The following is a 56977-nucleotide window of genomic DNA, read 5'->3' as shown; positions in this document are numbered from 1 at the left end:
TGCGCTATCGCGAGCGGCTGTTCTACAAGCACAATTCCAATGTGACGCTGATGCGCACGACCGCGAATGAATGCCGCCAGATCGGCCAATGGATCGGCCAAAAGCTCAGCGCCTGCGAGGGGCCGGTGCATTTTCTGATCCCCGAAAAAGGTGTTTCCGCGCTCGATGTCGAGGGCGGTGCCTTCTTCGATCCCGAAGCTGACGAAGCACTCTTCGACGCCATAGAGACGAGCCTGAAGCCGGCGCCGAACCGGCGCATCGAGCGCCTGCCGCTGCATATCAACGATCCCGAATTCGCGCAGGCGGCCACGGCTGCCTTCCTCGCCATCGCAAAATAGTGAGACCCCAATGCCGGCAATCCCCCGCAAGAAAATCCTCGAAAAATTCCGCGACATGATCGAGCGCGGCGTGCCGATCGTCGGCGGCGGGGCGGGCACCGGCCTGTCGGCCAAGGCCGAGGAAGCGGGCGGCATCGACCTGATCATCATCTACAATTCCGGTCGCTACCGTATGGCCGGGCGTGGCTCGGCGGCAGGGCTGCTCGCCTATGGCAACGCCAACGAGATCGTCAAGGAGATGGCCGTGGAGGTGCTGCCGGTGGTCCGGCACACTCCGGTGCTGGCCGGCGTCAACGGCACCGACCCGTTCATCCTGATGCCGCGCTTCCTCGCCGAGCTCAGGGATATGGGATTCTCGGGCGTGCAGAATTTTCCGACCATCGGGCTGTTCGACGGCAATATGCGGCAGAGCTTCGAGGAAACCGGCATGGGCTACGGCCTCGAGGTCGACATGATCGCTGAGGCGCATGGGCTCGATCTCCTGACCACGCCCTATGTGTTCAATCCCGACGAGGCGCGCGCCATGACCAAGGCCGGCGCCGACATCGTCGTTGCCCATATGGGCGTGACGACCGGCGGCTCGATCGGCGCGACTTCGGCCAAGACGCTGGACGACTGCGTCAAGGAAATCGACGCGATCGCCGAGGCGGCACGCTCGACGCGCAAGGACGTCATCGTGCTTTGCCATGGCGGGCCGATCTCCATGCCGGAGGACGCACGCCACATCCTGGAAAACGCCAGCGGCTGTCATGGATTCTATGGCGCCAGTTCGATGGAGCGGCTGCCGGCGGAAGCCGCGATCCGCGACCAGACGGCGAGCTTCAAGGGCCTGACCCTGATGCCGGCCGCGAACCAGAACTGAGGAGGAGTTTTGTCTATGAGCAAGGAACGCAATTTCGTCTATCCGAAGGACGTGAACACCTTCGCCTTCGACTGGGGCCGGCTGGCGCTGACCGTGGCTCCGGAGGTGAATGGCGCTGCGCGCTTTTCCGGCGGCGTCGTCGATCTTCAGAAGGGCCAGGGCCATTCGCGCCACAACCATCCTGGCGCGGAGGAGATCATCTTCGTCATTTCCGGCAGCGGCGAGCAGATGGTCGAAGACGAGGCCGGCAACCCGGTCGTGCAGAAGGTGGGGCCGGGCTGCACCGTCTATGTGCCGGAAAGCCGGTTCCATTCCACCACCAACACCGGCGACGGGCCGATGCAGCTTTTCGTTGTCTATTCGCCCGCCGGGCCGGAACTGGCGCTGCGCGAGCTTCCCGATTTCAGACTGGTTCCACCGGTCGGCGCATGAAGCCTTTAACCCGTTTTCCTGGCGATTTCATCGATTGAAAACGGGTAAAAACTGCCGCCACGGCTGTGGAGCGTAACAAAACTGACATCGAACTGACACGGCGCTTTCATGTTGGTCCGGTAGCCAATTCTTCCCATGAGGCTGAAACAGCCGAACGGGAAAGTCGCCATGCTCGAAATCCGAAACGTCTCGCGCCGATTTGGCAAGAAGACCGCCGTCGACAGCGTCGCGCTGGAAATCCAGCAGGGCCAGATGGTCGGCATCATCGGCCGTTCCGGCGCCGGCAAATCGACCCTTCTGCGCATGATCAACCGTCTCATCGATCCCACCCAGGGGTCGATTTTTTTTGAGGGCGAGGAAGTGTCGGCCCATCGCGGCGCGACATTGCGGCGATGGCAGCGCGACTGCGCCATGATCTTCCAGCAATTCAATCTCGTGCCGCGCCTCGATGTGCTGACCAACGTCCTGCTCGGCCGGCTCAACCACCGTTCCACCGCACTGAACCTGCTCGGCGTCTTCTCGAACGAGGAACGCGCCCAGGCAATCGCAGCGCTGGAGCGCCTCGATATCGCGCCGACCGCGCTTCAGCGCGCCGGCACGCTTTCGGGTGGCCAGCAGCAGCGCGTGGCGATCGCGCGCGCCTTGATGCAGCAGCCGAAATTGATCCTCGCCGACGAGCCGATCGCCTCGCTCGATCCGATGAATGCCAAGGTGGTGATGGATTCGCTGCGCGACATCAACCTAAGGGAAGGCATCACCGTCATCACCAACCTGCACACGCTGGACACGGCGCGCAGCTATTGCAACCGCATCATCGGCATGGCGGGCGGCAAGGTGGTGTTCGACGGCGCGCCTGAAAGCCTCACCCGCGAGGCCGTGCGCCTCGTCTACGGCGCCGATGCCAACGGCGAAGAAATCTCCGAGGCCATCACCTCGACCAGCATCCGCCCCGAGCGGCTGCGCAAACTCGAATCCGCCGGAACGCTCGAGCCCGCCTACGCCGGCCACTGAGCGTCCGTGATCGTTTCGCCCGCGTGAAGGGCCGATTCTGCACAAGACACATCGATATCAATCGGAATTAACAGGAGACACGTCCATGTTCCCAAGGAAAGCCCTTATGGGCGCGGTTGCGCTCGCCACTCTGGCCGGCGCCACAGTCGCTCATGCCGACAGCCCGGAAGTGTTCCGCGTCGGCATTCTCGGCGGCGAAAACGAAGCCGACAGCCTGCGCAACTACCAGTGCCTCGCCGACACGCTTCCGGCCGCCATCGGCGTCAAGGAAGTCAAGCTGTTCCCGGCGACCGATTATGACGGCGTCATCCAGGGCTTGCTCGGCGGCACGCTCGACTACGCCGAGCTCGGCGCTTCCGGCTATGCCAAGATCTATCTCGCCAAGGCAGACGCGGTCGAGCCGATCCTGACCACCGTCCAGACCGACGGCGCAACCGGCTACTATTCGATCATGGTTGCCCGCAAGGATTCCGGCATCAAGACGCTGGCCGACATGAAGGGCAAGAAGCTCGGCTTCGCCGACCCGGATTCGACCTCGGGCTACCTGATCCCCGTCACCTCGCTGCCCAAGGATATCGGCAACGTCGCGGTCAAGGATTATTTCGGCGAGACCGGCTTCGGCGGCGGCCATGAAAACCTCGTTCTCGCCGTCAAGGACGGCAAGTTCGACGCCGGCACCACCTTCGGCTCGGGCGTAGGCTCGTTCGATGAGGGCTACACCTCGGGCAACCTGCACAAGATGGTTTCCAAGGGCATGATCGACATGAAGGACTTCAATGAAGTCTGGCGCTCGCCGCTGATCCCGAACGGCCCGATCGTCGTTCGCACCGCGCTCGACGCCGACATGAAGGCCAAGTTCAAGCAGTTCATGGTCGACCTGCCGAAGTCCGACCCGGCCTGCTTCTCTGCCATCCAGGGCGGCGACTTCACCAGCTACACCGACGTGACGCCGGCCTTCTACCAGCCGATCATCGACGCCCGCAAGGCGCAGATCGGCGGCTAAGAACCCTTCCTATAAGGCGGCCGGGCAATAAAAAATGCCCGGCCGTTTTTGCAATCTGACGTGAGTGGGAAGCGGCATGAGCCAGACTGTCCATACTGGCCTTTCCAGTGAGGGATTAGCCATCGAGCGGCATTGGCGCGAGCTGGCCTCGCGACGGCGTCTCTATTCGATCCTGATCGTCGGCGCTCTTGCCATCGCACTCGGCAGTTCGCTGTGGTTCGCCAATGAATCCAATGCCGGAAAATTCTTCGACCGCCTGCCGCATTTCTTCGATTTCGCCGGCGACATGCTGCCCCGTGACGGCTGGGAAGTGTGGCGCGCGCTGTTTGACCTGCCCTCGCCTTATTTCGACGGCAGCCTGAAATACGATTATCCCGAAGGCCGCGTCTATCTGTTCGGCTCCGGTTTCTACGTGCCCGAATATTTCTACAAGATGCTGGAAACGCTGAACATTGCGGCACTCTCCACGCTGATCGGCTTCATCTTCGGCTTCATGCTCTGCTTCCTCGCGGCCAAGAACCTCGTTGCCAGCCGGCTGCTGCGTTTCGTCGTGCGGCGCTATATGGAAGTGCTGCGCGCCTTCCCTGAGATCGTCATCGCCGGCTTCTTCGCAGCCGTGCTGTCGCTGGGCGCGATTCCGGCGATCTTCGCCGTCGGCATCCACACCATCGGCGCGCTCGGCAAACTGTTCTACGAGGTGGTCGAGAATGCCGACATGAAGGCCGAGGAAGGCCTGCGCGCCGTCGGCGCCAACTGGTTCGAGCGCGTCGGCTTTGCCATCGTGCCGCAGGTGATGCCGAACTTCATGTCCTATGCGCTGCTGCGCCTCGAGATCAATGTGCGCGCCTCGACCATCATCGGCGCGGTCGGCGGCGGCGGCATCGGCGAGGAACTGCGGCTTTCGATCGGCCGTGGCCATGAGGCCAAGACGCTGGCGATCATCCTCCTGCTGTTCACCACCGTCGTCACCGTAGACCAGTTCTCGGCATGGCTGCGCCGCAAGCTGGTCGGTGCGCAATCCTTCGATTTCGGACGCTGACCATGGCAACCATGACCGCCGTACAACTTGCCGAGATCGAAACCCGTCACCCGGACGTGTTCCATCGCTCCCTCATGAAGCGCTACACGCCGCTATTCGTGGCGCTTGGGTGCCTGCTCTATGTCGTTTATTGCTGGTGGTTCTTCTCCATCGGCACGGTGATTGCCGGCGGCCAATGGGAGCGCGCCAACCTCTATGCGCGGCAGTGGTATTCCTACGATCTGCGGCCAACGATCCGATTCACCGGCACCGAGGCCAGGATCACCTATCCGCGCTATTCGCCGCTGGGCAACAATCCGAACCCGGACTGGGTGACCCAGGCCGGCGACAGGGTGACCGTGGATTTCGGCTCCAGCGGCAGCGTCAGCGCGGACAGCAAGCTGGTTACCGTCGACCATCGCGGCGAGACGCTGACCATGATTCTGGAGCCCGACGGCGCCAAGCCGCAAGGCGCGCTGCCCGGCTGGGCGACGTTGCGCGAGGATGAGGTGAAGGTCGATTTCGGCTTTGCCGGCGAGGCGCGCATTTCACCGGAGCGCGTGTCGATCAGCCGCCGGTTCTTAGGCTGGCCGAACTTCGTGTTCGACCCGAACTCGCCCTTCTGGGGCAAATCGTTCTCCGAGGTGGCGGGGCTCATCACCTCGGGCGAGCGGATCAAGCCGGAAATGTCGAATGCGGCGCTTGCCTTCGACAACATCTGGAACAATTCGCAATGGCAGCATGGCGATGTCTGGACGAAGCTGTTGCAGACCATCGTCATGGCCTTTGTCGGCACGCTGTTCGCCTCCCTTATCGCCTTCCCGCTGGCTTTCATCGCGGCGCGCAACATCACGCCCAATTTCTTCGCCAACCAGCTGACCAAGCGCTTCTTCGACTTCCTGCGCTCGGTCGACATGCTGATCTGGGCGCTGTTTTTCACCCGCGCCTTCGGGCCGGGGCCGCTCGCCGGCATTTCGGCGATCTTCTTCACCGACACGGGCACGCTCGGGAAGGTCTATTCGGAAACGCTGGAAAATGTCGACGACAAGCAGCGCGAGGGCGTGCGCTCGGTGGGCGCTTCGCCGGTCGTCGTGCAGCGCTTCGGCGTGGTGCCACAGGTGCTGCCGGTGTTCCTCAGCCAGGCGCTGTATTTCTGGGAATCCAACACCCGCTCGGCCACCATCATCGGCGCCGTCGGCGCCGGCGGCATCGGGTTGAAGCTATGGGAAGCGATGCGCACCAATTCGAACTGGGCAAATGTCGCCTACATGGTGCTCTTGATCCTGATCGTGGTGTTCATCTTCGACAACATTTCCAATGCGCTGCGAAGAAGGCTGATGGACGGCGGGAATGCGGGGCATTGAGCGGCATTTCGATGGTTCGCAAGTCTACGCTGCCCCTCATCCGCCTGCCGGCACCGACCGGGGCGAGCCACGGGTCTCGCCCGTCCTTCGGACCCCCGTATAGTGACGGGGAGAAGGTGGAAGCTCCAACGCTGACGCCTCCCTCTCCCCCGTCCTTACGGGGAGAGGGTAAGGGTGAGGGGCGGCGCTACGCGGGAGATTGCGATGCGACTAGCCAGTCACCCCAGCTGATAAACCCGCCGCGCCGTATCGCGCAGCACCGCCTTCTGCACCGTCTCCGGGAAGGACGACAGCGCCGTGCGATAGGCCGCGACGAGATCGGCGTAGCTCGTCCATAATTTCTCGATCGGGAAATTGGAGCCGAACAGGCAGCGTTCAGGCCCGAACCGGGCAATGGTCTCGGTCGCCACATCGCGGATATGCTCGGCGTCGTTGCGGTGGATGAAGGTGCCGAGGCCGGAAAGCTTGCTGACCACGTTTTCCTGATCGGCCAGCCGCTTCATGCCCTCGCGCCATGACTTTCGCCCAGCGGGCGACAGGTTTTCGAGCATGCCGGCATGTTGCAGCACGAAGGTGATATCGGGATTGTCCTTGGCGAGTTTCGCCGCGCCCTTCATCTGGGACGCAAAGACCTGGAGGTCGAAGGACCAGCCATGCTCGGCCAGCAGCCGGATGTTCTTGCGAAGCCGAGCATCGCTCGCGAGATCAGGATCGGCGGCGAAGCGGTACATTTCGTTTTTGTGCCAGTGCAGTTGCATGCGGATGCCGCGCATCAGCGGGAATTTCGCCTGGTGCTTCAGGGTCTCGCCGGCATTGTCGTCGAGCAGGTCGGCATAGCCGACGATGCCATGCGGCCAGCCATGCGCGTCGGCCACGCTCTGCACCCAGGCGACCTCGTCGACCGCGCCGGTCTTGGCCCAGTTGGTCTGGATGTAGACGGATTTCTCGACGTTCGAGCTTTTGATGTCGGCCAGGAATTCTTCGATCGGATAGTCGCGGCGAATGGATTCGTAGGGTCCGAAAATGCGCGGCACCATCGGCCCCTGCAGCCACGGCAGATCGGCCTGCCGCCAGATGTGGTGATGACCATCGATGATCTTGATCATGAAAGAACCTCTGTAGAAAAGCGTCTTGCCGCCTGCCGGCGCGGTCGCCGTTCCAACGCTGCGAGATCGCCGACCAGCCTTTCCAGCGCGACAAGGCTGCCGCCATCGGCGACGAGATCGAGGCTGGGCAGGATGCCGGCCATGGCGCGCGTGACGGGGCGATAGCGTGGATCGGCGGCCAGAGGCGTGACCCAGACGAGCCGGTGGCCGAGGCGGGACAGGCGCTCGACGGCATGGACCATCGCGCTAGGGTCGCCGCGCTCCAGCCCGTCGGAAAAGACGATGACGACCGCGCCACGCACCAGCGCAGTGTGGCGCGAGACGGAGAGAAAATCCTCCAGCGAGCGGCCGATCAAGGTGCCGCCGTCGAAGTCGAAGACGATGTCGGCGAGGCCGGCCAGCGCCTGCTCCTCGTTGCGGTGCTTCAGCACCTTTGTCACCCGCGACAGCCGCGTGCCGAAGCAGAAGGTCTCGACCTTGGGCCGCTGCCGCGTCAGGAGATGGGCGAAGCGCAGATAGGGTTCCGACTGCGCCTTCATCGAGCCGGAAACATCGATGAGGAGCAGCAGCCGGCGTGGGCGTTCGGGGCGGGCCTGCCGCAGGATGCGCAGCGTCTCGCCGAAGGTTTTTCGCGCCGCGCGAATGGTGCCCGCAAGGTCGATGCGATGACCTGCGAGGGCCGGCCGCCAGCTTCGGCTGCGCGTTGCCGGCAGGCGGTCGAGGCGGCGCCGCATGCGGGCGAGTGTATCGCGGTCATCCTCACCAGCGCGGGCGAAGTTCTTGCGGTTGCGCACATGATCGTCGGCAGCCGCTTGCCCTGCGGCATCGCCATCGAGCAGATCGAGAAGCTGGTCGCTGCCCTGCGGACGGTCGCTGCGCGGGCTTTCCTGCTCGTCCGGCGATTTGACCATTCCGGCAATGGGCGCAGCACCGAACCACGCCTCGAAGACGGAATCGTAGAGCGGGAATTCTTCCGGCGAGGCGGTGAGGGTGACGCGGCCGGCGCGCGCCAGATCGCCGATGCCGGAAAGCCGCGACACGCGTACGGCGTGAAGAAAGTTCATCGCCCGGCCGGGATCGATCGGCAGGCCGGCCTCACGCAGTGCGGCGGGAAAGCCGGCGAGCAGGTCGGCGCCGAGCGCTGCCGGAAGGCTTTGTGCGGTCGCGCTCATATCACGCCCGCACGCTCGATGACGCCAAAGTCTTCCTGGTCCTTGACCAGCAGGCCGAGCGACCGCTTCAGCGCGTCGGGCCATGGCGTGCCGTCGCGGTGCAGCACTTGCGCCGCGCGCGCCCAATCTATGCTTTCGGCAATGCCGGGCCGCTTGATCAGCGGCAGGCAGCGGATGGCGGCGACGGCCTCGACCAGCCGCTCGGCCGCTTCCGACGCAATGCCGGGCGCATGGCGCTCGATGATGGCACGCTCGCGGGCACGGTCGGGATAGTCGATCCAGTGATAGAGGCAGCGACGGCGCAGCGCGTCGTGCAATTCGCGGGTGCGGTTGGAGGTCAGGATGGTGACGACGGGCTGCTCGGCCTTGACCGTGCCGATCTCGGGAATGGAAATCTGGAAGTCGGACAGGAATTCGAGCAGGAATGCCTCAAAGGCATCGTCGGCGCGGTCGATCTCGTCTATCAGGAGCACCGTCGTGCCGGCGTTGCGCAGTGCTTTCAGCAGCGGCATTTCGATGAGGAATTCCGGGGCGTAGAGGTCGGCGGTCTCGACCTTGCCGCCGCGCTCGGCCACCCGCACCGCCAGTAGCTGGCGGGCGTGGTCCCAGTCGTAGAGCGCCCGCGAGGCATCGATGCCTTCATAGCATTGCAGGCGCACGCATTGCCGATCGAGGATTTTCGCCAGCGTGTTGGCGACCTCGGTCTTGCCGACGCCCGGCACGCCTTCCAGCAGCAGCGGCTTGCCGAGTTCAAGGGCAAGGTAGAGCGCGGTGACCAGTGTCTCGTCGGCAAGATAGCCGGCGGCGGCGAGGGAGGCGTCGAGTTGATCCTGGGTTAGTGGTGAGGGCATGGAAATGCACCCGATCTTACGCCCGAAACCACCTTGTAATAGATCAGGTAAGTTGGAGGTACAGGCCGGAGTCGAACCGGCTCATGGCGGTTTTGCAGACCGCAGCGTTCCCATCTCGCCCCTGCACCATGCCTTGGCTTTAGCAAGAAATCATCAGAGAAGCTACGGTCCATAGAAACGATCTCGCACTGATGCTCTGCGCCAGCTTTTCGCCTCAAAACTGCAATTTCTCGTCACACACCATCCGAAACCGGTTGGAGCAATGCGCGGCAGCATCGCCACCCGCAGCCTTGCCGGCATCAGTGGCGAAGGCGTCGGCCATGGCCTGCTCGCTGTCGAAATACATCTCCGACACGCCGTCGAAAGGCGCTTCGGCATTCTCGGCGCGCAGCACATTGGAGGTGTATTTGCGCATGCCCGGCAGGTTGCGGGCGAAGGCTACATGGTCTTCCAGAATCCATTTGCGGAAGTCGTCGAAGCTCATGCCGTCCTTGCGCTTCATCAGGGCCATGACTTTGATCATTCCATCGTCCTTTCGATTTCAGCTCGGGTTGCCGCGCAGCGCATCAAGGCCGCGCAGGATTTTTTCGGGCGTGATCGGCATGGAGGTGACGCGCACGCCACAGGCGTCGAAAATGGCGTTGGCGATGGCCGGGATCGGCGAATTGGCCGTCATCTCGCCGATGCCCTTGGCGCCGTAAGGACCGTTGGAGGACGGCCGCTCGATGATGACGGAATCCATCTCGGCAATGTCGCCCGGCCCCGGCATCAGATATTCGGAGAAATCGAGCGGGCCGTGCGCGCGGCTGGGATAATAGGGCTCCGTCGTCTCATAGAGCGCATGGCTGATGGCCATCCAGGCGCCGCCGACGATCTGCTGGTGGGCGAGCGCCGGGTTCATGGCGCGGCCGATTTCATAGGCGTTGGTCATCTTGAGAACGGTGACGTCGCCGGTCTCGTCATCGACCTCGACCTCGGCGATGGTGCAGGCGTGGGCCTGGCAGGAATCCGGGTCCATCTCACCGGTTTCGGGCACGACCTCGCTTTTCGGCTTGAGATACATGCCGCGTCCCGAGATTGTCCTGCCATGCTTGAAATGGGCGGCGAGCGCGACATCGAGCACGGCGATGCCCTTGTCTGGCGCGCCGTTGACATGGATGCGGCCCTTGCCGTCGGTGACAAGATCGCCGGCATCGACCTCCAGTTCGGTCGCCGCCACGCTCATCATCACTTCGCGCGCTTCCTTGGCCGCCATCATGATGGCGTTGCCGATGCGGTGCGTGCCGCGCGAGGCAAACGTGCCCATGCAGTGCGGGCCGGTGTCGGTGTCGGCGGTGTCGATCATGACGCTTTCATAGGGCACACCCAGCGTTTCGGCGGCGATCTGCGCGCCGACGGTCTTGATGCCCTGCCCGAGATCGACCGAGGACAGCGTGATGACGAAGCTGCCGGTGGTCGTCGCATGGATCAGCGCCTGAGACGGGTCGCCGCCAAGGTTCATGCCGGTGGGATAGTTCACTGCCGCAACGCCGCGGCCCTTCAGCCTCGCCATGTCAGCCCTCCCTCGTCATCGACGACATTTTGGCAAAGCGCGGCGCAAGCTGCTTGCCGGTCTGGCGGGCGGCGGCCTGGATGACCTCGACCAATGCAGCGCCATCGACCTTCTTGCGATGGGCCTTCATATCGCCGTCGCGATAGGCGTTCAGCAGCCGCAGTTCCATCGGGTCCATGTCGAGAAACCGCGCGATCTGGTCCATCTGCGATTCCAGCGCGAAATCGCCGATGGTCACGCCAAAGCCGCGCATGGCCGAGGACGGCGTGCGGTTGGTGTAGACGCAGTAAGCGTCGACATGGACGTTGAGGATCGTATAGGGCCCCGGCATGTGGGCGGCGGCCTTGGTGGTGCCATAGGTGGAATGGCGGCAATAAGCGCCGGCATCGACATAGAGCGTGATTTTCCGGGCGACGATGCGCCCGTCCTTCATGACGCCGTCCTTGATGTAGATGCGCTCGGCGGCGCGCGGCGACGACACCTGCATCTCCTCGGCGCGGCTATAGGCATATTTCACCGGCCGGTTGGTGAGCATGGCGCCCAGGGCGGCGATCGGCTCGACGATGACGTCGACCTTGCCGCCGAAGCCGCCGCCCACCGTGCCACCGACGAGACGGAGCTTATTGAACGGCACACCGAGGATGAGCGCCATATTGTCGAGGGTAAAATAGAGCGCCTGCGTGTTGGAATAGATGGTGATGCGTCCATTGCCCTCGGGCTTTGCCGTACAGCCGGTGGTTTCGGTCGGCGCGTGTTCGATGGGCGAGGAGTCGTAGCGATGCTCGATGATGTGGTCGGCCTCGGCAAAGCCCTTGTCGACATCGCCGAAGCGGATGCGCCGGCAATTGTGGCCCTCATAGACGAAGTGGTTGGTGCCGTCCTTCTTGAAGGGCGTGGAGGTCATGGCGTCCTCGACATCGAAGACGGGTGGCAGGTCCTCATAGTCGACCACCACGCGGCGCGCGGCCTCGAGGGCTGCCTGCGGCGTCTCGGCCAGCACGGCGCAGATCTGCTCGCCCATGAACAGCACCCGGTCTTCCGGCAGCACCGGTTCGTCATCGGGGCCGACACCGATGAGCTTGAGGATCGTGTACCAGTTGTTGGGCACGTCCTTGTGGGTGAGGATGCGCACGACGCCCGGCACCTTCATGGCGGCCTCGGTGTCGATGCCCTTGATCAGCGCATGATGGCGGTTGGAGCGCACCATTTTCAGGTGCAGCGTGTTGGGGAAGCTCACATCCTCGTAGAACTGCGTGCGCCCGGTGACATGGCCGCGCGCATCGGCACGCTGGACGCTTTCGCCGACGACCGAAAGCTCGGCCTCGCGTTCCTTGGCAAAGAAGCTGGTGTCGATCTTTTCCATGATCCGTCCCCTCACGCCGCTTCGGCGCGGCTGGCCGACTTGACCCTGACGGCGGCATCGAGAATGGCGTCGATGATTGCCTCGTAGCCGGTGCAGCGGCAGATGTTGCCGGAGATTGCGCGCACGACATCCTCGCGCGCCGGGTTAGGGTTCTTCGCCAGCAAGGCAGCCGCGACCATGATCATGCCGGAGGTGCAGAAGCCGCATTGGGTGGCGAAACCTTCGAGGAATGCCTCCTGGATCGGATGCAGCCCTTGCGGCGGGGTCAGGCCTTCGATGGTTTCGACATGCGCGCCTTCGATCGTCTCGACCGGCAGCATGCAGGACATCGCCGTCTTGCCGTCGACAAGCACGGTGCAGGTGCCGCAGGCGCCCTGCTCGCAGCCGCGCCGCGTGCCGGTCAGCCCCTGGCTTTCCCGCAGCACGTCGAGCAGCGTCGTGCCGGGTGCCGCGAGCATCTGACGCTCGGCGCCGTTGATGGTGAGCGATACGACGGAATGCTTCATGGCTACCCTCCCGGTGGCTTATCTTTCGCTGACCATGATCTTGTCCAAAAGCCGGCCTCCACTTTTTGGGATCATGGTTTTCGCTGGTACCGATTATTCGCCGAGCAATGCCCGCCTGATATGCACCGGCGTTACCCGCGCCCGGTACCAGGCGCTGGCATAGGCATCGTCGGCCGGATCGATGTCGTTCAAGGCTTCCCGGGCGGCCGCTTCGACATGCGCGCGGTCAAAGGGTTTTCCCGTCAGAGCCTTCTCGACGGACGTTGCGCGTACCGGCGTCTTCGCCACGCCGCCGAGCGCGATGCGGGCTGAAGAGACGACACCGCCTTCCAGCACTATGACCGCAGCGACGGTAACGATTGCGGCGGAGTTGAACGCCTTGCGCGTCGCCTTGGTGAATTTGAACGCGTCTTTCGCCGGCAGCGCAAAGCTGACCTGCGTGACGATTTCGCCGGCCTTTACGCCGCTTAAAACGGTCTGCTCGACCGGCTCGATGCGCTCGCCCCCCGCACCCGCAATGGCGGCTGTCGCACCCAGCGCGATCAGGCACACAGTGAGGTCGCCATAGGGTTGCTTGACGAAAAGATTGCCGCCGACGGTCGCCATGTTGCGGATGGTGGGCGAGGCGATGGTGTCCAAAGCGGGGTACAGGAAAGCCAGAGCCTTTTCGTCTTCCAGCTCGGCAAGGGTGGTCGCCGCACCTATGGTGGTCTTGCCAGTTTCGATGCTGATGCCCGATAGCCCAGCCTTGCGCAGGCTGACGAGGCTGGTGAAAGCATCCGTGCCGTAGTTCAGCACCGGCATGACCACCGTACCGCCAGCGAGGATGATCGCGCCTTCTAAACTCGACAGGAATCGCTGTGCTTCGGGCACGGAGCCCGGCATTGCCACGGTTTGAAGCATGGTCTCCTCCCAGAGATCAGGCGATCTGTTTGCGCCGGTTCTTGCGCTGGCCGTCTTCGGCCTTGATTATCTATTATCGATAAATCAAAATCGCTTTGTCAACTCTGGTCCGACCAAATAAGATGCTGCAACGCAGTGACAGATGGATTCGGCAGGACATTCGATGAGCGAAATGCGCAAGGTGAAGGCGGGGGAGTTGCCGGATACGGGCTTCGTCAACACGCCGCTGAGGCAACGGCTGAAGGAGGTGCTGCTGCGGCGCATCCTCGGCGGGCACTACGACCCCGGCGAGCGGCTGATCGAATTGCGCATCGCCGAGGAATTCGGCACCAGCCAGGGCCCGGTGCGCGAGGCGCTGCGCGAACTGGAAGCGACCGGCCTCGTCACCAATTTGCCGCGGCGGGGCACCTATGTCTCGGAAGTGATGGGCGACGGCCTGCGCGAAATCTACACCGTGCGCGGCGCGCTGGAAGAACAGGCGACGCGCATCGCCACCACACAGCGCGCCTGCGACCTCGACTACCTGCAGCGCGAGGTCGACCTGATGCGCGACGCGGCGATTGCCGGCGACACGCATGGCGTGGTCGAGCATTCGGTGAAATTCCACCGCTCGATCATGGAGGCGGCGAAGAACCGACTGCTGCTCAACATCTGGCAGTCGCTGCAGATCGAGACGCGCACGACCATCACCATGCTGACGGAGGGGCTCGATCTGGTTGAGATCGCCTACAGCCACCAGCCGATCATCGATGCCATCGCCAGCGGCAATGCCGAGGAAGCGGCGCGGGTGGCGCGCGAGCATCAGGATTATTTCGAGCGCCTGCCGGTGCCGACACGGGCTTGAGCCCTAGAATCAGGAATTAGCCGAAAGGCCGGCGGCAGAGCGGTCTGCGGCGGAGGAATTCAGGGAGGAATGTCATGAATATTGCGACGCTTGCTGCTCAACAGAGCACGGTTCCGTTCGACCAGGCAAAACTCGACCGGCTGATGGACGAGGCCGGCATCGACGTGCTGGTCGCGACCTCGAAGCACAATGTCCAGTATCTGCTGGGCGGCTACAGATTCATCTTCTTTTCGGCCATGGAGGCGATCGGCCACAGCCGCTACCTGCCGGTGCTGATCTATGAGAAGGGCAAGCCCGATCACGCCTCCTATATCGGCAACCGCATGGAGGGCGGCGAGCACCAGAACAACCCGTTCTGGACGCCCACGGTGCAGACCGCGACATGGGGCTCGGCCGATGCGGCAAAGCTTGCGGCCGAGCATTTGAAGACGATCGGCAAGGACAAGGCGCGCATCGGCATCGAGCCGCCGTTCCTGCCGTCTGACGCGCATGGCGTGCTGCAAAGTGCCCTGCCCGGCGCGACACTTATCGATGCGACCTCGACCATGGAGCGCCTGCGCGCGATCAAGACGCTTCAGGAACTGGAAAAGCTGCGTCAAGCCTCCGAGCTGATCACCGATTCGATGACCGCGGTCTTCACGGGCCAGCGCGCCGGTGCGAGCAAGCGGGAGATCGTCGATGCGCTGCGCCGCGAGGAGACCAATCGCGGCCTGCAGTTCGAATATTGCCTGCTGACCCTCGGCGCCAGCCACAACCGCGCCGTCTCGCCCCAGACATGGAGCAAAGGCGAGGTGCTGTCGCTGGATTCGGGCGGCAATTTTCACGGCTATATCGGCGACCTCTGCCGCATGGGCGTGATGGGCGAGCCGGACCAGGAGTTGAAGGACCTGCTGGCCGAGATCGAGGCGGTGCAGCAGGCGGCATTCTCGCTGTGCCGCGCCGGCACGCTGGGCGGCGACATGATCGACCATGCCGAGAAGGCGCTGAAGGCGTCACCAAGTGCAGCCTTCACCGATTTCTTCGCCCATGGCATGGGGCTGATCAGCCATGAAGCGCCTTTCCTGATGACCAACCACCCCGTCGCCTATGAGGGCGTCGACGCCGGCAAGCCGCTGGAAGCCGGCATGGTGCTGTCGGTGGAGACGACCATGCTGCATCCAACGCGCGGCTTCATCAAGCTGGAGGATACGGTTGCGATCAAGGATGGTGGGTATGACATGTTCGGCGAGCGCGGGCGGGGGTGGAATGTGAGTGGGGGTTGAGGGTGATTGCCTGAGGCATTTGCTGGCATCGGCTCGCAGCAATTGCATTGGCGCCGCAAGACCCCTCTCCGTCTCGGCTTCGCCGAGCCACCTCTCCCCATTTCATGGGGCGAGGAACCCAAGTTCTGCGATGCCTTGACCTCTGAGTTGCCGCAACGTTGGCGAGTGCCGGTTCCTCGCCCCCGCAAAGCGGGGGAGAGGTGGCGCGCGAAGCGCGACGGAGAGGGGGAGCGGCTTAGCTCCAGATGCCAAGACCCTACCCGCCATGCTTCTCAAGAAACGCTTCCGCATCCAGCGCCCGAAAATCATCAAGCGCCGTGCGCAACCGCGCGTGGTCCCAATCCCACCAGGCGAGCGCCTGGTAGCGTTCGGCGGTCTTGCGGTCGAAGCGCTCGCGGATCGGTTTGGCCGGCACGCCGCCGACGATGGTGTAGGGCGCGACATCCTTCGACACGACCGCCCCTGCCCCGACCGCCGCACCGTCGCCGACAGTGACGCCGGGGAGGATGGTCGAGCCGTGGCCGAGCCAAGTGTCGTGGCCGATTGTGACCGCGTTGGAGCGGCGCCAGTCGAAGAACTCTTCCTCATGGGTGGCGTCGTCCCAATAGTCGGAGGCGCGGTAGGTGAAGTGATGCAGCGTTGGCCGCCATGTCGGGTGGTTGGTGGCGTTGATGCGCACGGCGGCGGCAATGTTGGCGAACTTGCCGATGGTCGCGCACCAGACGCCGCAATCCTGCATGACGTAGGAGTAATCGCCGAGCGTCGTTTCGTGAACGCGCGAGCGGTCGGCGATCTCGGTGTAGCGGCCGAGCGTCGAGTTGCTGACCTCCGCAGTCGGGTGGACGCGCGGCTCTTCCGAAAGCTTGCCGCTCATGCTGCGATCTTTCCGGCGGCGAATTCGGTGACATCGATGATGCGGTCGGCGACCGCCTCGCGCACGTCCTGATCGTGGAAGATGCCTAGCAGGGCGACGCCTGCAGCTTTCTTCTGCGCGATGAGATCGACCACCACCTGCCGGTTGACGGCATCTAGAGAGGCTGTCGGTTCGTCGAGCAGCAGCACCGGATGCGCGGTGATGAAGCCGCGCGCGATGTTGACGCGCTGCTGCTCGCCGCCCGAGAAGGTGGCGGGCGGAAGCAGCCACAGCTTTTCCGGCAGGTTGAGGCGGGCAAGCAGTTCGCGCGCCTTGTCGCGGGCGCCATCCCTGTCCTCGCCGAGCATCACCAAGGGCTCGGCGACGACATCGAGTGCGGAGACGCGCGGCACGGTGCGCAGGAACTGGCTGACATAGCCGATCGTGTCGCGGCGGATCCGCAGCATCGTGCGCGGGCTGGCGGTGGCGAGATCGACGAGTTCGCCGCCATGGCTGACGATGATCTGGCCTTCATCGACGGCATAGTTGCCGTAGAGCATTTTCAGGATCGAGCTTTTGCCGGCACCCGACGGCCCGCCGAGCACGGCACATTCGCCGGATTTCAGCGAGAAGGAGACATTGGCTACGACCGGCAGCTTTATGCCGTCGCGCAGATGCATGGTGAAGCTCTTGGCGACTTCGGAAACGACGACGGGCGTGGGCATGTTAGTCTCTTTCGTATTTACGCGTGATCTTGTCCGAAAACCGGGTTCCACTTTTCGGGATCACGCGCCTAGACCTGCAGGATCGATGAAACGAGAAGCTGCGTGTAGGGGGCGCGGGGATCATCGAGAACGCGGTCGGTGAGACCGGTTTCGACGACGCGGCCGTCCTTCATCACCATCATGCGCTGCGACAGAAGCCGCGCCACGGCAAGGTCGTGGGTGACGACGATGGCCGCCAGTCCCAGATCGGTGACGAGGCCGCGCAGGAGATCGAGCAGGCGCGCCTGAACGGACACATCAAGGCCGCCGGTCGGCTCGTCCATGAAGACGAGGCGCGGGCCGGTGACGAGGTTGCGCGCGATCTGGAGGCGCTGGCGCATGCCGCCCGAGAAGGCGCGCGGCTGGTCGTCGATGCGGTCCTCGCCGATTTCGACGCGGCCGAGCCAGTCGATGGCGGTCGAACGGATGTTGCCGTAGTGGCGGTCGCCCACCGCCATCAGGCGCTCGCCGACATTGGCGCCGGCCGAAACCGTCATGCGCAGGCCGTCGGCCGGGTTCTGGTGGACGAAACCCCAGTCGGTGCGCATGAGAAAGCGGCGCTCCGCCTCGCTCATGCGATAGAGGTCGCGCCAGGTGCCGTCGCGCATGCGGTACGCGGCGGTGCCCGAAGTCGGCATCAGCCGGGTCGACATGCAATTGAGCAGCGTCGTCTTGCCCGAGCCGGATTCGCCGACCACGGCCAGAACCTCGCCCGGCCAGAGATCGAAGGTGATGTCCTCGCAGCCGACGCGCGAGCCGTAATATTTTGAGAGAGAGGTGACGCGGAAAAGCGGTTCGTCGGTCATTATTCTGCCTCTCGGCTTTTTTCGAACGTTTGGCGCTGCCCCTCACCCTTACCCTCTCCCCGTAAAGGACGGGGAGAGGGGGGCGTCAGCGTTGGGGCTTCCTCCTTCTCCCCGTCCTTACGGGGAGAAGGTCCGGCAGGGGATGAGGGGCTGGCGCGGCTTTCATCTTCCGGCGCCAAATGTCCCCGATGCCCATCTTCCCGCCGCGTCTCGCAATGGTCGGTGTCCGAGCAGACGAACATGTGCCCACCGTGATCGTCGAGGATGACCTCGTCGAGATAGACCTGTTCGGCACCGCAGAGCGCGCAGGGCTGGTCGAAGGTCTGGACCTCGAAGGGGTGATCCTCGAAGTCGAGGCTGACCACTTTCGTGAAGGGCGGAATGGCGTAGATGCGCTTTTCGCGGCCCGCGCCAAACAGCTGCAAGGCCGGCGACATGTGCATTTTCGGGTTGTCGAATTTCGGCGTCGGCGACGGGTCCATGACATAGCGCCCCTCGACTTTCACCGGATAGGCATAGGTCGTCGCGATGTGGCCGTGGCGGGCAATGTCCTCGTAGAGCTTCACATGCATCAGCCCGTATTCCTCCAGCGCGTGCATCTTGCGCGTTTCGGTTTCGCGCGGCTCGAGGAAACGCAGCGGCTCGGGGATCGGCACCTGATAGACCATGATCTGCCCGGCATGCAGCGGCGCTTCGGGAATGCGGTGACGGGTCTGGATGATGGTCGCCTTTCCCGTCTCCGTGGTGACGGCGACGTCGGCGACCTTTTTGAAGAAGGCGCGGATGGAGACGGCATTGGTGGTGTCGTCTGCGCCCTGGTCGATGACCTTCAGGATATCGTCCGGGCCGATGATCGAGGCCGTGACCTGCACGCCGCCGGTGCCCCAGCCATAGGGCATCGGCATTTCGCGGCTGGCGAAAGGCACCTGATAGCCGGGAATGGCGATGCCCTTCAGGATCGCCCGGCGGATCATGCGCTTGGTCTGCTCGTCGAGATAGGCGAAGTTATAGGTGGCGATATCCGTTGCCTGGATGTTCATTCCGCGGCCTCCCGGGTTTCCTGATCGTCGCCGCGTTTGCGGGCTTCATGCTCGGCGCGCATGCCGCGCACGAGGCCGAGTTCGGCCTGGAAATCGACATAGTGCGGCAGTTTCAGATGCTCGACGAAGCCGGTGGCCTGGACATTGTCGGAGTGCGAGATGACGAATTCCTCGTCCTGCGCGGGGGCAACGACATCCTCGCCGAACTCGCGGGCACGCAGCGCGCGGTCGCACAGCGACATGGACATCGCTTTTCGCTCGGACTGGCCGAACACCAGCCCATAGCCGCGCGTGAACTGCGGCGGCACCTTGGCCGAACCCTTGAACTGGTTGACCATCTGGCATTCGGTGACGCGGATGCGGCCGAGCGGCACGGCGAAGGGCAGCTCCGGCACATCGATTTCGACCTCGACCTCGCCGATGCGGACCTCTCCCACGAAGGGATGGCTGCGGCCATAGCCGCGCTGGGTGGAATAGGCGAGCGCCAGCAAAAAGCCCTCGTCGCCGCGCGACAGTGCCTGAAGGCGCAGGTCGCGCTCCAGTGGAAACTCGACCGGCTCGCGGGTGAGATCGCCGGTGACGTGGTCTTCCGGCAATTCGCCGTCGCTTTCGATCAACCCTTCATGGGCCAGGATTTCCGAGACGCGCGGCATCCGTCCGGCTTCCGCCTCACGCTGTTCGGGCTCCGCCACCGGCGCACCGGCGGCGATTTCGGGATCGAGCAGGCGGTGCGTGTAATCGAAGGTGGGGCCGAGAAGCTGGCCGCCGGGCAGATCCTTGTAGGTGGCGGAAACACGGCGCTCGACCTGCATGGCGGCGGTGTCGATCGGCAGCGTGTAGCCGAAGCGCGGCAGCGTGGTGCGGTAAGCGCGGACGAGGAAGATCGCCTCGATCATGTCGCCGCGCGCCTGGGCGATGGCGAGTGCTGCCAGTTCGCTATCGTAGAGCGAGCCCTCGGCCATGACGCGATCAACGCCGAGCGCCAACTGCTCGACGATCTGGTCGAGGCGTATGGCGGGCACGGAGCGGTCGCCGCGCCGACGGTCGGCGAGAAGCTGGTGTGCGTTGGAAATGGCGGCATCGCCGCCCTTTACGGCCACATACATGGGTCAGGCCTCCATGGTCTTGATGCGCGTGGTGCGCGGCAGGCAGGCGATGCCTTCGGGCGCCGCCAGGATGACATCGACGCCGCGCGGGAAACGGGCGCGGTTCTGCTTCCACTGCTCGACGAAATGACGCGGCAGCGGGGTTGGCGCGAGCATTGCCGCCTTCTCGATGCCGGGGCCTTCGAGCAGCAGGTTTTCGCCGGAAGACAGGCTGGTCACCTGCAGGATCAGCGTGGTCGAGCGATCCGGATACTCTTGCGTGCCTTGCGCGAAATTTTCGAGCGCGATCAGCTCGGCCGGGCTGGAGACGAGCGCGAAATGCGCGTCCGCCGGTGTGTGGGCAAGCGGCGCGCCGCTGTGAAAGCCGAGCCAATGCTTTGCGGCGGCTGAGGCCTGCAGGGCGGGATCGAGCCAGAGCGGCGTGTCGTTGTCGCAGAAGGTCAACGCCACGGCACCGGCGACCAGCGACAACGGTGCCGGCGGCACGGTCAGGCCGCCGCAAGGCTGGATGGTGCCCGGACGGGCCATCGCATCCATGACGGCGCGAAACACCGCCTGCGCATCGAATACGGGATTGGCGAAGCCGCCGTCGATTGCCTGCGTTTCCATCAATCCTCTCCGCGTACCATGGTGAAGAAATCGACCTTCGTCGCCGCCGTCTCGGCACGGCGCGTTTCGTCGGCAGCAAGCTGCTCCGCGCGCAGCGGCTCGATGATGCTGGCTTCGATCTCGGCGCGGCGCGTAGCGTCCTGCCAGAGCGCATCGGCGATGGCCGACAGCAGCGCCTTTTCCTTGTCGCGGCCGAGCGCATAGGCGTGGCCGACAGCACCGCCCTCGACCCGCACCGTGGCACGGGTGACGGTCGCCTCGCCGAAATTGAACGGCGCGCCGCCGCCGCCGATGCGTCCGCGCACGGTGACGAGCCCGGTTTCCGGTCCGCGCAGCTTTTGCGCCTCGCGCGGCAGGCAGGCCTCAGCCCACAATGCCTTGAGCCTGTCGCCCGGAGCAAGGGAGAGCGCCGCCATCGCCGCCTTGCGGCCCGCCGCCTCTTCCCGTTCCTGCCGTCTGTCTGTTTTCATCGTCCGGTCCGCCGTTGCAAAATTTGTCTATTGCTCTATACAACCATACAAATTATACTCCCTTTCTAACGCCTGTCCATGACGGTGCGATGACGGGGTGAAAAAATGGGCTCGGAAGACAGTCAACTCGGGATGGAGCGGCGCAGCGGGGTCGCGCTGTGGCGGCAGGTCGCCGACCGCATCAGACACGGCATCGGCGGCGGCACGCTTGGCGACGGGCACAAGCTGCCGCCGGAAATCTGGCTGTCCGAGCATTTCGGCGTGAACCGTCACACCGTGCGCGCGGCAATCGCAGCGCTGGTGCAGGAAGGCGTGCTGCGGGCAGAACAGGGCCGCGGCACCTTCATCGAAAGCCGCAAGCGCCTCGCCTACCCGATCTCGGCGCGTACGCGCTTTTCAACAGGCATGCAGCATCAGACGCGCGACCGGCGCGGCATACTCCTGGGGCATCAACAGGAGGAAGCCAGTGCGCGCGTGGCGGAAGCGCTGGCGCTTGAACCGGGCGCGCCGGTGCTGCGGCTGGAAACGGTGAGCGAAGCGGACGGACGGCGCGTGGGGCGCGCGACGGGCTGGTTCGATGCCGTACGCTTTCCGGGTTTTGAAAAAGCCTATGCCGAGACGGGTTCCATCACCTCATCCTTCGCCCGTTATGGCGTGAACGACTATCTGCGCCGCTCGACACTGGTCTCGGCGCGCCATGCCGATGCCGATGATCTGGAGAATTTGAGGCTCTCGCCCGGTGCAATCGTGCTGGTGGCGATTGCGATCAATGACGATCTCGAAGGGCGGCCGATCCAGTTTGCTGAGACGCGTTTTGCCGCGGATCTGGTGGAGCTGACGGTGGAGACTTGAGGGATAGGGCGCACGCTTTCGAAGCTGGCGCTGCCCCTCACCCTTACCCTCTCCCCGTAAGAACGGGGAGAGGGGGTCGTGGACGTTGCGGCTAACCTCTTTCCTTCCCGTCGTTACAGGGAAAGGATGAGGCTCCCACGTTGAAGTCTCCCTCTCCCCGTTCTTACGGGGAGAGGGTAAGGGTGAGGGGCAGCTCTGCCTTATCGCCCGAGTTGATCTACCCTCTACCGCTCCATCACAATCAGCGTCGACGTGGCACTTGCATAAAGTTTGCCGTCGCGGTCCATCAGCTTCGCCTCGGAAAACCCGGCGCGGCGGCCGAAGGAAAGCACGCGACCTTCGGCGCGCAGCAGTCCGGTGTCCTTGGTGATCGCCTTGTGATAGGCGACCTTCAGTTCCAGCGTCGAATAGGCCTGGGTGGCGCTGAGCTTCGAGTGGACGGCGCAACCGCAGGCCGAATCGAGCAGCGTGGCGGCGTAGCCGCCATGGACCATGCCGATGGGGTTGTAGACCGACAGGCTGGGCGTGCCTTCGAAGACGGCAAAGCCGTCGTCGACCTGGACCAGCCGGAAATCCAGCGTTTCGGCTATGGGCGGACGCCCGCCCGAAGCGATCAGCGCCCGAAGCTGTTCGAGCCCGGTCAGGCCGGGGCCCATTTCGGCGGCAAGGTTCATGGTGGATGGCTCCAATGGAAACTGTCACTAGGTTTGTCGAGATTCAGGTCAGGACGCGCCGAAAATGATGGTCTTCGAGAACCGGAGCGGAGCGTACGTTTTGTACGTGAGCACCGGAAGCGCAGAAGACCATCATTTGCAGGCCGTCATCACCTGAATACGACAAACCGAGCGGTCAGTAATCCTTTTCGTAGAAGACGCCAAGGCTGGAATCGCCGCCGGTGCCGACCGCGCCGCGCGCCTTGAGGTCCTTGGTGATGTCGAGGTTGATCGTGCCCTTGGTTGAGCCTTCGGCACCGGCCTCGACGCCGAGATAGATGTTGTCCTGGATGTAGCGGCCGGCGCGCACGGCGGCATTGCCTTCGCTGTCTGTGACGACATCGAGATCGTCGAGGCCGGTCGCGCCGCGCAGGCTGCCGATCAGCGAATTGTTCGAGCCGCCGGCGAGTTCGGCAGCGGCAGCGGCAAGCTGAGCGATCTGGAAGGCCGACAATTCGCTGATGCCGCGATTGAAGATCAGGCGCGCCAGCACCTCGTCCTGCGGCAGCTCCGGCTGCGAGGAGAATTTGACATTGATGTCGGAGGCGCGGCCGCTGACAGTGATGAAGACCGTGATGTCGGAGCCTTGCGAACGGGCGACGAAATTCAGGAACGGGTCGAGGTCGCCGACAAGCGTCACCGAACCTTCGTCGAAGGTGATGCGCTGGCCGAGGATGCCGAGGCGCCCACGGATGAGATCGAAGCCGCCGACCGGCTGGATGTTGGAGACGGGACCGGTGAGGCGCAGCGATCCGCCAAGCTCGGCATCCAGTCCGCGGCCGCGCACGAAGATGCGATTGGGCGCGTTCACGCTGATGTCCAGCCGCACGACGCTCGGCCGGCCGGTCGGTGTCGGCGTGCCGTCATTGGCGCGGGCGCGCTTCAGCGTTTCCACGACGCCCTTCGACGGATGGATGTGCTTGACGTCAAGCGCCGCCGCGCCGCCGGCAAAGCTTTCCGGCACGGTGATTTCGGCGCGCTCGACATTGATCGTGCCGGACAGAAGCGGATCGCGCGTCAGCGGGCCGGTGAAGGCCAGCGCGCCGCTGACGGTGGCGACGACGAGATTGCCGTCGGCATAGCGGGCCTGGTTGAGCGTGACGCGGATATCGGCCGGGAAGTTTGCTGCCGCATTGAGCGAGACCGTACCTGTAGCCCCGATGGCGCCGCCGGCGGCGAGGTTGGCCGAGACGTTGCGCAGCGTGACGCGGTCGCCGTCGATCGTGCCCATGACGGCGATGGAGCGCAGGCGCGTGTTGCTTTCGGGATCGACGAACTCCGCGCCCTGCGTCGAGAACATGCCGCGTATCGCCGGCTGCTTGAGGTTGCCGGAAACGGTGGCGTTGACCTGCAGCGTACCGCCCGCCTGCGCGCCGCGATCGGCAAGGAAGCGGTTGGCGAGCGCGAGCGGCGCCTCGCCCCGGACGGAAAGATCAAGGCCGTTGCCGGAAACGGGCAAGCGCCCGCTGGCTGATACCGTCAGTCCCTGCGGGCCGTTGACGGTGGCGGAGGAAAGCGTGAGGACCTTGTTGCCAAAGCTGCCGGATGCGTTGATTTCCAGCGGCGTGGCACCTGCGGAATCGAGCGCTGCGGCGCGGACACCAGCACCGCGCAGGTTGAAGGAGGCTGCCGGATTGGCAAGCTGGCCGGTGACCTTGGCTGTGCCGGAAATATTGCCGCCGAGATTTTGGCCGGAAGCTGCAGCGTTCAGCACCGCCAGCGGGAAGGACTCCAGCCCGATATCGAGCGCCATCGCGCCCTTGTCGAGCGGCACCGCGCCGCTGGCCGTGGCGCGCAGGCCCTCCGGGCTGGTGACCGCGGCCTTCAGGTTCAGGCGGTTGGCGCTCGACGTGCCGTCGGCATCGAGATTGATCGAGTTGAGGCCAGCCTGTCGGAGTGCCGCGGCAGCGATGGAGCGGCCCTGGATGTTGAACTTCACGTCCGGGCTGGCGCGCGTGCCGCCAATATTGGCCGTGCCGTTGACCGTGCCTGCCAGCGCCAGATCGGGCTTGATGGCATTGGCGATCGCCAGCGGCAGATTGGCGATGTTGACCGCCAGATCGAGCTTGTCGGCGATCTCGCCTCGCGCGGTGACGCGGCCGCCGCCGACATCGAGCGCGACGTTGTCGATGGTGATGGTCTGGCCGCGCATCTGGATCGCCGCCGGTTGAGTCAGGCGGGCAGCGAGACTGCCCTGCGTCACGTCAGCATTCTGGAGCGCCAGGCGGTAGCCGCCCTCGATGGGCGTGAGCGCGCCGCCGGTGGAGACCTTGGCGCCATTGTCGAGTGCTGCGTCGGCCTTGAAGTTGGTGGTCTGGCCCTGCTGCTGGGCGGTGGCCTGCAAGGTGGTGACATTGATGCCGCCAGCGGAGAGCTTGCTGGCGTTGAGCGATCCGTCGGCAATCGGCACGTTGAACAGGTCGGCCACCTTGGCATTGAGATCGGCCTTGCCGAGCTTGATGGTGTCGACGGCAAGATCGTTCACGTCGGCGCGCACGGTGGCGTTCTGCTTGCCGTCCTGATGGCTGAGCGCGATATCGGCGTCGACCGCGCCAGTGGCTTCCTTGAGCAACAGCGCGGCAGCCGTGGAAACATCGGGGGCTGCGAGGGTCAGTTTGCCGTCGAGGAGACCGGCCTTTTCCTGCGTCACGTCGCCGGTAATGCGCGCACCGCCGGCGGTGAATTTGAGATCGCCGAGGCGCTTCTCGTTTTCCGTCACGGCAAGCGCGGAGGCCAGCTCGATGCGCACGCCATCAAGGAAGGCATCGCCCATGATCTGGCCGTTGAGGTTGCTGTTCTGCAGCGTGCCTTCGAAGCCAAGCACGGCGTTCTTGAGGTTCTTGCCGACCAGCGCGCCGGTGGGAACCTCGGCGCCGAAGGTCAGGCCGATGAGGCCGTCGGAGCCGTTCGCCCTGCCCTTGGCGGTCAGGCGGCCGGAGGCTTTTTCCGAGACCAGCGCCAGATCGCTCAGCGCGAGATCGAAGTTGAAATCGGCGGTTCCCGTCGCAAAGCGGCCATCTGCCGTCACGCTGACCTGATCGTTGAAGATGCGGAACTGGCGTGCCACCAGCCCGGTCTCGCCGCGCGCGACGCCGCCGGTCAGGCGCGTCTGGCCCTGCAGCAGATTGTCGGCCGGCGGGCTGTCGATGCCGAGGCCGTCAGCGTTGCCGTCGAGCGCAAGGTCGAAGCCGCCGCTGACCGGCGTGACCGTGCCCTTGGCGGTGAGGTCGATCGCGCCCGAAAGCTGCCGCCCGGCAAGGCTGGAGAATGGTGCCAGCGCGTTGGCCTTGAGTCCGATATCGCCCTTGAAGACATAGTCGGCGATGTCGCCGGCAAGCGACAAGGCAAAACCGTTGGCCGCGACCTCAGCCTTGGCGAGCTTGACCGGTGTGCCGGCCGTCCATTCGCCGCCGACATCGAGTTTGATCGCCTTGCCCAGCGCCTCGGCCACGTCGGCGCGCTTGGCCTCGATGCCGGAAACGCCGCCATTGGCTGCGAAAGTGACATGGCGCTGCGCCGGATTGGACAGGTTCTGCGCCAGGCCGGACAGCAGGATATTGACGGATTTCGACGAGAAGGTCTCGGTGGCGAGATCGTCGACCTTGATGGCGCCCGACCATTCCTCGCTGCCGCTGTCGCCGAAAGCGAGCTTCACATTGGCGCGTTGCACGGTGTTCTGGCCGGGGATCGGCAGCAGAACCTTCTCAGCGGTGCCGTTGTCGATATTGGCGTCCAGCGTCAGCCGCTGCAGGAAGTTGTCTGCGGTCGTTTCGGCGGCGGCCTTTATTTTCAGGGCAGCGCTCTCCAGGTCGAGGTTTTCCAGAAGCACGCCGCCGGCATCACGCACGAGGCCCGAGGTCTGGAGCGTGGTGTTGGCGCCGAAGAAATCGCGGAAGCGCGGCGAGATCAGGCGGGCGATCGGGCCTTCGAGGTCGGCGGTGAAGGCCAGGCCCTCGCTCTGCCGGCGCAGCTCGGTCTTGCCGGTCAGCACGCGCTGCTGGTCGGCATCGAGCGTCACGTCGAGATCGAGGTCGGAAAGCGGTCCCTTGCCCAGCAAGGCCAGTGCCATCGGCGGACGACCCTCGACACCGAGGAGATTGGCGACGATGCCGTTTGCCGGCTCATTGAGCTTCAGGTCGAGATTAAGGATCTGGTCGGCATTGGCGTATGTCGCCGTCAGCGCAAGCTGGCCGCCGGGCCCGTCGAGGCGGGTGACATTCAGCGCAGTGTCGAGCGAGCCGCCAGCCAATTGAAGACGCCCGGTAATGCCCATCTCGGAGGCGAGGCCGAAAAGGTCCTGGCCGAACACGACATGCGGTACTTCGAGCGCGCCGAGCGTGACGGAAACCGGCAATTCGGGAATCTGGAAACTGCCCGCCTCGGGTGCCGGGGCACTTTCGTCCGGCAAGGGCTTGCGCATGACATCGATGCGGTCGGCGGCAAGCCGGTCGATCGACAGGCGGCCAAGCAGAAGTGCCGAGCGCGTCCAGACGATGCGGGCATTGGTGATTTTCAGCCAGACGCCCTGGCGGTCGGCAATGGTGATCTCGCCGATGACAGCGTCAGACGAGAGCACGCCCTGGATGTTGTTGATGCGTATCTGGCGGTTCGGCGTGGAGAGCTGGTCTTCGAGCAGGCCCACCAGATAGGAGCGGTCGGCCTGTTCCGAATCCTGCGCGACGGCAGCCGTGAGCGCGGTGAAGAAAAGGGCGATGGCCAGAAATATCCGGGTCAAAACGCTTGTCCTATTCCAACATAGAAGGCGACGCTCGGATCGCCATCGTGGCGATTGAGCGGCACCGCCGCATCGAGCCTGATCGGGCCGAGGCCGGTCAGGTAGCGCAGGCCGACGCCGGTGCCGACGCGCAGATCCTCCTGAAATTTCGGGAAGGAATCGGCGCCGACATAACCGGCATCGACAAAGCCGACGACGCCGATCGAACTGGTGACGCGGGCGCGCAGTTCGGCCGAACCCTCGATCAGCGAGCGCCCGCCGATGACGTTGCCGTCCGGCAGGACGACGCCGATGTTGCGGTAGGCATAGCCGCGCACCGAGCCGCCGCCGCCGGCGAAGAACAGCTTGTCCGGCGCGGTCTCCGAAATCGGCGAACCGACGAGGCTGCCGATTTTCACACGGCCAGCGGCAACGATGCGGTTATCCTCGCCGAAGCCGTAATAGGCCCGGCCTTCGGCGGTGAAGCGGGCGACGGCATTGCCGTATTTGATCTCGTAGAAGGGTTCGAGAGTGGTCTCGAAATAATAGCCCTCGGTGGCGTCCACCTTGTTGTCGCGGCTGTCATAGATGAGGCCGCCGACCAAACCGACATTGGCGAAATCGCGCCGGCCGAAAACATCGTCGTCGAAGCGCGAGACGCCGCCGGCTATCGCGGCCCGGCCCGAAAGCTCGTCGGTGAAAATATGGGTGAAGCCGACCTCGGCATTGATCGAGGTGCGGGTGTAGGGCTCCAGCACCTCACGGTCGCCGATGAGAGAAGCGACGAAATCGGTGTCGGGCGTATAGACGCCCGGCTTGGTGAAGATCGCGCCGACACGGTAGGTGAAGTCGCCCGGATCGAGTGAAGCGCCCATGCCGGCAACCTTCGCTTCAAGCCGCAGTCGCTCGGCCTTGCCGAATAGGTTGCGGTGCAGCCAGTAGGCCTCGATACCGGCGCCGTCGACCGTGGAATAGCTGCCGCCGACGCCGAAACGGCGCGGCAGGCGCTCCTGCACGATGAGGCTGATGGGCAAGAGCCCGTCATTTCCGATCTCATCGCCTTCCTGGAAACGCATGGCGCGGAACACGTCGAGGCGGCCCAGCCTCTTGCTGGCGCGGTCGAGATCGTCGGGATCATATTCCTGCCCCGGCTCCAGGCCGGTCATCCAGGCGAGGAATTTCGGATCGATGCGCTCGGTGCCCTGCACCTCGACGGGCGCGTAATACGCCTTGCGGCCGGGATCGACGGTCAGCGTCGCATCAACGGTGTTGTTGTCGTGGGCTGCCTCGACGCGGCGGTCGGCGATCTTTGCCTTGGCGTGGCCCTGCTGGCGCCAGGCTTCGACGGCAAGCCGCTCCGACTGGAGGATGACGCCGGACTTCGCGATCTGGCCCGGCACGAAACCTTCGTCCTCAGGCTGCTTGACCTCGTCCTTGCGCTCGACCGGCGGCGGGGCGCGATTGATGATGGCGGTTTCGCCGAACATGAAGGTCGGGCCGGGATCGACGCTGACGCTGACAGCGACCGGATCGGGCAAGGTCGCGTCCGGCGGCAGGTCCGCCGCTTCCTGCCCGCCAACCTTGATGCTGATGGTGCCGCCATAGCGGCCTTCGCTGTAGAGCGCTGCCAGCAGGCGGCGATAGTCGCCGCGCGCCTTGGCGAGCAGGCCCGAGACGCCGGAAGCCGGCTTCTCGCGGTCTTTCCACAGGCCGGATGTGTTTTTCAGCTTGGTTGCGATGTCTTCATTGTCGCCGGAGACGGTGAAATCCACGGAATAGTGCTGCGGCTCGCCGATGACGTCTTCGGACTCATCGACCTTCTTGCTGCCCCACAGCTTTATGCCGAAGAGCTCGAAAGCCTGCGCCGGCGTGGCCATGCCGGTGGCGAGGCTGATGCCGATAAGCAGGCAAAGGCCCCGCGAAGTCCTGGAAAACACAACTCTCACTCAAGCTCCTAGACGCGGTCGAATAGGCCACACGCACCAACATCAGCGCGCCTCGAAAAGCTCTCCGCCCCCTAGAGAATGTTACCATTGTAAGGGAATGTATTGGGGGAAGAAACCCTTGGCCGAACCGCGATCCTCTCCTCAAAGGCAATTTTGGGCCGGCATGTGGCCCAAAATAGACACCAAAGGTTGCAGCTTTACGAACTGTTTCCTTAACGTTTCGGGACACGTCCCCAGCCTCAGTGGCCCGAGGTGAGCTTGAGGCCGGTCAGGCCGACGACGATCAGACCGACGCTGGCTATGCGGAAAAAGGTGGCCGGCTCGCTGAAGAAGACCAGCCCGACGATGAAGGCGCCGACCGCGCCGATGCCGGTCCAGATGGCGTAGGCGGTGCCGAGCGGCAGCGTTTTCATGGCCAGCGCGAGCAGCCATAGGCTGATGAGCATGGCAACAGCGGTGATGATGGAGGGGGTGAGTTTGGTGAAGCCTTCCGACTGCTTCAGGGTCGAGGCCCAGACGACCTCGAACAGCCCCGCGAAGAAAAGATAGACCCAGGCCATGATGATTTTTCCTTGTATTCGATGCCCGAAAGACTGGCATCGTTCAGTTAAAGAATGAAACATGAAGTACGAAAGGAATCGCAAGATCGCTGCCTGATCGTCGAAGAGTTTCAACGGGATCGACTGCAAAAGGTCGAGCCAGATGGCGCGGAAAAGCAGGCCAGCGACAGGCACGCGCCAAGCGCGGCGGCGAATGGCCGGATGCTTGAAAAGGACAGTGGGTGTCATGCGCCATTACTTCGGTTCTCCGAAACAATGGGGCCGTCCCCGGATGATTTTGGAAGCGCAGGTCGTCCTGCAGGACCCTTATATGAGACCGCCCGCCCGAATGCCAAGGGACAAAAGGTCGCCACCCATGGGTAGGCAGATCACATCCGGCGGATCGGCGCGCCGAGTTGCAGGAAATCGCGCTCGCGGCAGGTGAGGATCAGGATCTGCTGGTTGGCTGCCGCCTTGTGCAGGATAAGGTGCATGCGCTCCAGCCGCGCCTCGTCGGTGTTGACCAGCGCGTCGTCCAGCACGATGCAGGATTCCTGGCCGGCCTCGCGCAGGATATCGGCGAGCGCAATGCGGGTGATGACGGCGATCTGCTCGCGCGCGCCGACGCTCAGGCCGCCGAAGGGCTCGGCCACGCCGTTGCGCACGACCTGATCGATCTCGAATGTCTCGTCGTGCAGCACGATATTGCTGTCCGCCTCGATCAACCGGAGATAGGGCGCAGAGCGTTCGCGCACCGGCGCCAGCCAAAGGTCCCGCATCTCGCGCTGCGCCTGCGACAGCGTGTTGAACAGAAGCCGCGCCGCCTCGGCTTCCAGCGTCATGGTCTTCAGGCGGGTTTCGCCAAGCGCAACCTGACCTTCCAACTGAGCAAGCTGCTCGCCAAGCCCGTCCTTGCCGAGCGCGCGCAAGGCCGCCTCGATCTCGCGCTTTTCGATGTCGAGCGCGGTGATATCCCTGCGGATCATCGTCTCGGCCTGCTCGGCCTGTCGCAAAGCGAGCTGCTTTGCTTCGGGATCGGCGTTGGCAAGTGCTGCACTTGCGGCCTGACGATCCTGATCGGCGGCCTGAAAAGCCTGCTGCTCGGCTGCGAGTTCATCTTCCAGCACCTGGTCGCCAGTGACCTGCCGTGCCGCCGACAATTCCTCGAGGCGTTTCCCGTATCGCTGGCCGGCGGCCGAGGCGCGCTCGTCGAGCACGGCCAGTTCGCGCCGGGCGGTCTCGGCGGCCGCGCGCCGCGCCCTCGCCTCGCTTTCCAGAACCGCAAGCCGGCCGCGCATTTCGTGGCTCTCGCGCTGCGCGGCCTCAAGATCGCCGGGTTCTGAGCTGTCGGCAGCCTCACCCGCACTCACCAGGACGGCATTGCGCGCGAGCTGCTGTTTGAGCGCCTCGATGCCGTTGGGGGCGACCGTGGCAACGGTCCTGCCGAGATTGGCAGCTTCTGCGCCGGCGTTTTCCTGAAGGCGAAGCGCATTGCGCGCGGCGATCAATTCGGAAAAGCCAAGCCGGCGCAGCGCCTGCTGGAATGCCGTTTCGGCGGTCTCCGTGGCACGCAGCAAGTCTTCCGTGCCGCCGCGGGGATGGATGCCGATCTCGCCATAGCCTTCCAGAACAAGCTTTGCATCGCGCGACACAACGAGCTCGCCGGATGCAACCAGCCTGCCATCGAGATACGCCGACTGCGCAGCGTCGGGGTGAAGCGTGATGCGAACGCCGGCGGCCTCGAGCCTGACGCGCGCCTGATACAGATCCCGTTCAAGGCTTTCCAGCGCGGCGATGTCATTCGCCGTCAGGCTGGTCGCGCTGGCAACCGCGCTCGCCTTTCGCCGGGCTGCGTCGGCATCCTCGGCAAGTTTCAACTGGCCGGTCAGGCGCTCGACCGCTTCGGTGGCCTGACGCCGCGCGATCGCCTGCTCCATGCGGCGCACGCGCCCGGCTGCCTCCTGTTCGGCCCTCGCTGCTTCGTTCAGGCACGCGGCTGTCTTGCTGGAAATCGCATCGAGCCGGGCGAGTTCGGTGCTGGTTTCGTCGCGCGCAGCACTGGCTGCGTCCATCTCGGACTTGTCGGCGGCCAGATCGGCGGCCAGTCTGCGCCGCGCCATGTTGCGGGATAGGGCAGCGTCCAGCCTCAACCGTGCCCGTTCCACACCGCCCACGGCGGCCTGATGCTTTTCGTCCAGCCGGGCAACGCCGGCAGCCGCTGCGCGGGCAGCGACCGCTTTCTGGATCGCTTGATTGAGCGTGTCGTCGCGCGTGTGGCGGGCAAGGATGTTTTGCACCCCGGCCAGCCGCGAAACCTGCGCATCGTGCTCGGCCATCTGCTTTTGCAGCGTGGCAAACTGTTCGCGATCGGCTTCAAGCTGCGCGGCGAGCGCGCGGAACTCTCCGCGCGGATTGTCGCGCTTGTCCCAGAAGCCGGACTTTCGTTCCTCCGAAGCGGCCAGCAGCGCACGCCCGCGTTCGCCGCCCGTCACCTGCCCGACTTCGCTTTCGAGCGCCGAGGCAAGATGATTGCGCCCGCTGCCGATGCCGAGCGCGCGATGCGAGGTGCCCTGCTCGACCCAGAGAAGGCCGAAAACACCATGATGTTCCAGCGGCTTCGATCCGCCCGAACCAGGCGGCGTGAAGCCGAACATTTCTGCCAGTTTTTCCTCGACGGCATCGCCCGTGTAGCGCTCGCCATTGCCGGCGAGCTCGGCCTCCGGGCGCTGGCAGAATGCCTTGCGCAACTGCCACGCCGCGCCATTCCGCTCAAAATCGAGACGGATTTCGGGTCGCACCGACTGGTTGTAAGGCTGCATCGCTGCAGCTGCCACGCCGCCGACGCGGTGACGCTCGAACAGCACGGCGCGCAAGGCGGCGAGCAAGGTCGATTTGCCGGCCTCGTTGTCGCCGACGACCACGTTGAGGCCGTCGCCGAGGTCGTCGATGACGACATGGCCAAGCTTGCGGAAATCCGTGACCTCAATGCGGCGCAGCTTCATGTGCCGCTCATATGGTCGACATACATCATGCGAAGAGCGACGCGGGCGCTTGCCGCCGCGGGGTTCGACGGATCGGCAGCCTGCGCCTTGAGCCGGTCAACCGCCAGCCGCACGAAACCGGACGAATCCAGTGCGTCGAGATCGTCTTCGGTCGGCTCCTCGAACAGGCCGGCATCGTCGATGTCGAGATGGTGGAAGCGGTGCTGCCAGGACGACAGTTCGGTGCCAAGGCGGTAGCGTTCCGCCAGGCTGACGCCGCCGCGCAAGGTGAGCGACACGACGCGGCGCGCGGCTTCGCTTTCGATCGAAGACAGCGCTTCGAGCGCTGCCTGGCAGGTGCCGTCGAGCAATTGGGCCGCGAGCTGGCGCCATTGGTAATGGCCGACCGGAACTACTTCGACGCGCTCGGGCGCATCGGGGCCATCGAGATCGACGATGTGAACCAGACCGGAGCTGTTGGCGCGGTGGCGGTCGGTTTCGGGCGTGCCGGAATACCAGGTTTTCGGCGCGATCTTCAGCGAGCCATGCCAGTCGCCGAGCGCCAGATAGGCGAGCCCTGCCGTCTGCGCGCGGGTTTCCGGAATCTCGTTGCTGGCTTCGGCAGCACCGGGCAGCCGGTTGGCGACGCTGCCATGGGCGAGGCCGATGCGGATCGCGCCCTCGGGTGTCGCGGCGGCGTCGAACCATTCGGTCTGGTCGAGCGATTCGCGACGGCGCGACAGCGGCCCGGGCAGGACGACGGCGCGGCCGTCCCAGCCTTCGATTGGCACTGGCTTGTCGGCAATGGTGATGTTGGCCTCCAGCCCCATCTGCCGCATGCGGCTCCAGACGCTGTGGGCAAGGGCTGCGTCATGATTGCCGGGCAGGAAGATCCAGCGGCCGGAAAAGGGCTTTAGCGCATCCAGCGTGCGCAGGATGGTGCGGTCCTGCACTTCGTTGCTGTCGAAAGCATCGCCCGCGACCAGCACGGCATCGACACCACGCTCGGCGGCCAGCTTCGCGATAGTGCCGATCGTCGCAATGCGCTGGGCGCGCAGCTCCGCGCCGGCATCGCCCGGAACGTTGCCGAAGGGCTTGCCGATCTGCCAGTCCGCTGTGTGAAGGAATCTGAAGGCCATGTGGCTCTTCGATAGCGGTCCTTGCGCAGGCTGTGCAAGAGGCGTCTCCGGCCATCACCAGCCCATTGCGGCGGCGCTCAGATTGGTATTATGTTGGTATTACTCTGGTATTATGGTGCAACGTGACGCTTCCCGGCATTTTTTCTCCTGACAAACTGAACCGGGACGATCCCGCGCCGGCCTATCGACGCCTGCAGACGCTGGTTTCCGAGGCAATCGCCTCGGGGGAGCTGAAGCCCGGTGCGGCGCTGCCTTCCGAGCGCGAGCTCGCCGTCCAGCTCGGGATTTCGCGCGTCACCGTGCGCAAGGCAATGTCGGGGCTGGTCGAGGACGGGTTGATCGTCCAGCGTCATGGCAGCGGCAACTATGTCGCCGGCGGGCCGGAGCGGCTGGTGCAGAGCCTGAGCCAGCTCTACTCCTTCACCGAGGACATGAAGTCGCGCGGCAGGGAGGCAGGGACGCGCTGGCTGTCTCGCGAACGCGCATCGGCCAGCACGGAAGAGGCCGAACTGCTCGGCATCGCCGCGGGTGAGCCAGTCATTCGCCTGCGGCGCTTGCGACTGGCCGATGGCGAGCCGATCGCGGTGGAATGGTCGCTGACGCCGGCCAGCGTGCTTGCCGACCCGCAGGATGTCGGCGCTTCGCTCTATGAGACGTTTCGGGCGCGCGGCTACAAGCCGGCGCGGGCCGTGCAGCATTTCACCGCCATCAATGTCGATGCCGAAACAGCCAAGCTGCTGCAGATTCCCGTCGGCTCGGCGGCGCTCGACATCCACAGAATCACGCGGCTGGAAGACGGCCGCATCGTCGAATCCAGCCGCTCGATCTTTCGTGGCGACGCCTACGACTTCGTCGCGGAACTGGGCATCGGAGCTTAGAATGCGTTTTTCGGACTTCATCACACCCGGCATCTTCGCCGGAACTCTCCCGGCTTTGCGTTGCGCCAATGGGGCTTGCGCATGAGCCGCTATCTTCTCGGCATCGATGCCGGTTCGTCCGTTACCAAGGCCGCCGTCTTCGACGAGGCAGGCCGGCAGCTTGGCGCAGGCGCGCACCGCATCCGCCTGCAACGGCCGCATCCGGGCTGGTCGGAGATCGATCCGGCTTCGGCGTGGGAGGCGGCGACCGTGGCGGTCAAGGCGGCACTGAAGGACGCGGGCGTCACGGGCGCGGATATCGCTGCCGTGGGCCTGTCGGCGGCTATGGTCGGTGCCTGGCTGGTCGATGAGGCGGGCAATGCGCTGCGCCCCGGCATCATCTGGGAAGACAGCCGCGCGCAGGATTGGATGGAGCGCCGCGCGGCGGAAGTCCCGGACTTTTATCAGCGCATCTTCCAGTCGGATGGCTGCGTGGTACAGCAGGGCTGCACGCTGCCGCTTATGGCATGGCTGAAGGAGAACGAGCCGGAGGTTCTCGACCGCGCGGCGCACGTCTTCAGCTACAAGGATTTTCTGCGGCTGAAGCTGACCGGAAATGTCGCTGCCGACCGTACCGAGGCGGCAGTCGCCCCCGGCAGCGCGCGCGACCGCGACCGCAGCGCCGAGATGCTCGAGCTATTCCAGGTTTCGGACCTCGCGCACAAACTGCCGCCGGTGGCCAATTCCGAAACCGTCGGCGGCTTCGTCACCGCTGAGGCGGAGGCGGCAACGGGTTTGGCCGAGCGTACGCCGGTGGCCATCGGTGCGGGCGATGTGCCGGCGACCGTGACCGGCGCCAGCGCGCTGGAAGCCGGCATGGCGATGGCCGTGCTCGGCACGACCTGCATGGTCGGCGTGGTTTCGGATCATCCGGTCTTCACCCCGCCCGATCTCGGCCTGCTGTTCACGCTGCCGGGCGAGACCTGGTACCGCGCCATGGTCAATGTCGCCGGCACGCTTAATCTCGACTGGGCAGTCGAAACGCTGCTGCCCGATTTGGCGAAGGAGCCAGACCTCTATGCCCGCATGGAGGCGATGATCGCCCCCATTCCGATCGGCAGCGAGGGCGTCGTTTATCTGCCCTATCTCAGCGAGAGCGGCATCATCGCGCCGGTGGTGAACCGCGAGGCGCGTGCCGGCTTCCACGGCCTATCGCCCCGGCACGGCCGCCCGCATATGATCCGCGCCGTCTATGAGGGTGTGGCGCTGGCGCTGCGTGACCTGTTCCAGGATCTGGAAGGCGCCGGCCACGAAATCCTGCTGACCGGCGGCGGCGCGCGCAGCCCGATGTGGACGCAGATGATCGCCGATTGCCTCGGCACGACCGTGCTGGTGCCGGCCGGTACCGAGTTCGGCGCGCGCGGTGCGGCCCTGCTTGCCGCCACCGCTATCGGACGTTTTCCATCGATCCGCGAAGCTTCGGTCTCGACCCGCGAAATCCAGCGCAGACATGAACCGAACACTGCCGTCAAACCCGCCTGGGACAGTGCTTTCACCGCCTATCGCGCCCGTCGCGACGCGTCGTTGGGGAAATAGGCGGCTAAGGGGCTTTACAGGGCGCGATTGAGTGGTGCATACCACTCATCATATTGGAATATACCGGTGCCCATGTCCTCTATCGCCGCCGACCAGCAACCGCTCTACCAGCGCATCGCGAATGACTTCGCGGCGCAGATCGCGTCCGGCACGCTGAAGGTCGGCGAAAGGCTGCCTTCGGAACGGCAGATGGCCGAGGACCTTGGCTACAGCCGCATGACGGCGCGGCAGGCGCTGAAGGTTCTGGAGCGGCGCGGGCTGGTCGAGACCCGCACCGGACGCGGCGCGTTCGTTGCCCATCCGCAGATCGAGCAGCAGCTTTCGACACTGAGCGGCTTTACCGAAGACATGCAGCGCGGCGGCCGTGTCGCCTCCTCGATCGTGCTGGATGCCGGCGTGGGTGCCGCCGATCTGGAGGCAGCAAACGCGCTCGGCATTGCTGAGCATGCGCCGGTGCACCGGCTGGTGCGCGTGCGCCTTGCCGATGCCGAGCCGGTCGGGCTTGAGCGCACCGAAATCCCCGCCGCCCTTGCGCCGAAACTGCTCGACCGCGCCGACTTCACCACGGACTCGCTTTACCGCGTGCTGCGCGAGGACTACGGCATCTATCCGAGCGAAGCCGAGCAGAGACTGTGGTCGGCGCATCCCGATGCCTCGAGCGCTGCCGCTCTCGGCATCCCGATGCAGAGCTCGGTTCTCATCCTTACCCGCCGCACGCTCGACGCGACGCGACGCCCCATCGAATATGTCCGCTCGGTCTATCGCGGCGACTGCTTCGTGATGCGGGTCAACCTGACACTCGGAAAAGACGCATGACCAAGACCCCGCACGCCGCCGCCTATCTTGCCGACCTGACCGCGCGCACCGGGCGGCTGATCGAGGAGAATGCCGGTTCGATCGCGGCTGCGGCGGATGCGGTGGAGCGCACGGCCAAGGCTGACGGCCTGGTCTATATCTTCGGCACCGGCCACAGCCACACCATGGCAGAGGAGGCGCATTACCGCGCCGGCGGGCTGGCACTCACCGTCCCGATCCTGTCCTCCACGACGATGGTGCATGAAGGGGCGGTTGCTGGCACCGTCTTCGAGCGCATGCCGGGCATCATCGCGCCGATCTTCGAGCGCTACCCGATGGGACCGAACGACGTGCTGATCGTCGTCTCCAACAGCGGCGTCAACACCGCGACGGTGGAAGCAGCCCAGCTCGGCAAGGCGAAGGGCGCGACCGTGATCGCCATCACCTCCGAAATCTATTCGAAGCAGGCCGCCAATGGCCGCACGCGGCTGGCCGACGTCGCCGACATCGTGCTCGACAATGGCGGGCCTCCCGGCGACGCCACGATGCAAGTGCCGGGCAGCGAATTGCGCGTCGGGCCGATCTCGACCTCGATCGGCGCGGCGCTGATGAACGCGGTGTTCGTCGAGGCCGCCGTGCGGCTGCAAACCGGCGGGATCAACGCGCCGATCTATCTCAGCGCCAACATGCCGGGCGCAAAAGAGGTCAATGCGGCTCTGATCGCCAAATACAGGCCGCGCAATCCACATCTTTGAGGAAATTCCGCGGACTCAAGGGGAGCCGCGAATTAATGGGAGACTACACGATGAAACTGACGAAATTTCTGACACTTGCCGGCTTTGCCGCGACGCTTATGACCGGCACCGCCTATGCTGCGCCGGTCGACCTGACGCTGTGGCATATGGAGCAGCCACCGCACCGCGTGCAGCGCATGAAGGAACTGCTTGACGAATTCAACGCCGCCCATCCCGACATCCAGGTCAAGCAGGAGCCGCAGAGCTGGGGTGAAGTCTATGCCAAGGCGCCCGCCGCTTTCGCCGCCGGCAACGGCCCGGACCTGCTCTTCACCATTCCCGATTTCACCACGGTGCTGAAGGGCATCGACGCGGTCGTGCCGGTTGACGATCTGGTCAAGGATCTCGACGCCAAGCACGGTTTTATCCCCGCGACGCTCGCACCCTACCAGTATGACGACCATGTCTGGGCAGTGCCTGCCTACAACATGGCGATCTCGCTGTGGTACCGCAACAGCGTGCTCAAGGCTGCCGGCGTCGAAGTGCCGAAGACCTGGAGCGAGTGGCAGGCCGCCGCCGAGAAGCTCAGCACCGACGGCAAATACGGTATCGGCCTTCCGGCCAACAAGCAGCTCTATACCGACCAGACCGTCTACAGCGTCATGGTCAACAGCGGCGCTGCCGACATCTACAAGGACGACGGCTCGATCGATTTCGACAAGCCGGAAACCGTGAAGGCCTACGACTTCTACAGCAAGCTCGCCAAGCTCTCGCCGGCCGACAACGGCTCGTGGACCTGGGGCGAGGCCGAAGCCTGCTTCGCCAGCAACACCTGCGGCATGATCCTGCAGTTCGGCGTCATCAACACCTATGACACGCAGGCCGAAGGCGATGCCGCCGATCTCGGCGTGGCACCGGTGCCGCATGCCGACGACCAGAGCGAATCGGCGACGATCTCCTACTCCAACGCGATCATGCTGACGACCAAGGACGAGGCCAAGCAGGCTGCCGCCAAGGTGTTCCTGGCCTGGTTGCTGGAGCCGGCAAACTATGGCCGCTTCCTGACCATGGAGCCGGGCCTGTTCCTGCCGGTGACCGACGACGGCGCCAAGGCGGACTCGTTCTGGAACGACAAGACCGTGACCAAGTACAAGGGCCAGGTCGAGACGATGATTTCGAACTCGCATGCCGGCAAGCTGTTCGGCTTCACCACCGGTAAGGTGTTCCCGTCGATCGGCGCCATCTCGGCGCAGAACGTGATCGCCGAGACGCTGCAGCACATCGTGGTGGACGGGCAGACCGCGGCCGACGCCGTCAAGGGCGGCCAGGCGCGCATGTCCGAAATCGCCAAGAAGTAAGAGACGGTCAGGGCGGGAACAGACACGATGAAGAACACCACGCTGGCCTTCCTGTTCGTGTCGCCTGCCCTGCTGTTCCTGCTGGCCGTTCTCGGCTGGCCGCTGGTTCAGGCCGTCATCCTGAGTTTTCAGGATGTCGGCGTGATCGGCTCGCAAGGCCATTATGTCGGCCTTGCTAACTATATCTCGATCCTCGGCGGCGCCGGCTTCTGGCGCGCGCTCGGCCGCAGCATCGTCTGGGTGCTGGGCAATGCCGTGGTGCAGACGGCACTGGCGCTGGCAACCGCGCTTATCCTCAACCAGAAATTCCCCGGTGTCCGCATTGCCCGCACATGGGTGATCCTGAGCTGGATCGTGCCGACGGTGGTCGTCGTCATTATCTGGCGCTGGCTGCTGTCATCGTCGGGCGGCATGATCAACCCGCTGCTCATTCAGGCCGGCGTCATCGAGCGGCCCGTCGGCTTCTTCGCCACCCGCGAAAGCGCCATGACGACGCTGATCCTGATCAATTCCTGGCGCTGGTTTCCGTTCACCGCGTTGATGATGCTGGCCGGACTGACGCGCATTCCGAGCGACCTCTATGAGGCCGCCCGCATCGACGGGGCCGGCACCTTCCAGCGCTTCAAGCGCATCACCTGGCCGCTGCTGCAGCCGACACTGCTGGTGCTCGGCGTCGTCGGCACGCTCTTGTCCTTCAACGTTTTCGACGTGATCTGGCTGCTGACGGCGGGCGGACCGGCGGGTGCCACGCAGACGCTGCCGGTGCTGATCTACGAGACCGCCTTCAAGGGATACCGGCTGAGCGAGGCGGCGACCGTCTCGGTGCTGACCAGCATCCTGCTGATGGGCTTTGCCTTCCTCGCCACGCGCGCCATGACCGCGCAGGAGGCAGCGCGATGAAACGCACATTCGGACAGTCGCTGTCGCTCTATGGCGGACTTTTGCTGATCGCACTTTTGATCGTGCTGCCGTTCTGGTGGGTCATCAGCGGCTCGATCAAGCTGCCGCGCGAAATCATCCAGCGCGTGCCGACGATGATCCCGGAGAGCTTTACGCTGCAGCATTTCGAGAAGCTGCTGCAGGCCTCGGATTTCCCGGTCTATCTCATCAACAGCCTCATCGTCGCCTCGTTCTCGACGGCATTCACGGTGCTGCTTGCCTTGCCCGCGGCCTACGCCTTTTTCCGCATGGAATTTCCCGGCCGCAACGCGCTCTACCGCACGATCCTGCTGGCCTACGCCTTCCCCGGCGTGGTGGTGCTGATCCCGCTTTACGGCCTCTTCGCCAAGGTCGGTCTGATCGACAGCCCGGTGGCGCTGGTCATCGTCAATGTCGCGTTCGCCTTGCCCTTCTCGATCTGGATGATGCGCTCCTTCCTCGCCACCATCCCGCGCGAGATCGAGGAGGCAGCGGTGGTCGATGGCGCGCCGACGACGACCATTCTCGTGCGCATCTTGATGCCGCTGATCGCGCCGGGCATCGCCAGCGTGGCGATCTTCGCCTTCATCTCGTCGTGGACCGAATATCTGTTTGCCTCGGTGCTGATCGTGTCTGACGCGCGGCGCACCATTCCCGTCGGCTTTGCCGGCATCATCGGCCAGTATCAGATCGACTGGGGCCTGCTGCTTGCCGGCGCCACAGCCGCGATCATCCCGGTCGTCGCCCTCTTCGCCCTTGTCGGCCGCTGGTTCGTTTCCGGCCTGACCGACGGCGCGGTCAAATAGTTCGAAGGTAGAAAAATGGCGGGCCTGTCGCTCCAGAAAGTGAAGAAGCGCTTCGGCGAAACCGAGGTGATCGGCGGTGTCGACCTCGACGTCAAGGACGGCGAATTCGTCGTCTTCGTCGGGCCGTCGGGCTGCGGCAAGTCCACGCTGCTGCGCATGATCGCCGGGCTGGAAACCACCTCGGACGGGCGCATCGAGATCGGCGGGCGCGACGTGACCGGCGAAGACCCGGCCAAGCGCGGCATCGCCATGGTGTTCCAGACGTACGCGCTCTACCCGCATATGACGGTCGCGACCAATATGGGCTTTCCCCTAGAAATGGCGAAACGGCCGAAGGAAGAAATCGACCGCAAGGTGGCGGAAGCCGCCAAGATCCTGCATCTCGAGCCCTATCTCCAACGCAAGCCGCGCGAGCTTTCCGGCGGCCAGCGCCAGCGCGTGGCGATCGGGCGCGCCATCGTGCGCCAGCCCGGCGTGTTCCTGTTCGACGAGCCGCTGTCCAACCTCGATGCCGAACTGCGCGTGCAGATGCGCATCGAGATCGCGCGGCTGCATCAGGAACTCGGCACGACCATGATCTACGTCACCCACGATCAAGTCGAGGCGATGACGCTGGCGAGCCGCATCGTGGTGCTGCGCGCAGGTCGCATCGAGCAGGTCGGTGCGCCGCTGGAGCTTTATGAGAACCCCGACAACAGCTTCGTCGCCGGCTTCATCGGCTCGCCGCGCATGAATTTCGTGCCGGTCACGGTTGTCGGCGTGGAAGGCGGCAAGGCCATGGTCGCAGCACCCAAGCTTGGGTTGACGGGCATGGCGGTCGCAACGCGCGGCGCGGCGCCCAAGCTTGGAACGGCAGTCAGCCTCGGCATAAGGCCCGAGCATTTCGTGGCAGCAGACGGGGCAACCAGCGCGCTTTCCGGCAAGGTCACGCTGGTCGAGCGCCTCGGCGGCGTCACCTATGCGCATGCACAACTGCCCGAAGGCGGCACCATCACCGTGGAAAGCCGCGACGCCCGCAGCTTCAACGCCGGCGACGGCGCGCGCTTCGGGCTGGATGGATCGCGGGCGTTTCTGTTCGATCAGGATGGGAAGCGGATTTGAGGGTTGCGCTGCCCCTCACCCTTACCCTCTCCCCGTGAAAAACGGGGAGAGGGGGTCATCGACGTAGCGGCCAATCTCCTTCTCTCCGTCACAATATGGGGAAGAAGGACGCTCCAACGCTGACGCCTCCCTCTCCCCGTTTTTCACGGGGAGAGGGTAAGGGTGAGGGGCAATTTTTCAGACGAAAACTCTCACAGAAAACGCCATCAATGCCCCGGTGAATCGTCGTCCTCGAGTTCGGCGTCGCTGCGCTGGTCATGCACCTTGCGCCACACCGTAAGCCGGTGCGCCAGTTCCGAATCCTGCTGGTGCTCGGCCAACCGCGCCTGCTGGCGCAGTGCCAGGCGCACGACGCCGCGCTCGAAGCGACCATCGGGAACGACAAAACCTTCCGGGTCGCCGCCACGTTGCAGCGCGCCGAGAACGGTCCGCTTCAGCATCACCAGACTAGGGTCGCCATAGGCGGAATAGAGATCCTGGAAATGCCGATGCAGCCCAGCATCGAATTCGATGTCCTCGCCCATGGCGCCGATGACCGGATTGCCGGGGTGAAGCGAGCCGAGCGGCATGAGCCCTTCCGGGATCGGCGTGTTGGCGGAATGGGTGCGCCCGGTTCGCAGCAGCTTCGGCAGGAGATGCGTGTGCGGGCCGGGTGGCGAGACGCCGCCGGTGTCGGGACCGCCGATCTTCTGGAACACCTCGACACGGCCGATATGGGTCAACGCGACGCGGTGCGGATGCGCGGCAAGAATGGCCGGCATGGCGGCATTGTCGTGCTCGAACAGCGAGCGGCCGAGATTGGCGCGCAGCACGGTCAGCAGCTTCGGATCGCTGGTGCGGATGCAGAAATCGCATTGCGGCAGGGACAGGCCCATATCGAACAGGATGCCGGTGTGGTCGATGCCGCGAATGGCGTCGTCGTCGGGACCAAGCTCTGTCAGGACGGAGCGCGCCTCGCGGCGTGCCAGCGTTTCCGGCAGGCACAGTGCGACCGCCTGGCTCCAGCGATGGGCGCGCGGGCTGACCGTCTCGTAGGCGACCGGCACGACCTCATCGAGCCGCTTGCGGTCGATGTGGATCGCGCCGCGCCGGGTCGCGCGCGACAGTGTGAAGCCGTCGTCGATCACCGGCGTCTCGTCGCGATCCTGATGGAATTCGGCGATTGCGCCGAAGGTGCCCATGCTCCAGCCCGTCTGCCAGTCGCGCAGATGATCGCGAATGAGGTTTTGCAGCGTTTCCATGTTCCGCCCTCCCGATTGCGTTAGAGCGAGATGACTTTCACTTGAATCGCCATCCCGCTCTAAGTTTCTGTTTTTGAAGCATGATCTTGTCCGAAAAGTCTGCAACTTTTCGGGATCATGCTCTAGCCGGCGACGTCCAGCGGCATGACCAGCATGCCGCCCTGCGTCTCGCCGAGATAAGCCTCCACGCCATAGACCGAGCGCAGGCGCGCGGCCGTCAGCACCTCGCGCGGCGGGCCGTCGGCGACGATCCGGCCCTTGTCGATGAGGACGAGCCGCGTGCACCAGCGTGCCGCAAGGCCGAGATCGTGCAGCGAAGCGACGACGCCCCGGCCCTCCGAGGCGAGCTGCGCAAACAGGCGCATCAGCGTGATCTGGTGCGATGGATCGAGGCCGGCGGTCGGCTCGTCGGCAAGCAGCAGAGGGGCATCCTGCGCGAGCGCGCGGGCAATCAGCACCCGCGCTTTCTCGCCGCCGGAAAGGTCGGTCGCGGGGCGGTGGCGGAAGGCGTCGACCTCCATGCGGCGCATGGCTTCTTCGATCTTTGCTGTGTCCGCAGCGTCAAATCCGGCAAAGGCAGACCGATGCGGCGCGCGGCCGAGCGAAACCAGCATCTCGACCGAGACCGGCCAGCCAATCTCGCGCTCCTGCGGCAGATAGGCGAGGTGACGCGCCCTCTCCTTCGCCGGCATAGCGGCGGCATCCTTGCCGGCAATGCCGATCTTTCCGGTCGAGGGGATTAGGCCGAGGGCAGCTCTGAGGAGCGTCGATTTGCCGGAACCGTTCGGGCCGATCAGCCCGACGAATTCGCCTTCCTGCACGGCAAGCGAAAGCCCGTGCAGCACAGGCTTGCCACTGAGCGAGGCGTGAAGCTGATCGATGGCAAGCAAGGTCACAGCAGGTTCCTCCGCGTGCGGTAGACGAGCCAGAGGAAGAACGGCGCGCCGACGATGGCCGTCAGGACGCCGAGCTTGAGGTCCTTTCCCGGTGCGATGATGCGGACCAGAATGTCGGCGGCGAGCAGCACGCAGGCACCGCCGAGCGCGCTGGCCGGCAGCAGCCGCGACGGGCGCGAGCCGACCAGCGGGCGCAATATATGCGGCACGACGAGGCCGACGAAGCCGATAGCGCCGGCAACAGCGGTTGCGGCCCCCACAGACGCGGCGGTGCCGAACACCGCCAAAAACTGCACGCGGCGCATATCGACGCCCATGCTGGCAGCCGCATCGTTGCCGAGCGTCAGCGTGTCGAGCACGCGCCCGAGCGAGGCAAGCATGAGCCAACCGATGACCATGAAGGGCGCGGCGAGCCAGACATGGGTCATGGAGCGGTCGGTGAGCGAACCCAGCATCCAGAACATGATTTCGAGTGCTGCAAACGGGTTCGGCGACAGATTGAGCGCCAGCGATGTCATTGCGCCGGCGAAGCTCGAAACGGCGACGCCGGCGAGGATGATGGTGAGCGCGCCGCCCTTCATGCCGGCCATGGCCTGCACGATGACCACCGCCAGCACGGCACCGGCAAGGGCAGCCAGCGGCAGGCCGAGCGGGAAGACCGCGGAGAAGCCGGTGTAGATGGCAATGACCGCACCGAGCGAGGCAGTGGCGCTGACGCCGATCAACCCCGGCTCGGCCAGCGGGTTGCGGAGATAGCCCTGCAGTGCCGCGCCCGACAGGCCGAGCGTCGCGCCAATCATCAGACCGAGAATGGCGCGCGGCAGGCGGATTTCCTGCATGATCAGGGCGATGGCGCCAGCCTTCGATGAGAACAGTGCAGCGATGCTGTCGGCAAAGCCCAATGCCGCCGGGCCGACGGTGAGCGACAGCAGGAACAGGATGAGTGTTGCTGCGCCAAGAATGATGAGCAGCAGGCGGTAGCGTGCGGTCTCGCTCATCTGGCCGCTCCCGCCGCTTCTCGAAGCATGTGCGCCGCCTCAAGCGTGAAGGGCGCGCCGCAGATGGTATATTTCGTCGGAATGTTGACGGCCTTGCTGCCGGCGGTCACAGCCTTGAAGGCCGGGTGGACATAACCCTCCTCGGCCAGTGCGGGACCCGGATAATCGCTCGCGCTGGATACGACGAGATCGGGATTGGCGAGCACCAGCAGTTCCAGCGGCAGTTTCGATGTGCCGGTGAGGCCGAGCCGGGCTGCGATGTTTTCGAGGCCGGAGATGCCGATCAGCGCATCGACCAGCGTGCCGGAGCCGGAGGTGTAGCTGTTGGCGTAGTATGTCGCGACCGTCCTGCCGGAGGGCGGCTGCGCGCGGAGTGTCGCCAGGTCGTTGTCGATCTGGGTTAGAAGCGCAGACGCCTTTTCCTGCCGTCCCAGAAGCGCGCCCATGCGCGAAATGTGTTCGCGGATATCGGCGAGAGAATCCGCCGGCGCGAACTCCTCCACTCGAAAACCGAGCCGCCGCAGAAGCTCGACCGTGGTCCGGGTCGTGAAGGTGCCAGCGATGATCAGGTCCGGCTGCATGAGAAAGACTTCCTCGGCAAGGCCATGGTTGACCACATAGCCTCCGGCCTGATCGGCAAGCACCGACGTATTCCTGTCGCCGGCGAGATAGGACACCGAATAAAGCTGGCCCTCGCCGGCAATCAGCATGGCAAGCTGGTCGGTGCAGACATTCATGGAGACGACGCGGCGGGGAGCCTCGGCGGCGAGAGCCGCCGAGGCGTTGAGAATCGAGACCATCAGGATAGCCGTGATGCGTTTCATGCTTTTCTCCAGGCATCGGACCTCCAAGAGAGGCCCGATGCAGAACCTCCCCGTTCAGAACGTTCGCGTAAAGCTCAGATTGAAGGTGCGCCCCGGTGCGCGATAGTCGGTGACGGTGGCGTATTCCTCGTCGAACATGTTCTCGACCGAGAATTTGAACTGCGACCGCGCATCAAGGGCATAGAGCGCCGTGAAATCGACGGTCACATAGTCCGGCAGTTCGACGGTGTTGGCGGCGTTGGCATAACGCGCCGCGCCGTAGAGGACCTTCGCCGTGAGATCGAGCTGTTCGGTCGGGCTGTAGGTGAGTTCGGCGGTCGCCTTGAAGCGGTCGCGATAGGGAATGTACTTGCCATTGTCCTGATTGAGCGGTTCGCGGATGTCGACCGTGGCCTTGCCGCTCCACTCGTCGCTGAAGCGATGCGCCAGCGTCGCCTCGAAGCCGGTTATGCGAGCGCGGGCGACGTTGAAGGGGAGGTAGGTCGGCGGATTGGAGGCGATCGCGTCGGTCAGCCACGTCTGGTAGAAAGCGAGGTCGAGACCGGTGCCGGCGGTTGCCTGCCAGTTCAGCCCGACTTCATAGGAGCGCGACTTTTCCGGCTTCAAATCCGGGTTGGAATAGCCGGGATAGTAGAGGTCGTTGAAGGTCGGGGCGCGGAAGCCGGTGGCGTAGGACGAGCGCAGCACGAGATCGGGCAGCACCTTGTAGCTCGCGCCGACATTGTAGGTGGTGGCGCTGCCGAACTGGCTGCTGTGGTCGTAGCGGATGCCCGTATCGATGCGAAGCGCCTCATATTCGAGCGAATACTGGCTGAACAACGCCGCCAGATCGCGCGAATCGACGGCGAAGTCGACGGTCGAATCGACCTGCTCGCGATAGGCTTCGACGCCGCCGGTCAGGATGTGGCTGGCCTTGCCGGTTTCGAAGCGTTTTTCGGTCGAGGCGAAGATGCCGTAGCGTTGCGTGTCGAACTGGCCGTCGCCGGACACGCCGTCGCGGAAATTGGTCGAGTAGTCGAGGCCGGAGCTGACTTCGACGGTCGAGGACCAGCTATCGGAATGCAGGACATGCGCTCCCACTTTGCCGGCAAAGGTCGTCGTGTCGACCTCATTGCTGGATGGAAATGTCGCGTCGTATTGGCTGCGGCCACGCGCGAAAAGGCCGTCGGCATGGAGCCGTCCCCAATCGAAGTCCTTCGACAGCGAGAGATTGGCTGAGCCTTGCAGGAAGCCGTCATCGTCGGGCTCATGGCCCCAGGCCAGCGGCGTGGTGAAATCATAGCCGCGCGTGCCGAGCAGGCTGCCGCTGAGCGCGTAGTTCACGCCGCTTTCGCTGCGTCCTTGAACCGTGCCGGAGACATAGCCGCCCCAGGGATGGGTGACGCCGGTGGTGAGCGTGGCACATGCATTGCGGCCATCGGCGCAGGCCCCGCCCTGCTTCGTTATGATGTTGACGACACCCCCCATGGCGTCGGCGCCGTATTGGGCCGAATGCGCGCCCTTGGCGACCTCGATGCGCTCGATGGAGGCCAGCGGGATGTTGAAGATGGAGGTCGTGCCGCTGGTGGCCGAGCTTGCCCGCACGCCGTTGATCAGCACAAGCGTCTGCGTGGCCGACATGCCGCGCAGATAGACATTGGCCCCCGCGCCCTGCCCACCATAGGAGATGATTGAGACGCCGGTATAGGACTTCAGCAGCGACGGCAGGTCGGGTGCTGCCGACTGCTCGATTTCCTTTCGCTCGATCACCGTGACCGACGAGGTCGAGCGCGCCAGCGTGGTCTCGCGCCGCAACGGCGTGGTGACGACGACCGTGTCGAGCTTGATTACCTCCGCGTCGCCGTCGTCCAGTTCCTGCGCGCCGGCATTATTCGAGAAAGCCAGCGCCAATGCGCCAGCCAAAAAAGTCGATTTCTGCATGTCTGCCCCCGATAGGCTTTTGGCGGGCGACCAAACGCGCCCGAAGGTTTGATGACAAACCGCAGACAGGAAAATGATCGACAGGCAGATCTTTGGACAACAACATCGAACCCTCGGCCAACCCCGGCATGCGGCAACACTTTTTCAAATGTCACCGCCACGGGCGACCGCGCCTGAACACGCCCCGTGTTCAAGCATGGGTGACCGGAAAAGGCAGGTCTCCTGACTTCCGGGTCAATGCTTGTCTTTCGCCTTCCCAATCGCGCTGGAGCGCTTTTAGTGGCCTGGTTGAAAGAAAGCTCGCCGGCTACAGTTGCGGGGGCAGTCGCGGCTTCGATCTGACGATCTCACCGTGTTCCCTTTTCATCCGCCGTGAAGCGGAACCATTTCCGATTCCACTGGTAGCTGTGCGTCCGGCGAGCGTCAACCGGGTTTGGCCATGCGTGGAAAAAGCCGATGTGGAAATGCCTAAACGGCCGAGCCGTTTGCGACGAGCATGAACATGCGTCGCAGACGCCGCAGGTCATCGCGCAGTGGTGCACGGCGGTCGAGCCGCGCCACTTCGCGGGCGGCGGCAGTGCGTATGTCGCTGCCTTGCGGCAGCCATAGCAGCCAGGACAGGAAGATATCTTCCGGGCACGACAGGGCTGGGTCTTCGACAGACACAGCCGAGCCGGCGGGACGCTCGATCGCGTCCGATTGCCAATGCGAGCCCATGGGTCAGGCCTCGACCGTCAGCGCACCGAGCGGCTTCGAGCAGCAGGCGAGGATAAAGCCGTCCTCGATCTCGTGGTCGAGGATGCCGCCATTGTGGCTCATCTCGACCTCGCCCGAGACCTTCTTGATCTTGCAGGTGCCGCACAGGCCGAATTCGCAAGCAGCTGAAATACGCACGCCCGAGGCGCGGGCGGTCTGGAGTACGGTCTGGCCGGAGACGCAATCGGCATCGACATCCGAGAGCGCAAAGCGGATCGGCGTGATCTGCTCGACAGGCGCGGCGTCGCCGGTGGTCGAAGATGCGTCGGAAAAGGGCGCCGGAACGACTTCGACCGGAGGCGCGCCAAAGCTTTCCTGATGATAATGCGCCATGTCGAAGCCGGCGGCCTCGAGCATCTGGCGCACCGCGCGCATGAACGGGTCTGGGCCGCAGCAGAAGACTTCGCGGTCGCGGAAATCGGGCGCCAGAAGCGGCAGGCGCACCGCGTCGATGCGGCCCATGTGGCCGCTCCAGACTTCTCGGTTCGAGCGCTCCTCTATGAGGAAGCCGAGCGACAGGCCGGGCATGCGGCTGCCGAGCAGTTCCAGTTCCTTGCGGAAGATGATCTCTTCGGGCCGGCGCGCGCAGTTGACGAAGGCGACGTCGGTCCATGGTGCGCAGTCGTTCAGCCAGCGCAGCATCGACATCATCGGCGTGACACCGGAACCAGCCGAGACGAACAGGTATTTCGCCGACGGATGATTGTGATGCGAGAAATCGCCAGCGGGGCCGTAAGCCTTGATGTGCGTGCCCGGCACCAGATTGTCGAACATCCAGCGCGTGCCGACGCTGCCGGCCTGTGCCTTGACCGTCACCGCGATTGAGAAGGGCCGCGACGGGCTGGAGGACAGCGTATAGGTGCGCATCAGCGGACCGTCTTCCAGCGGCAACTCCAGCGTCACGAACTGGCCCGGCTGGTAGCGGAACCAGGTTTGGTTGTCGGAGCGGAAAATGAAGGTCTTCACCTCCGATGCCTCGTCGATCACGCCGATGCATTCCAGCACCTGCAGCCGGTCGTTCCACGGCACCATCTCGTCCAGATGCCGATAAAGGGAAAGTTCCGTCATCGCGTTCATCCGTCTGCTTCCCGCCTTAAGCCACGCTTCTCAGCGCCGGCTTTTCGCCGTCCGTCAGGCGCGGTTCGATGAAGTTGCAGTACCATTCGACGAACTGCATCACGCCGCCCTCATGCTCTTCCGAATAGGGACCGGGCTCATAGGCCGGCGATTTGATGCCGAAGGCGTTCTCCTCGACGATCCGGCGGTCCTGGTCGTTGGTTTCGGTCCAGACATGGGTGAGTTCGGCGAGGTCGTAGTCGACGCCTTCGACCGCATCCTTGTGGACCAGCCATTTGGTGGTGACGGCCGTCTCTGTCGCCGAGATGGGTAGCACGCGGAAGGTAACGGCGTGGTCGCCGAGCACGTGGTTCCATGTGGTCGGGTAGTGATAGAGCAGCAGCGCGCCGATCTTGTCGGCAGTGACTATATCGGACAGGTTCTTCTTCACCGCCCGCTTGCCAGACATCGTGTAGCTGACGGCATCGCGCAGCAGCGGCGCACGCGTGGCGCGGTACTGGCCACCGGCATCGATACGGAATTTGCTCGGCAGGCCGACAGCCTCGCACTTCGCCCAATGGGCAAGCATTTCGGGGTCGCTCTCGGCGCCGTTGACGCCGGTGACGGTCGGGGCTTCCGGGAAGGTCTTGCACAGTTCGGGATGGTTCGCCGCGCAGTGATAGCACTCGCGGTTGTTTTCCCAGACCAGCTTCCAGTTGCCCTTCTCGACGATGGTGCTCTCAAAAGCGACCTTTGCGTCGCGCAGGCGGTGCGGCAGGAGATAGGGCTCGACCAGCGCCCGCATCGGCGCAAAGTCCGCCGGCTCCTTGGCGAGGCAGATGAAGATATAGCCGCCAACGCTTTCGCAGGCGACAGGCTTCAGCCCGAACTGGTTCTTGTCGAAGCCTTCGGCCATCTGGCGCGCAAACAGCAGGCGGCCGTCGAGCTCGTAGGTCCACTGGTGATAGGGGCAGACGAGCTTGGCTGTCGTGCCCTTTTCCGCGGTGCAGACGCGCGAGCCGCGATGGCGGCAGGAATTGTGGAAGGCGCGGATGTCGCCCTTCTGGTCGCGCACGACCAGCACGGGATAATCGCCGATCTGCGCGGTGATGTAGCTGCCGGGCTTCGGCAGTTCGCAATCATGGCCGAGGAACAGCCAGTCGCGGTACCAGATCAGGTCGAGATCCAGCTTGAAATAGTCCGGATCGATATAGAAAGCCTGCTCGAGGCTGAAGCCCTCGCGGCGGTTGCGTAACTGCCGCAGCATCTCATTGCGCGCATCCATGTCCTGTCCTCGCTATCCAAGGACTGAACTGGTGGTGATTTCAGGGGAGAACGATTGCACGGCAACGCCCGCTGGAGCCTGTCCGCGCAAAAATCCGCCGCTTGATCGCCCACCGCGATCAGTCGAATTTACAACACTCAAGGCTGGTTTCCGGGCTCTGGAGCGGTCCTGCAGGACCCGTCACGAACACCTTCCCAAGCCATTTGCGGCCCAGTGGTCTCCCATCGCGACATTCTCCACCACCGTTGCGGGGGCAGCGCCGGCATTGAACCGGCTTCCCAATTCTCCGGTCCGCCCTCAAGCGAACCAGCACCTCAAGTGCCCCGATATAATCACCGAATCCGCGCGCGCGGCGATACGAAAGCGACATGGCCCAAGCGCAAAGGCGACAGCGGAAAAATCCGCCGCTATTCCGCCGCCTCGGCATGCGGGACCGGCACGTAATTAAGGATCGGCCCGAGCCAGCGCTCGACATCGATCACCGCCATATCCTTGCGGGCTGCATAATCCTCGACCTGATCGCGCTCGACCTTGGCGACGCCGAAATAGTAGCTTTCGGGGTGCGAGAGGTACATGCCCGAGACGGACGAGCCGGGCCACATGGCCATGCTTTCGGTCAGGCTGACGCCCGAATTGCGCTCGGCATCCAGCAGTCTGAATAGCGTCACCTTCTCGGTGTGGTCGGGCTGGGCGGGATAGCCGGGCGCAGGACGGATGCCCTGATACGGCTCGCCGATCAACTCGTCCGGCGCGAGGGCCTCATTCGGCGCATAGCCCCAGAATTCCTTGCGAACCTTCTCGTGCATGCGCTCGGCAAAGGCTTCGGCGAAGCGGTCTGCCAGCGCCTTGACGAGGATCGAGTTGTAATCGTCATTGGCGCGTTCGAAACGCTCGGCGATCGCGACTTCCTCGATCCCGGCCGTAACCACGAAGCCGCCGATATAGTCCGGCTTGCCGCTGTCCGCGGGTGCGACGAAATCCGACAGCGCGACGTTCGGGCGGCCGTCGCGCTTGGCTAGTTGCTGGCGCAGCGTGAAGAAGGTAGCGAGTTCCTGCCCCCTGCCCTCGTCCGTGTAGAGCCGGACATCGTCGCCGACGGCATTGGCCGGCCAGAAGCCGATGACGCCTTTCGGCGCGAACCATTTTTCGGCGATGATCTTCTTCAGCATCGCCTGCGCATCCTCAAACAGCTGGCGCGCGGCCGGTCCCTGCTTTTCATCCTCGAGGATTTTCGGATAGCGGCCCTTCAGCTCCCAGGTCTGGAAGAAGGGCGTCCAGTCGATGTAGCGCGCGAGTTCGGCAAGGTCCCAGCTCTCGAAGGTGCGCGTTCCGAGGAAGGACGGCTTTGGCGGCTGGTAGGCCGTCCAGTCGATCCTGTGGGCGTTGGCGCGCGCCTTGGCCAGCGGCAGGCGCTGCTTGTCGGCCTCGGAGCGGGCGTGGGCGTCCGCGACCTTCCGGTATTCGGCACGCACATTGTCGACATAGCCGGGCTTGGCCGAGGCCGACAGCAGGCTGGAAACCACGCCGACGGCGCGGCTGGCGTCGGTGACATAGACGGTCTGGCCGCGCTTGTAGCGCGGGTGGATTTTCACCGCGGTGTGCACGCGGCTGGTCGTCGCGCCGCCGATGAGCAGGGGCACGCTGAAACCCTCGCGCTCCATCTCGGCAGCGACATGCACCATCTCGTCGAGCGAGGGCGTAATCAGCCCGGACAGGCCGATGATATCGGCCTTCTCGTCCCTAGCCGTCTGCAGGATCTTCGCCGCCGGCACCATGACGCCGAGATCGATGATCTCGTAATTGTTGCAGGCCAGCACGACGCCGACGATGTTCTTGCCGATGTCGTGGACATCGCCCTTCACCGTCGCCATCACGATCTTGCCGGCGCTTTCGCGGCCGCTGGAAGTAATGCCATTCTTGGCGTTGGCGGTCTTCTCGGCTTCCATATGCGGCAGCAGACCGGCAACCGCCTGCTTCATGACACGGGCCGACTTGACCACCTGCGGCAGGAACATCTTGCCCGCGCCGAACAGATCGCCAACGACATTCATGCCGGCCATCAGCGGGCCTTCAATGACGTGCAGCGGCCGCTCGGCCTTCAGCCTCGCCTCGTCGGTGTCAGCGTCGATGAATTCGGTGATGCCATTGACCAGTGCGTGGCTGATACGCTGCTCGACCGGCCATTCGCGCCAGGCAAGATCGCGCTCCTTGGCCTCCTTGCCGGCCGTGCCCTTGTAGCGCTCGGCAAGCTCCAGCAGCCGCTCGGTGCCATCATCGCGGCGGTTGAGAACGACATCTTCGCAGGCTTCGCGCAGCTCCGGGTCGATCGATTCATAGACGGCGAGCTGGCCGGCATTGACGATGCCCATATCCATGCCGACCTGAATGGCGTGGTAGAGGAACACGGCGTGCATGGCCTCGCGCACCGGCTCGTTGCCGCGGAAAGAGAAGGACAGGTTCGAGACGCCGCCGGAGATATGGACATGCGGCAGCGTCTCGATGATCTCGCGGGTGGCCTCAATGAAATCGACGCCGTAATTGTTGTGCTCCTCGATGCCGGTGGCGACCGCGAAGATGTTCGGGTCGAAGATGATGTCTTCCGGCGGGAAGCCGGCCTGTTCGGTCAGCAGCTTGTAGGCACGGGTGCAGATCTCGACTTTTCTGGCCTGCGTGTCGGCCTGGCCCTTTTCGTCGAAGGCCATGACGACGACCGCCGCGCCATAGGCCCGGCACAGCTTGGCATGATGCAGGAAAGCCTCCTCGCCTTCCTTCATCGAGATGGAGTTGACCAGCGGCTTGCCCTGAACGCATTTCAGCCCGGCCTCGATCACATCCCATTTGGACGAATCAATCATTACCGGCACGCGGGCGATATCGGGCTCGGCGGCGATGAGGTTGAGATATTCGACCATCGCCTTTTGCGAATCGATCAGGCCCTCGTCCATGTTGATGTCGATGATCTGCGCGCCATTGACGACCTGATCGCGCGCGACATCGAGGGCGGCTGCGTAGTCGCCCGCCGTGACCAGCTTGCGGAACTTGGCCGAGCCGGTGACGTTGGTGCGTTCGCCGACATTGACGAAGGGGATTTCGTCGGTGAGCACGAAGGGCTCGAGGCCCGACAGGCGCATCTTCGGCTCGATCTCGGGAATTTCACGCGGCGGATATTTCTTCACGACCTCGGCGATGGCGCGGATGTGGTCGGGTGTCGAGCCGCAGCAGCCGCCGACGATGTTGACCAGCCCTTCGCGCGCGAAATCCTCGATCTGTGCGGCCATGAATTCCGGGCTTTCGTCATACTGGCCGAATTCGTTGGGCAGGCCGGCATTGGGATAGGCGCAGACGAAGGTGTCGGCGACATCCGAAATCTCGGACAGATGCGCCCGCATGGCGTTGGCGCCGAGCGCACAGTTGAGGCCGATGGTGAAGGGGCTGGCGTGGCGAACCGAATGCCAGAAGGCCGTCGGCGTCTGGCCCGACAGGGTGCGGCCGGAAAGGTCGGTGATGGTGCCGGAAATCATGATTGGCAGGTCGATGCCCTTCTCGGCAAAGACTTCGCTGCAGGCAAAGATCGCCGCCTTGGCGTTCAGCGTGTCAAAGATCGTCTCGATCAGGATCAAATCGGCGCCACCATCGATCAGGCCGCGCAACTGCTCGCCATAGGCGATGCGCAGATCGTCGAAACTGACGGCGCGGTAGCCGGGATTGTTGACGTCGGGCGAGATGGAAGCGGTGCGGTTGGTCGGCCCGAGCGCGCCGGCGACGAAGCGGCGCTTGCCGTCCTCCTGCTCGGCGCGGATCGCGGCGCGACGCACCAGTCGCGCACCGTCGCGATTGAGGTCATAGACCATGTCCTCCATGCCGTAATCGGCCTGCGCGATGGAGGTCGATGAGAAGGTGTTGGTCTCGATGATGTCGGCGCCGGCGATGGCGTATTTGTAGTGGATTTCCTCGATCGCCGCCGGCTGCGACAGGATCAGAAGGTCGTTGTTGCCCTGCTGGTGGCAGGCGCAGCCGCCGAAGCGCTCGCCGCGAAAATGATCCTCGTCGAAGCCGAGCCCCTGGATCTGCGTGCCCATCGCACCGTCGAGGATGAGGATGCGCTCGCGCGCCGCCTTTTCCAGTGCGACGCGTATCTCCGCACCATCGCGCGGTGCCGAAACGGCACCGAACAGTGCATCGAGGGCGTCATTTGACTGCGACATATTTTGCACCTTAAGCGACATGTCTGCGCATGTCACATAACGACATCTTTATGTCAACATATCACAATGGAATGACCCTGCGAAGCCGCAGAATCCTCTTCGGGCTGCCGCGCGCAACCTTTGCTAACGCGCCGCGTTAGCGGTCCGATGCCGCAAGTGTGATCACCCGTTTGGCTGAATTGACGGCGTCAACGCTTGGCGCGACGGATGCCGGCCACCATATCGGCGGAAAAGCCGAATGCCTGCGATGGCAGAGACGAGGTTTGAAATGGACAGGTTGCAGTTCATCATACCGGTGCGCATAAGCCCCGAGCCCAGCCAACCGGTAACGGAAATCTACAGCGTCGGCGACGCCATGACCTTCCTGCAGGAATGGCCTGTCGGGCGGCAGGGTCCAGTCTATCAGACGGCGATGAATGCCTGCCTGGAAGCAATGATCGAGCAGGTTCCCACCGAAGATGCGCGCAAGGCGTTTACGAGCTTTGCCCGCGTCTCCAAGATCCTCACCCGGGACGACGCCCATGCGCTGGTGCTGGATGGGGACGGTGAGATCAGGCCGGCGCATTAAGCGTCGACAGGGACCGTGAACCGCAACCTCAGATAACAATCATGTGTGCGTCGAGCCTGACGGTCGCCACCGACCTGTGAGAACGGCTACCTATGACCTAGATAGACGGCGTCCAGGCAAGCTTCGCCGCCATGCAAAGGGAATAATATCGTGCCGAAATCGAAAGCCGTGGTCGAAACCGAGAACGCAAGCCGCTACCTGCAACAGCTTTGCAAACATTGGGGCCACAAATTCACGGTCGATTTCACCCCGCTCAAGGGGCATATCGATCTGGGTGAAGGGCGTCTGGTCGATATGGACGCAAGCCCGACCACGCTTACGGTCGAGGTCGAAGCTTCCGACTTGCCGCGAATGGAACAGGTCGTCGCCGACCATATTGTGCGCTTTGCGTTTCGGGAGGAACTGGCTTTCGAGTGGAAGCCGATCGGCGGGTAGAGATCTTGCGGGGGTGCACTTCGAATTTGTGCCTTTCCGCAGTTCAAGAACACGCCGGGAAAAGCTTTCGGAAGAATCAACCGCTTGGAAATATTTGGTGGAGCCAAGCGGGATCGAACCGCTGACCTCCTGCATGCCATGCAGGCGCTCTCCCAGCTGAGCTATGGCCCCATTTTCCGAATTTAAAACCCGGACGCCGTTTCCGGCGAGTAGTCCGACCGGGGCTGGCCCCGAACCGGTGTGAGGCGGCTTCTAGCGCCGCCTTGTCGGAAGATCAAGCCTGCTTGAGGCCTTTTTCTTACACCGCAGTGCCGGCACCCCGGCACCGCGGCATTGGTTCAAGTCTCGTCGTCGTCGCCAACGCCGATGATGTCGGAGACGTCGTCGTCGTCTTCCTCTTCATCTTCAAGGAACGTGTCGTCGTCATCATCGCCGAGGTCGACGTCTTCCTCGTCCTCGATCTCGATAACGTCGTCCTTGGTCTCGTCATCTGCTTCTTCGAGAGAAAC

General features: G+C 64.2%; 51 protein-coding genes, 2 tRNA genes and 2 riboswitches (2 of these 55 running past the window's edge). Of the genes, 20 read left to right on the top strand and 33 right to left on the bottom strand.

The window, feature by feature from the left end; all coding sequences use genetic code 11:
* The 7 genes from WBQ96_RS17030 to phnE (WBQ96_RS17000) form a co-directional block, all read left to right on the top strand.
* Positions 1-338, top strand: the 3' end of a protein-coding gene (locus WBQ96_RS17030) for a Tm-1-like ATP-binding domain-containing protein (RefSeq protein ID WP_336551600.1). The gene continues 856 nt to the left of window position 1, outside the view; the window shows 338 of its 1194 coding nt (coding positions 857-1194); the start codon falls outside the window, past its left edge; the stop codon is at positions 336-338.
* Positions 339-348: 10 nt separating this feature from the next.
* On the top strand, positions 349-1200 hold the full coding sequence (locus WBQ96_RS17025; RefSeq protein WP_336551602.1) for a phosphoenolpyruvate hydrolase family protein: 852 nt from the start codon (positions 349-351) through the stop codon (positions 1198-1200).
* Between the two features lie 15 nt (positions 1201-1215).
* Positions 1216-1632 (top strand): cupin domain-containing protein, encoded by a 417-nt coding sequence (locus WBQ96_RS17020; protein WP_336551604.1) that lies wholly within the window; start codon positions 1216-1218, stop codon positions 1630-1632.
* A gap of 168 nt (positions 1633-1800) precedes the next feature.
* The gene (phnC, locus tag WBQ96_RS17015; RefSeq protein WP_336551606.1) at positions 1801-2643 is read left to right on the top strand and encodes a phosphonate ABC transporter ATP-binding protein; all 843 of its coding nucleotides are present in this window, start codon (positions 1801-1803) and stop codon (positions 2641-2643) included.
* Positions 2644-2728: 85 nt separating this feature from the next.
* Positions 2729-3646 (top strand): phosphonate ABC transporter substrate-binding protein, encoded by a 918-nt coding sequence (gene phnD / locus WBQ96_RS17010; RefSeq protein WP_336551607.1) that lies wholly within the window; start codon positions 2729-2731, stop codon positions 3644-3646.
* A 76-nt stretch (positions 3647-3722) separates the two neighbouring features.
* The gene (gene phnE / locus WBQ96_RS17005; RefSeq protein WP_336551608.1) at positions 3723-4685 is read left to right on the top strand and encodes a phosphonate ABC transporter, permease protein PhnE; all 963 of its coding nucleotides are present in this window, start codon (positions 3723-3725) and stop codon (positions 4683-4685) included.
* A 2-nt stretch (positions 4686-4687) separates the two neighbouring features.
* Positions 4688-6028, top strand: coding sequence for a phosphonate ABC transporter, permease protein PhnE (phnE, locus tag WBQ96_RS17000; protein WP_336551610.1), 1341 nt, complete (start codon positions 4688-4690; stop codon positions 6026-6028).
* Between the two features lie 218 nt (positions 6029-6246).
* Here the strand turns inward: phnE (WBQ96_RS17000) and WBQ96_RS16995 are convergent, their stop codons facing one another.
* The 9 genes from WBQ96_RS16995 to WBQ96_RS16955 form a co-directional block, all read right to left on the bottom strand.
* Positions 6247-7134, bottom strand: coding sequence for an amidohydrolase family protein (locus tag WBQ96_RS16995; protein ID WP_336551612.1), 888 nt, complete (start codon positions 7132-7134; stop codon positions 6247-6249).
* Positions 7131-8306 (bottom strand): vWA domain-containing protein, encoded by a 1176-nt coding sequence (locus tag WBQ96_RS16990; RefSeq protein ID WP_336551614.1) that lies wholly within the window; start codon positions 8304-8306, stop codon positions 7131-7133. Before WBQ96_RS16990 ends, WBQ96_RS16995 begins: the two co-directional genes overlap by 4 nt.
* Complete coding sequence (locus WBQ96_RS16985; protein WP_336551616.1) at positions 8303-9157, bottom strand: AAA family ATPase; 855 nt, start codon at positions 9155-9157, stop codon at positions 8303-8305. Before WBQ96_RS16985 ends, WBQ96_RS16990 begins: the two co-directional genes overlap by 4 nt.
* Before the next feature lie 53 nt (positions 9158-9210).
* Positions 9211-9285 (bottom strand) — tRNA-Cys (locus WBQ96_RS16980).
* Positions 9286-9371: 86 nt separating this feature from the next.
* Entirely contained in the window at positions 9372-9680 is a 309-nt protein-coding gene (locus tag WBQ96_RS16975) for an EthD family reductase (protein WP_336551618.1), read from the bottom strand.
* An 18-nt stretch (positions 9681-9698) separates the two neighbouring features.
* The gene (locus WBQ96_RS16970; RefSeq protein WP_336551620.1) at positions 9699-10709 is read right to left on the bottom strand and encodes a xanthine dehydrogenase family protein molybdopterin-binding subunit; all 1011 of its coding nucleotides are present in this window, start codon (positions 10707-10709) and stop codon (positions 9699-9701) included.
* Between the two features lies 1 nt (position 10710).
* Positions 10711-12072, bottom strand: a complete 1362-nt coding sequence (locus WBQ96_RS16965) for a xanthine dehydrogenase family protein molybdopterin-binding subunit (RefSeq protein WP_336551622.1) — start codon at positions 12070-12072, stop codon at positions 10711-10713.
* Positions 12073-12083: 11 nt separating this feature from the next.
* Positions 12084-12578 (bottom strand): (2Fe-2S)-binding protein, encoded by a 495-nt coding sequence (locus tag WBQ96_RS16960; protein ID WP_336551624.1) that lies wholly within the window; start codon positions 12576-12578, stop codon positions 12084-12086.
* Positions 12579-12671: 93 nt separating this feature from the next.
* On the bottom strand, positions 12672-13481 hold the full coding sequence (locus WBQ96_RS16955; protein WP_336551626.1) for an FAD binding domain-containing protein: 810 nt from the start codon (positions 13479-13481) through the stop codon (positions 12672-12674).
* Positions 13482-13644: 163 nt separating this feature from the next.
* Here WBQ96_RS16955 and WBQ96_RS16950 point away from each other — a divergent pair, with 163 nt between their 5' ends.
* Positions 13645-14325 (top strand): GntR family transcriptional regulator, encoded by a 681-nt coding sequence (locus tag WBQ96_RS16950; RefSeq protein ID WP_336551628.1) that lies wholly within the window; start codon positions 13645-13647, stop codon positions 14323-14325.
* Between the two features lie 74 nt (positions 14326-14399).
* Complete coding sequence (locus WBQ96_RS16945; protein WP_336551630.1) at positions 14400-15587, top strand: M24 family metallopeptidase; 1188 nt, start codon at positions 14400-14402, stop codon at positions 15585-15587.
* 256 nt (positions 15588-15843) lie between these two features.
* Here WBQ96_RS16945 and WBQ96_RS16940 read toward each other — a convergent pair whose 3' ends face one another.
* From WBQ96_RS16940 to phnG, 7 genes are all read right to left on the bottom strand, one after another.
* Positions 15844-16461, bottom strand: a complete 618-nt coding sequence (locus WBQ96_RS16940) for a DapH/DapD/GlmU-related protein (RefSeq protein ID WP_336551632.1) — start codon at positions 16459-16461, stop codon at positions 15844-15846.
* A complete protein-coding gene (phnL, locus tag WBQ96_RS16935; RefSeq protein WP_119821162.1) occupies positions 16458-17165 on the bottom strand; it encodes a phosphonate C-P lyase system protein PhnL in 708 nt (235 codons plus the stop codon). The genes WBQ96_RS16940 and phnL overlap by 4 nt, the downstream gene beginning before the upstream one ends.
* A gap of 68 nt (positions 17166-17233) precedes the next feature.
* Positions 17234-18010, bottom strand: coding sequence for a phosphonate C-P lyase system protein PhnK (phnK, locus tag WBQ96_RS16930; RefSeq protein ID WP_165119585.1), 777 nt, complete (start codon positions 18008-18010; stop codon positions 17234-17236).
* Positions 18010-19050 carry an alpha-D-ribose 1-methylphosphonate 5-phosphate C-P-lyase PhnJ gene (locus tag WBQ96_RS16925; protein WP_336551638.1) on the bottom strand — a complete coding sequence of 347 codons (1041 nt, stop codon included), beginning with the start codon at positions 19048-19050 and terminating at the stop codon, positions 18010-18012. The genes phnK and WBQ96_RS16925 overlap by 1 nt, the downstream gene beginning before the upstream one ends.
* The gene (locus WBQ96_RS16920; RefSeq protein WP_336551640.1) at positions 19047-20156 is read right to left on the bottom strand and encodes a carbon-phosphorus lyase complex subunit PhnI; all 1110 of its coding nucleotides are present in this window, start codon (positions 20154-20156) and stop codon (positions 19047-19049) included. Before WBQ96_RS16920 ends, WBQ96_RS16925 begins: the two co-directional genes overlap by 4 nt.
* A gap of 3 nt (positions 20157-20159) precedes the next feature.
* The gene (gene phnH, locus WBQ96_RS16915; RefSeq protein WP_336551642.1) at positions 20160-20765 is read right to left on the bottom strand and encodes a phosphonate C-P lyase system protein PhnH; all 606 of its coding nucleotides are present in this window, start codon (positions 20763-20765) and stop codon (positions 20160-20162) included.
* Positions 20765-21235: a phosphonate C-P lyase system protein PhnG gene (phnG, locus tag WBQ96_RS16910; RefSeq protein WP_336551644.1), complete on the bottom strand. Its 471-nt coding sequence runs from the start codon at positions 21233-21235 to the stop codon at positions 20765-20767. The genes phnH and phnG overlap by 1 nt, the downstream gene beginning before the upstream one ends.
* 105 nt (positions 21236-21340) lie before the next feature.
* On the opposite strand from phnG, the gene phnF reads away from it, so the two are divergent.
* A complete protein-coding gene (phnF, locus tag WBQ96_RS16905; protein WP_336551646.1) occupies positions 21341-22087 on the top strand; it encodes a phosphonate metabolism transcriptional regulator PhnF in 747 nt (248 codons plus the stop codon).
* 224 nt (positions 22088-22311) lie between these two features.
* Here phnF and WBQ96_RS16900 read toward each other — a convergent pair whose 3' ends face one another.
* From WBQ96_RS16900 to WBQ96_RS16875, 6 genes are all read right to left on the bottom strand, one after another.
* Complete coding sequence (locus WBQ96_RS16900) at positions 22312-22761, bottom strand: PaaI family thioesterase (protein WP_165119580.1); 450 nt, start codon at positions 22759-22761, stop codon at positions 22312-22314.
* 175 nt (positions 22762-22936) lie between these two features.
* The gene (locus WBQ96_RS16895) at positions 22937-27535 is read right to left on the bottom strand and encodes a translocation/assembly module TamB domain-containing protein (RefSeq protein WP_336551648.1); all 4599 of its coding nucleotides are present in this window, start codon (positions 27533-27535) and stop codon (positions 22937-22939) included.
* Entirely contained in the window at positions 27532-29391 is a 1860-nt protein-coding gene (locus WBQ96_RS16890) for an autotransporter assembly complex protein TamA (protein WP_336552152.1), read from the bottom strand. The genes WBQ96_RS16895 and WBQ96_RS16890 overlap by 4 nt, the downstream gene beginning before the upstream one ends.
* Positions 29392-29699: 308 nt before the next feature.
* Positions 29700-30020 carry a quaternary ammonium compound efflux SMR transporter SugE gene (sugE, locus tag WBQ96_RS16885; protein WP_165119578.1) on the bottom strand — a complete coding sequence of 107 codons (321 nt, stop codon included), beginning with the start codon at positions 30018-30020 and terminating at the stop codon, positions 29700-29702.
* 368 nt (positions 30021-30388) lie between these two features.
* Complete coding sequence (locus WBQ96_RS16880; RefSeq protein ID WP_336551650.1) at positions 30389-33001, bottom strand: AAA family ATPase; 2613 nt, start codon at positions 32999-33001, stop codon at positions 30389-30391.
* A complete protein-coding gene (locus WBQ96_RS16875) occupies positions 32998-34119 on the bottom strand; it encodes a metallophosphoesterase family protein (RefSeq protein ID WP_336551651.1) in 1122 nt (373 codons plus the stop codon). The genes WBQ96_RS16880 and WBQ96_RS16875 overlap by 4 nt, the downstream gene beginning before the upstream one ends.
* Before the next feature lie 122 nt (positions 34120-34241).
* Here WBQ96_RS16875 and WBQ96_RS16870 point away from each other — a divergent pair, with 122 nt between their 5' ends.
* From WBQ96_RS16870 to WBQ96_RS16835, 8 genes are all read left to right on the top strand, one after another.
* Positions 34242-34997, top strand: a complete 756-nt coding sequence (locus WBQ96_RS16870) for a GntR family transcriptional regulator (RefSeq protein ID WP_336551653.1) — start codon at positions 34242-34244, stop codon at positions 34995-34997.
* An 81-nt stretch (positions 34998-35078) separates the two neighbouring features.
* Positions 35079-36572, top strand: coding sequence for an FGGY-family carbohydrate kinase (locus WBQ96_RS16865; RefSeq protein ID WP_336551655.1), 1494 nt, complete (start codon positions 35079-35081; stop codon positions 36570-36572).
* Positions 36573-36644: 72 nt separating this feature from the next.
* The gene (locus WBQ96_RS16860) at positions 36645-37388 is read left to right on the top strand and encodes a GntR family transcriptional regulator (RefSeq protein WP_336551657.1); all 744 of its coding nucleotides are present in this window, start codon (positions 36645-36647) and stop codon (positions 37386-37388) included.
* Positions 37385-38122 (top strand): SIS domain-containing protein, encoded by a 738-nt coding sequence (locus tag WBQ96_RS16855; RefSeq protein WP_336551659.1) that lies wholly within the window; start codon positions 37385-37387, stop codon positions 38120-38122. Before WBQ96_RS16860 ends, WBQ96_RS16855 begins: the two co-directional genes overlap by 4 nt.
* A 50-nt stretch (positions 38123-38172) precedes the next feature.
* Positions 38173-39459, top strand: a complete 1287-nt coding sequence (locus WBQ96_RS16850; protein WP_336551662.1) for an ABC transporter substrate-binding protein — start codon at positions 38173-38175, stop codon at positions 39457-39459.
* Between the two features lie 27 nt (positions 39460-39486).
* Complete coding sequence (locus WBQ96_RS16845; RefSeq protein ID WP_336551664.1) at positions 39487-40359, top strand: carbohydrate ABC transporter permease; 873 nt, start codon at positions 39487-39489, stop codon at positions 40357-40359.
* Entirely contained in the window at positions 40356-41183 is an 828-nt protein-coding gene (locus WBQ96_RS16840) for a carbohydrate ABC transporter permease (RefSeq protein WP_336551666.1), read from the top strand. Before WBQ96_RS16845 ends, WBQ96_RS16840 begins: the two co-directional genes overlap by 4 nt.
* Before the next feature lie 15 nt (positions 41184-41198).
* Positions 41199-42284, top strand: a complete 1086-nt coding sequence (locus tag WBQ96_RS16835) for an ABC transporter ATP-binding protein (protein WP_336551668.1) — start codon at positions 41199-41201, stop codon at positions 42282-42284.
* Between the two features lie 206 nt (positions 42285-42490).
* Here the strand turns inward: WBQ96_RS16835 and WBQ96_RS16830 are convergent, their stop codons facing one another.
* The 9 genes from WBQ96_RS16830 to metH form a co-directional block, all read right to left on the bottom strand.
* Positions 42491-43525: a DUF6925 family protein gene (locus WBQ96_RS16830; RefSeq protein WP_336551670.1), complete on the bottom strand. Its 1035-nt coding sequence runs from the start codon at positions 43523-43525 to the stop codon at positions 42491-42493.
* A 122-nt stretch (positions 43526-43647) separates the two neighbouring features.
* Positions 43648-44421 carry an ABC transporter ATP-binding protein gene (locus tag WBQ96_RS16825; protein ID WP_442920842.1) on the bottom strand — a complete coding sequence of 258 codons (774 nt, stop codon included), beginning with the start codon at positions 44419-44421 and terminating at the stop codon, positions 43648-43650.
* Entirely contained in the window at positions 44418-45419 is a 1002-nt protein-coding gene (locus WBQ96_RS16820) for a FecCD family ABC transporter permease (protein ID WP_336551672.1), read from the bottom strand. Before WBQ96_RS16820 ends, WBQ96_RS16825 begins: the two co-directional genes overlap by 4 nt.
* Positions 45416-46243: an ABC transporter substrate-binding protein gene (locus tag WBQ96_RS16815; RefSeq protein ID WP_336551674.1), complete on the bottom strand. Its 828-nt coding sequence runs from the start codon at positions 46241-46243 to the stop codon at positions 45416-45418. Before WBQ96_RS16815 ends, WBQ96_RS16820 begins: the two co-directional genes overlap by 4 nt.
* 54 nt (positions 46244-46297) lie before the next feature.
* The gene (locus WBQ96_RS16810) at positions 46298-48163 is read right to left on the bottom strand and encodes a TonB-dependent receptor domain-containing protein (protein WP_336551677.1); all 1866 of its coding nucleotides are present in this window, start codon (positions 48161-48163) and stop codon (positions 46298-46300) included.
* Between the two features lie 195 nt (positions 48164-48358).
* Positions 48359-48566, bottom strand: a riboswitch (cobalamin riboswitch).
* A 65-nt stretch (positions 48567-48631) separates the two neighbouring features.
* Positions 48632-48880: a hypothetical protein gene (locus WBQ96_RS16805; RefSeq protein ID WP_165119563.1), complete on the bottom strand. Its 249-nt coding sequence runs from the start codon at positions 48878-48880 to the stop codon at positions 48632-48634.
* A 3-nt stretch (positions 48881-48883) separates the two neighbouring features.
* Positions 48884-49987 (bottom strand): hybrid-cluster NAD(P)-dependent oxidoreductase, encoded by a 1104-nt coding sequence (locus WBQ96_RS16800; protein WP_336551681.1) that lies wholly within the window; start codon positions 49985-49987, stop codon positions 48884-48886.
* Between the two features lie 25 nt (positions 49988-50012).
* The gene (locus WBQ96_RS16795) at positions 50013-51260 is read right to left on the bottom strand and encodes an aromatic ring-hydroxylating oxygenase subunit alpha (protein ID WP_336551683.1); all 1248 of its coding nucleotides are present in this window, start codon (positions 51258-51260) and stop codon (positions 50013-50015) included.
* A 124-nt stretch (positions 51261-51384) separates the two neighbouring features.
* A riboswitch (cobalamin riboswitch) is annotated at positions 51385-51592 on the bottom strand.
* A 75-nt stretch (positions 51593-51667) separates the two neighbouring features.
* Positions 51668-55465, bottom strand: a complete 3798-nt coding sequence (gene metH / locus WBQ96_RS16790) for a methionine synthase (protein WP_336551685.1) — start codon at positions 55463-55465, stop codon at positions 51668-51670.
* 268 nt (positions 55466-55733) lie between these two features.
* Between metH and WBQ96_RS16785 the strand changes: the two genes are divergently transcribed.
* Both WBQ96_RS16785 and WBQ96_RS16780 read left to right on the top strand, forming a co-directional pair.
* The gene (locus WBQ96_RS16785; protein ID WP_336552157.1) at positions 55734-56033 is read left to right on the top strand and encodes a DUF982 domain-containing protein; all 300 of its coding nucleotides are present in this window, start codon (positions 55734-55736) and stop codon (positions 56031-56033) included.
* A 150-nt stretch (positions 56034-56183) separates the two neighbouring features.
* The gene (locus WBQ96_RS16780) at positions 56184-56468 is read left to right on the top strand and encodes a DUF2218 domain-containing protein (protein WP_336551687.1); all 285 of its coding nucleotides are present in this window, start codon (positions 56184-56186) and stop codon (positions 56466-56468) included.
* Between the two features lie 95 nt (positions 56469-56563).
* Here WBQ96_RS16780 and WBQ96_RS16775 read toward each other — a convergent pair.
* Both WBQ96_RS16775 and WBQ96_RS16770 read right to left on the bottom strand, forming a co-directional pair.
* Positions 56564-56639: transfer RNA gene (locus tag WBQ96_RS16775), tRNA-Ala, on the bottom strand.
* A gap of 167 nt (positions 56640-56806) precedes the next feature.
* On the bottom strand, positions 56807-56977 hold the 3' portion of the coding sequence (locus WBQ96_RS16770; protein ID WP_336551690.1) for a TIGR02300 family protein. It continues 210 nt past the right edge of the window; 171 of the gene's 381 nt are visible here — the last part of the coding sequence; its start codon lies off the right edge, out of view — the gene reads right to left on this strand; the stop codon is at positions 56807-56809.

The sequence above is a fragment of the Mesorhizobium sp. CCNWLY176 genome (genome assembly GCF_037153935.1).
Lineage (GTDB): Bacteria > Pseudomonadota > Alphaproteobacteria > Rhizobiales > Rhizobiaceae > Mesorhizobium_M > Mesorhizobium_M zhangyense.
This window is presented reverse-complemented; position numbering and strand designations above follow the sequence as displayed.

Coding starts and splice junctions, on each gene's coding strand:
- metH (WP_336551685.1), bottom strand. CDS start 55,465: ATGTCGCAGTCAAATGACGCCCTCGATGCACTGTTCGGTGCCGTTTCG.
- WBQ96_RS16845 (WP_336551664.1), top strand. CDS start 39,487: ATGAAGAACACCACGCTGGCCTTCCTGTTCGTGTCGCCTGCCCTGCTG.
- WBQ96_RS16875 (WP_336551651.1), bottom strand. CDS start 34,119: ATGGCCTTCAGATTCCTTCACACAGCGGACTGGCAGATCGGCAAGCCC.
- WBQ96_RS16860 (WP_336551657.1), top strand. CDS start 36,645: ATGTCCTCTATCGCCGCCGACCAGCAACCGCTCTACCAGCGCATCGCG.
- phnG (WP_336551644.1), bottom strand. CDS start 21,235: ATGAAAACAGACAGACGGCAGGAACGGGAAGAGGCGGCGGGCCGCAAG.
- WBQ96_RS16800 (WP_336551681.1), bottom strand. CDS start 49,987: ATGACGGAACTTTCCCTTTATCGGCATCTGGACGAGATGGTGCCGTGG.
- WBQ96_RS16940 (WP_336551632.1), bottom strand. CDS start 16,461: ATGAGCGGCAAGCTTTCGGAAGAGCCGCGCGTCCACCCGACTGCGGAG.
- WBQ96_RS16830 (WP_336551670.1), bottom strand. CDS start 43,525: ATGGAAACGCTGCAAAACCTCATTCGCGATCATCTGCGCGACTGGCAG.
- WBQ96_RS16920 (WP_336551640.1), bottom strand. CDS start 20,156: ATGTATGTGGCCGTAAAGGGCGGCGATGCCGCCATTTCCAACGCACAC.
- phnH (WP_336551642.1), bottom strand. CDS start 20,765: ATGGAAACGCAGGCAATCGACGGCGGCTTCGCCAATCCCGTATTCGAT.
- phnL (WP_119821162.1), bottom strand. CDS start 17,165: ATGCCCACGCCCGTCGTCGTTTCCGAAGTCGCCAAGAGCTTCACCATG.
- WBQ96_RS16985 (WP_336551616.1), bottom strand. CDS start 9,157: ATGCCCTCACCACTAACCCAGGATCAACTCGACGCCTCCCTCGCCGCC.
- WBQ96_RS16970 (WP_336551620.1), bottom strand. CDS start 10,709: ATGGCGAGGCTGAAGGGCCGCGGCGTTGCGGCAGTGAACTATCCCACC.
- WBQ96_RS16960 (WP_336551624.1), bottom strand. CDS start 12,578: ATGAAGCATTCCGTCGTATCGCTCACCATCAACGGCGCCGAGCGTCAG.
- WBQ96_RS17025 (WP_336551602.1), top strand. CDS start 349: ATGCCGGCAATCCCCCGCAAGAAAATCCTCGAAAAATTCCGCGACATG.
- WBQ96_RS16815 (WP_336551674.1), bottom strand. CDS start 46,243: ATGAAACGCATCACGGCTATCCTGATGGTCTCGATTCTCAACGCCTCG.
- WBQ96_RS16785 (WP_336552157.1), top strand. CDS start 55,734: ATGGACAGGTTGCAGTTCATCATACCGGTGCGCATAAGCCCCGAGCCC.
- phnK (WP_165119585.1), bottom strand. CDS start 18,010: ATGACCGACGAACCGCTTTTCCGCGTCACCTCTCTCTCAAAATATTAC.
- WBQ96_RS16955 (WP_336551626.1), bottom strand. CDS start 13,481: ATGCTTCAAACCGTGGCAATGCCGGGCTCCGTGCCCGAAGCACAGCGA.
- WBQ96_RS16805 (WP_165119563.1), bottom strand. CDS start 48,880: ATGGGCTCGCATTGGCAATCGGACGCGATCGAGCGTCCCGCCGGCTCG.
- phnC (WP_336551606.1), top strand. CDS start 1,801: ATGCTCGAAATCCGAAACGTCTCGCGCCGATTTGGCAAGAAGACCGCC.
- WBQ96_RS17020 (WP_336551604.1), top strand. CDS start 1,216: ATGAGCAAGGAACGCAATTTCGTCTATCCGAAGGACGTGAACACCTTC.
- WBQ96_RS16995 (WP_336551612.1), bottom strand. CDS start 7,134: ATGATCAAGATCATCGATGGTCATCACCACATCTGGCGGCAGGCCGAT.
- WBQ96_RS16850 (WP_336551662.1), top strand. CDS start 38,173: ATGAAACTGACGAAATTTCTGACACTTGCCGGCTTTGCCGCGACGCTT.
- phnE (WP_336551608.1), top strand. CDS start 3,723: ATGAGCCAGACTGTCCATACTGGCCTTTCCAGTGAGGGATTAGCCATC.
- WBQ96_RS16945 (WP_336551630.1), top strand. CDS start 14,400: ATGAATATTGCGACGCTTGCTGCTCAACAGAGCACGGTTCCGTTCGAC.
- sugE (WP_165119578.1), bottom strand. CDS start 30,020: ATGGCCTGGGTCTATCTTTTCTTCGCGGGGCTGTTCGAGGTCGTCTGG.
- WBQ96_RS16950 (WP_336551628.1), top strand. CDS start 13,645: ATGAGCGAAATGCGCAAGGTGAAGGCGGGGGAGTTGCCGGATACGGGC.
- WBQ96_RS16865 (WP_336551655.1), top strand. CDS start 35,079: ATGAGCCGCTATCTTCTCGGCATCGATGCCGGTTCGTCCGTTACCAAG.
- phnD (WP_336551607.1), top strand. CDS start 2,729: ATGTTCCCAAGGAAAGCCCTTATGGGCGCGGTTGCGCTCGCCACTCTG.
- WBQ96_RS16855 (WP_336551659.1), top strand. CDS start 37,385: ATGACCAAGACCCCGCACGCCGCCGCCTATCTTGCCGACCTGACCGCG.
- WBQ96_RS16840 (WP_336551666.1), top strand. CDS start 40,356: ATGAAACGCACATTCGGACAGTCGCTGTCGCTCTATGGCGGACTTTTG.
- WBQ96_RS16880 (WP_336551650.1), bottom strand. CDS start 33,001: ATGAAGCTGCGCCGCATTGAGGTCACGGATTTCCGCAAGCTTGGCCAT.
- WBQ96_RS16820 (WP_336551672.1), bottom strand. CDS start 45,419: ATGAGCGAGACCGCACGCTACCGCCTGCTGCTCATCATTCTTGGCGCA.
- WBQ96_RS16900 (WP_165119580.1), bottom strand. CDS start 22,761: ATGAACCTTGCCGCCGAAATGGGCCCCGGCCTGACCGGGCTCGAACAG.
- WBQ96_RS16990 (WP_336551614.1), bottom strand. CDS start 8,306: ATGAGCGCGACCGCACAAAGCCTTCCGGCAGCGCTCGGCGCCGACCTG.
- WBQ96_RS16975 (WP_336551618.1), bottom strand. CDS start 9,680: ATGATCAAAGTCATGGCCCTGATGAAGCGCAAGGACGGCATGAGCTTC.
- phnF (WP_336551646.1), top strand. CDS start 21,341: ATGGGCTCGGAAGACAGTCAACTCGGGATGGAGCGGCGCAGCGGGGTC.
- WBQ96_RS16810 (WP_336551677.1), bottom strand. CDS start 48,163: ATGCAGAAATCGACTTTTTTGGCTGGCGCATTGGCGCTGGCTTTCTCG.
- phnE (WP_336551610.1), top strand. CDS start 4,688: ATGGCAACCATGACCGCCGTACAACTTGCCGAGATCGAAACCCGTCAC.
- WBQ96_RS16795 (WP_336551683.1), bottom strand. CDS start 51,260: ATGGATGCGCGCAATGAGATGCTGCGGCAGTTACGCAACCGCCGCGAG.
- WBQ96_RS16835 (WP_336551668.1), top strand. CDS start 41,199: ATGGCGGGCCTGTCGCTCCAGAAAGTGAAGAAGCGCTTCGGCGAAACC.
- WBQ96_RS16890 (WP_336552152.1), bottom strand. CDS start 29,391: ATGGCCACGCCGGCGCAGGCTTTCGAGCTCTTCGGCATAAAGCTGTGG.
- WBQ96_RS16925 (WP_336551638.1), bottom strand. CDS start 19,050: ATGAACATCCAGGCAACGGATATCGCCACCTATAACTTCGCCTATCTC.
- WBQ96_RS16965 (WP_336551622.1), bottom strand. CDS start 12,072: ATGGAAAAGATCGACACCAGCTTCTTTGCCAAGGAACGCGAGGCCGAG.